This window comes from uncultured Abiotrophia sp., assembly GCF_963520105.1.
Classification (GTDB): domain Bacteria; phylum Bacillota; class Bacilli; order Lactobacillales; family Aerococcaceae; genus Abiotrophia.
Genome location: NZ_CAUQPN010000001.1, coordinates 403,701 through 461,371 on the forward strand (window position 1 = coordinate 403,701; position 57,671 = coordinate 461,371).

The 57,671-nt window shown below is 45.7% G+C and carries 51 protein-coding genes (2 of these 51 cut by a window edge); 49 read left to right on the forward strand and 2 right to left on the reverse strand.

Annotated features, from left to right (window positions below; translation table 11 throughout):
* The 41 genes from RWO08_RS01855 to RWO08_RS02055 all read left to right on the forward strand — a co-directional run.
* Positions 1–558: the 3' portion of a sensor histidine kinase gene (locus RWO08_RS01855; RefSeq protein WP_306486818.1), read on the forward strand. Its footprint begins 501 nt before the window's first position; 558 of the gene's 1,059 nt are visible here — the last part of the coding sequence; its start codon lies beyond the left edge, outside the window; its stop codon occupies positions 556–558.
* A gap of 12 nt (positions 559–570) precedes the next feature.
* Positions 571–1,206 (forward strand): response regulator transcription factor, encoded by a 636-nt coding sequence (locus RWO08_RS01860; protein ID WP_306486819.1) that lies wholly within the window; start codon positions 571–573, stop codon positions 1,204–1,206.
* Positions 1,207–1,278: 72 nt separating this feature from the next.
* The gene (locus RWO08_RS01865) at positions 1,279–1,605 is read left to right on the forward strand and encodes a HesB/YadR/YfhF family protein (RefSeq protein WP_023390800.1); all 327 of its coding nucleotides are present in this window, start codon (positions 1,279–1,281) and stop codon (positions 1,603–1,605) included.
* A gap of 3 nt (positions 1,606–1,608) precedes the next feature.
* On the forward strand, positions 1,609–2,226 hold the full coding sequence (locus RWO08_RS01870) for an ECF transporter S component (protein ID WP_306486821.1): 618 nt from the start codon (positions 1,609–1,611) through the stop codon (positions 2,224–2,226).
* 258 nt (positions 2,227–2,484) lie between these two features.
* A complete protein-coding gene (locus tag RWO08_RS01875; protein WP_023390798.1) occupies positions 2,485–3,510 on the forward strand; it encodes a BMP family protein in 1,026 nt (341 codons plus the stop codon).
* 101 nt (positions 3,511–3,611) lie between these two features.
* Positions 3,612–5,183 carry an ABC transporter ATP-binding protein gene (locus tag RWO08_RS01880; protein ID WP_314211095.1) on the forward strand — a complete coding sequence of 524 codons (1,572 nt, stop codon included), beginning with the start codon at positions 3,612–3,614 and terminating at the stop codon, positions 5,181–5,183.
* Positions 5,173–6,240: an ABC transporter permease gene (locus tag RWO08_RS01885; protein ID WP_268443080.1), complete on the forward strand. Its 1,068-nt coding sequence runs from the start codon at positions 5,173–5,175 to the stop codon at positions 6,238–6,240. The genes RWO08_RS01880 and RWO08_RS01885 overlap by 11 nt, the downstream gene beginning before the upstream one ends.
* On the forward strand, positions 6,240–7,193 hold the full coding sequence (locus RWO08_RS01890; RefSeq protein WP_314211096.1) for an ABC transporter permease: 954 nt from the start codon (positions 6,240–6,242) through the stop codon (positions 7,191–7,193). Before RWO08_RS01885 ends, RWO08_RS01890 begins: the two co-directional genes overlap by 1 nt.
* A gap of 72 nt (positions 7,194–7,265) precedes the next feature.
* Complete coding sequence (locus RWO08_RS01895) at positions 7,266–8,564, forward strand: insulinase family protein (RefSeq protein WP_314211097.1); 1,299 nt, start codon at positions 7,266–7,268, stop codon at positions 8,562–8,564.
* Positions 8,545–9,837 (forward strand): EF-P 5-aminopentanol modification-associated protein YfmH, encoded by a 1,293-nt coding sequence (gene yfmH / locus RWO08_RS01900; protein ID WP_306487193.1) that lies wholly within the window; start codon positions 8,545–8,547, stop codon positions 9,835–9,837. The genes RWO08_RS01895 and yfmH overlap by 20 nt, the downstream gene beginning before the upstream one ends.
* 141 nt (positions 9,838–9,978) lie before the next feature.
* Positions 9,979–11,028, forward strand: a complete 1,050-nt coding sequence (locus tag RWO08_RS01905; protein WP_291427280.1) for a RodZ domain-containing protein — start codon at positions 9,979–9,981, stop codon at positions 11,026–11,028.
* A 25-nt stretch (positions 11,029–11,053) separates the two neighbouring features.
* Positions 11,054–11,635, forward strand: coding sequence for a CDP-diacylglycerol--glycerol-3-phosphate 3-phosphatidyltransferase (gene pgsA / locus RWO08_RS01910; protein ID WP_306487192.1), 582 nt, complete (start codon positions 11,054–11,056; stop codon positions 11,633–11,635).
* A 259-nt stretch (positions 11,636–11,894) separates the two neighbouring features.
* Complete coding sequence (locus RWO08_RS01915) at positions 11,895–12,302, forward strand: hypothetical protein (RefSeq protein ID WP_070755458.1); 408 nt, start codon at positions 11,895–11,897, stop codon at positions 12,300–12,302.
* 21 nt (positions 12,303–12,323) lie between these two features.
* Positions 12,324–13,007: an endolytic transglycosylase MltG gene (locus RWO08_RS01920; RefSeq protein WP_314211098.1), complete on the forward strand. Its 684-nt coding sequence runs from the start codon at positions 12,324–12,326 to the stop codon at positions 13,005–13,007.
* Positions 13,008–13,186: 179 nt separating this feature from the next.
* Positions 13,187–13,891, forward strand: coding sequence for a response regulator transcription factor (locus RWO08_RS01925; protein WP_023390788.1), 705 nt, complete (start codon positions 13,187–13,189; stop codon positions 13,889–13,891).
* Between the two features lie 2 nt (positions 13,892–13,893).
* Positions 13,894–15,369 carry a cell wall metabolism sensor histidine kinase WalK gene (locus tag RWO08_RS01930; RefSeq protein WP_306487117.1) on the forward strand — a complete coding sequence of 492 codons (1,476 nt, stop codon included), beginning with the start codon at positions 13,894–13,896 and terminating at the stop codon, positions 15,367–15,369.
* Positions 15,370–15,523: 154 nt separating this feature from the next.
* On the forward strand, positions 15,524–16,495 hold the full coding sequence (gene yidC, locus RWO08_RS01935) for a membrane protein insertase YidC (protein WP_070755461.1): 972 nt from the start codon (positions 15,524–15,526) through the stop codon (positions 16,493–16,495).
* A 203-nt stretch (positions 16,496–16,698) separates the two neighbouring features.
* Positions 16,699–17,334, forward strand: a complete 636-nt coding sequence (gene gmk, locus RWO08_RS01940; protein ID WP_023390785.1) for a guanylate kinase — start codon at positions 16,699–16,701, stop codon at positions 17,332–17,334.
* A 2-nt stretch (positions 17,335–17,336) separates the two neighbouring features.
* Positions 17,337–17,534 carry a DNA-directed RNA polymerase subunit omega gene (gene rpoZ, locus RWO08_RS01945; protein ID WP_023390784.1) on the forward strand — a complete coding sequence of 66 codons (198 nt, stop codon included), beginning with the start codon at positions 17,337–17,339 and terminating at the stop codon, positions 17,532–17,534.
* 96 nt (positions 17,535–17,630) lie between these two features.
* Positions 17,631–20,036, forward strand: a complete 2,406-nt coding sequence (gene priA, locus RWO08_RS01950; RefSeq protein ID WP_306487116.1) for a primosomal protein N' — start codon at positions 17,631–17,633, stop codon at positions 20,034–20,036.
* Positions 20,037–20,051: 15 nt separating this feature from the next.
* Positions 20,052–21,047 (forward strand): methionyl-tRNA formyltransferase, encoded by a 996-nt coding sequence (fmt, locus tag RWO08_RS01955; RefSeq protein ID WP_306487115.1) that lies wholly within the window; start codon positions 20,052–20,054, stop codon positions 21,045–21,047.
* A complete protein-coding gene (gene rsmB, locus RWO08_RS01960) occupies positions 21,037–22,410 on the forward strand; it encodes a 16S rRNA (cytosine(967)-C(5))-methyltransferase RsmB (protein ID WP_314211099.1) in 1,374 nt (457 codons plus the stop codon). The genes fmt and rsmB overlap by 11 nt, the downstream gene beginning before the upstream one ends.
* 43 nt (positions 22,411–22,453) lie before the next feature.
* Positions 22,454–23,221, forward strand: coding sequence for a Stp1/IreP family PP2C-type Ser/Thr phosphatase (locus RWO08_RS01965; protein ID WP_291427288.1), 768 nt, complete (start codon positions 22,454–22,456; stop codon positions 23,219–23,221).
* Positions 23,212–25,191, forward strand: a complete 1,980-nt coding sequence (gene pknB / locus RWO08_RS01970) for a Stk1 family PASTA domain-containing Ser/Thr kinase (protein WP_314211100.1) — start codon at positions 23,212–23,214, stop codon at positions 25,189–25,191. Before RWO08_RS01965 ends, pknB begins: the two co-directional genes overlap by 10 nt.
* A gap of 102 nt (positions 25,192–25,293) precedes the next feature.
* Positions 25,294–26,286 carry a ribosome small subunit-dependent GTPase A gene (rsgA, locus tag RWO08_RS01975; protein WP_314211101.1) on the forward strand — a complete coding sequence of 331 codons (993 nt, stop codon included), beginning with the start codon at positions 25,294–25,296 and terminating at the stop codon, positions 26,284–26,286.
* Positions 26,287–26,298: 12 nt separating this feature from the next.
* The gene (gene rpe, locus RWO08_RS01980) at positions 26,299–26,946 is read left to right on the forward strand and encodes a ribulose-phosphate 3-epimerase (protein WP_314211102.1); all 648 of its coding nucleotides are present in this window, start codon (positions 26,299–26,301) and stop codon (positions 26,944–26,946) included.
* A 28-nt stretch (positions 26,947–26,974) separates the two neighbouring features.
* A complete protein-coding gene (locus RWO08_RS01985) occupies positions 26,975–27,649 on the forward strand; it encodes a thiamine diphosphokinase (protein WP_314211103.1) in 675 nt (224 codons plus the stop codon).
* Positions 27,650–27,762: 113 nt separating this feature from the next.
* Positions 27,763–27,951, forward strand: a complete 189-nt coding sequence (gene rpmB / locus RWO08_RS01990; RefSeq protein ID WP_023390775.1) for a 50S ribosomal protein L28 — start codon at positions 27,763–27,765, stop codon at positions 27,949–27,951.
* Positions 27,952–28,125: 174 nt separating this feature from the next.
* Positions 28,126–28,482 (forward strand): Asp23/Gls24 family envelope stress response protein, encoded by a 357-nt coding sequence (locus tag RWO08_RS01995; RefSeq protein ID WP_070755469.1) that lies wholly within the window; start codon positions 28,126–28,128, stop codon positions 28,480–28,482.
* A gap of 33 nt (positions 28,483–28,515) precedes the next feature.
* The gene (locus RWO08_RS02000; RefSeq protein WP_314211104.1) at positions 28,516–30,189 is read left to right on the forward strand and encodes a DAK2 domain-containing protein; all 1,674 of its coding nucleotides are present in this window, start codon (positions 28,516–28,518) and stop codon (positions 30,187–30,189) included.
* A gap of 140 nt (positions 30,190–30,329) precedes the next feature.
* Entirely contained in the window at positions 30,330–32,366 is a 2,037-nt protein-coding gene (gene recG, locus RWO08_RS02005; protein WP_314211105.1) for an ATP-dependent DNA helicase RecG, read from the forward strand.
* Positions 32,367–32,494: 128 nt separating this feature from the next.
* On the forward strand, positions 32,495–33,514 hold the full coding sequence (plsX, locus tag RWO08_RS02010; RefSeq protein ID WP_314049378.1) for a phosphate acyltransferase PlsX: 1,020 nt from the start codon (positions 32,495–32,497) through the stop codon (positions 33,512–33,514).
* Between the two features lie 480 nt (positions 33,515–33,994).
* Positions 33,995–34,237: an acyl carrier protein gene (gene acpP, locus RWO08_RS02015; RefSeq protein WP_298077401.1), complete on the forward strand. Its 243-nt coding sequence runs from the start codon at positions 33,995–33,997 to the stop codon at positions 34,235–34,237.
* A 100-nt stretch (positions 34,238–34,337) separates the two neighbouring features.
* The gene (locus tag RWO08_RS02020; RefSeq protein WP_070755474.1) at positions 34,338–35,348 is read left to right on the forward strand and encodes an ABC transporter ATP-binding protein; all 1,011 of its coding nucleotides are present in this window, start codon (positions 34,338–34,340) and stop codon (positions 35,346–35,348) included.
* Positions 35,348–36,307 carry an ATP-binding cassette domain-containing protein gene (locus RWO08_RS02025; protein ID WP_314211106.1) on the forward strand — a complete coding sequence of 320 codons (960 nt, stop codon included), beginning with the start codon at positions 35,348–35,350 and terminating at the stop codon, positions 36,305–36,307. The genes RWO08_RS02020 and RWO08_RS02025 overlap by 1 nt, the downstream gene beginning before the upstream one ends.
* Position 36,308: 1 nt before the next feature.
* Positions 36,309–37,271: an oligopeptide ABC transporter permease gene (opp4B, locus tag RWO08_RS02030; protein ID WP_303885418.1), complete on the forward strand. Its 963-nt coding sequence runs from the start codon at positions 36,309–36,311 to the stop codon at positions 37,269–37,271.
* A 13-nt stretch (positions 37,272–37,284) separates the two neighbouring features.
* Complete coding sequence (locus RWO08_RS02035; RefSeq protein ID WP_268443044.1) at positions 37,285–38,220, forward strand: ABC transporter permease; 936 nt, start codon at positions 37,285–37,287, stop codon at positions 38,218–38,220.
* 195 nt (positions 38,221–38,415) lie between these two features.
* Positions 38,416–40,062: a peptide ABC transporter substrate-binding protein gene (locus RWO08_RS02040; RefSeq protein WP_314211107.1), complete on the forward strand. Its 1,647-nt coding sequence runs from the start codon at positions 38,416–38,418 to the stop codon at positions 40,060–40,062.
* Between the two features lie 214 nt (positions 40,063–40,276).
* Entirely contained in the window at positions 40,277–42,022 is a 1,746-nt protein-coding gene (locus RWO08_RS02045; RefSeq protein ID WP_268443040.1) for an oligopeptide ABC transporter substrate-binding protein, read from the forward strand.
* Positions 42,023–42,295: 273 nt separating this feature from the next.
* Positions 42,296–44,047: an oligopeptide ABC transporter substrate-binding protein gene (locus RWO08_RS02050; RefSeq protein ID WP_314211108.1), complete on the forward strand. Its 1,752-nt coding sequence runs from the start codon at positions 42,296–42,298 to the stop codon at positions 44,045–44,047.
* Positions 44,048–44,249: 202 nt separating this feature from the next.
* Positions 44,250–46,001 carry an oligopeptide ABC transporter substrate-binding protein gene (locus RWO08_RS02055; RefSeq protein ID WP_314211109.1) on the forward strand — a complete coding sequence of 584 codons (1,752 nt, stop codon included), beginning with the start codon at positions 44,250–44,252 and terminating at the stop codon, positions 45,999–46,001.
* A gap of 103 nt (positions 46,002–46,104) precedes the next feature.
* Here RWO08_RS02055 and RWO08_RS02060 read toward each other — a convergent pair whose 3' ends face one another.
* A complete protein-coding gene (locus RWO08_RS02060) occupies positions 46,105–47,856 on the reverse strand; it encodes an oligopeptide ABC transporter substrate-binding protein (RefSeq protein WP_314196539.1) in 1,752 nt (583 codons plus the stop codon).
* Between the two features lie 205 nt (positions 47,857–48,061).
* On the opposite strand from RWO08_RS02060, the gene rnc reads away from it, so the two are divergent.
* From rnc to ffh, 8 genes are all read left to right on the forward strand, one after another.
* A complete protein-coding gene (gene rnc, locus RWO08_RS02065) occupies positions 48,062–48,799 on the forward strand; it encodes a ribonuclease III (RefSeq protein ID WP_268443034.1) in 738 nt (245 codons plus the stop codon).
* Positions 48,800–48,802: 3 nt separating this feature from the next.
* Positions 48,803–52,357, forward strand: a complete 3,555-nt coding sequence (gene smc, locus RWO08_RS02070) for a chromosome segregation protein SMC (protein WP_314211110.1) — start codon at positions 48,803–48,805, stop codon at positions 52,355–52,357.
* A 38-nt stretch (positions 52,358–52,395) separates the two neighbouring features.
* On the forward strand, positions 52,396–53,205 hold the full coding sequence (locus RWO08_RS02075; protein ID WP_314211111.1) for a Cof-type HAD-IIB family hydrolase: 810 nt from the start codon (positions 52,396–52,398) through the stop codon (positions 53,203–53,205).
* 37 nt (positions 53,206–53,242) lie between these two features.
* Positions 53,243–54,265, forward strand: coding sequence for a signal recognition particle-docking protein FtsY (gene ftsY, locus RWO08_RS02080; protein ID WP_070755486.1), 1,023 nt, complete (start codon positions 53,243–53,245; stop codon positions 54,263–54,265).
* A 156-nt stretch (positions 54,266–54,421) separates the two neighbouring features.
* Complete coding sequence (locus RWO08_RS02085; RefSeq protein ID WP_070755487.1) at positions 54,422–54,856, forward strand: hypothetical protein; 435 nt, start codon at positions 54,422–54,424, stop codon at positions 54,854–54,856.
* Between the two features lie 131 nt (positions 54,857–54,987).
* Positions 54,988–55,359 carry a metal-dependent transcriptional regulator gene (locus RWO08_RS02090; RefSeq protein ID WP_303823605.1) on the forward strand — a complete coding sequence of 124 codons (372 nt, stop codon included), beginning with the start codon at positions 54,988–54,990 and terminating at the stop codon, positions 55,357–55,359.
* Positions 55,360–55,368: 9 nt separating this feature from the next.
* Positions 55,369–55,689, forward strand: a complete 321-nt coding sequence (ylxM, locus tag RWO08_RS02095; protein WP_291431975.1) for a YlxM family DNA-binding protein — start codon at positions 55,369–55,371, stop codon at positions 55,687–55,689.
* 76 nt (positions 55,690–55,765) lie between these two features.
* On the forward strand, positions 55,766–57,241 hold the full coding sequence (ffh, locus tag RWO08_RS02100; RefSeq protein WP_023390752.1) for a signal recognition particle protein: 1,476 nt from the start codon (positions 55,766–55,768) through the stop codon (positions 57,239–57,241).
* A 56-nt stretch (positions 57,242–57,297) separates the two neighbouring features.
* Here the strand turns inward: ffh and RWO08_RS02105 are convergent, their stop codons facing one another.
* Positions 57,298–57,671: the end of an NADH-dependent flavin oxidoreductase gene (locus RWO08_RS02105; RefSeq protein ID WP_268443024.1), read on the reverse strand. It continues 829 nt past the right edge of the window; only the last 374 of its 1,203 coding nucleotides appear in the window; its start codon lies beyond the right edge, outside the window; its stop codon occupies positions 57,298–57,300.

Genomic DNA, 57,671 nt, shown 5'->3' on the forward strand with positions numbered 1-57,671 from the left:
CAGCAGCTCTTTGCAGCCACTATGATGCTTTCAGCCATCAAAGACCAAGAGCAGGTTGAGATTGCAGAACCTATCCGCCAACAAATTATTCGGGTCGATAAGGTTATTTCGACGGCTCAAATTGAGATGCGAGCCCTCTTATTACATTTGAGACCGATTGGATTAGAAGATCGGTCCCTTAAGCAGGGGATTGAACAGTTATTACTTGAGCTCCAGACCAAGATTCCGACGACGATTGTCTGGGACTTGGCCGATGTGCGCTTGGAATCCGGTATTGAGGACCATCTCTTCCGCATTGTACAAGAAGCCATTTCTAATACCTTAAGACACGCTAGAGCTAACCGTCTGGAGGTCTACCTCCAGGTGGATGAGAGCTCGGCTCAGCTCAAAATTGTGGATGATGGCCTAGGCTTTGACATGGATAAGGCTGACAAGGTCGGATCCTATGGTTTGCGTAATATTCGAGAACGGGTGACCAATCTTGGGGGCGAATGTAAGATTCTCAGTATGACAGGTAAGGGGACCGTTCTGGATATCACCCTTCCTATAAGATTTTAAGGAGGTAAGTAGATGATTAAGGTATTACTAGTGGACGACCATGAAATGGTCCGACTAGGTGTCTCATCATATTTGATGATTCAGACTGATATGGAGGTAGTGGGGGAAGCCAGCAATGGCTTGGAAGGTTACCATAAGGCCCTTGAACTACGACCAGATATTATCCTCATGGACTTAGTCATGGATGTCATGGATGGAATTGAAGCCACTCAGAAAATTATGGCAGATTGGCCTCAAGCTAAGATTATTATCGTAACCTCCTTCCTAGATGATGAGAAGGTCTATCCGGCTATGGAGGCGGGAGCTAGCTCCTACTTACTTAAGACTTCGTCTGCTGCTGAAATTGCCCAAGCCATCCGTTCTACCTATCAAGGGCATAAGGTGATTGAACCTGCCGTGACAGAGAAGATTATCGAGCACCGATTAGATCAAGCACGGCCTAAGCCTCATGATGAGTTGACTAATCGGGAGTTGGATGTCTTACGTCTAATAGGTCAAGGCTACTCCAATCAAGCCATTGCCGAGGAACTGGTCATTACCCTTAAGACGGTTAAGACCCATGTCTCCAATATCTTCACCAAGTTGGAAGTAGAAGACCGTACTCAGGCGGCTATTTACGCGGTTCACCATCATTTGGACGGTCAGTGAGCACCTAGTTAGGTCCTGTCTTAAGGACCATGCTATAATAAAAACAGCAAGTCAAGAGAAGGAGTGTAAGGGATGGAATTAAAAGTAGATCCAGCATCAGTTGCTTGGTTTAAGGAAGAAGTAGGATTGCCTCAAGGGGCGGGTGTACGATTTTTAGTCAAGGTTTATGGTTGTAGCCCTATTAACAGTGGCTTCTCCCTCGCTATGGAAACCAACTACCCGAGTGAACCAGGTGTCACTTATGAAGCAGACGGCGTGCTCTTCTATATTGAGAGTCGTGACGAATGGTTCTTCGATGGACATGATTTGTCGGTTGAGTTTGATGAGGGTCATGGTGAGCCAGCCTATATTTTTGTCAAAGATGGGGTGGCTGTCAATCCCCTAGTGAAGGAGGCTTAAGACATGACTACAAATCAACGCTATGGTTCGCAAAATAAAACCAACCAACTAGTTAAATTAAGTGTCTTTGTGGCCTTGATTATTATCCAATCATGGGTGCCTATGTTGGGCAACATTCCGACACCTGTCTTATCCATTACTTACATCCATGTTACCGTCATTTTAGCAACTCTCTGGCTAGGTTGGAAAGAGGGCGTCTTGGTTGGGACGGCTTGGGGATTAAATTCTTGGATTCGTGCCCTAACTGCACCTGTGTCACCCATTAATGCCCAAGTCTTAAGTGATGTCATGGTCAGCGTCTTGCCACGTATGCTCATGCCATTGATTTTGGCCGGTTTGATTGTGGTCTTCAAGTCTTGGAGTAAAAATCCACGTCTAGTGGGAGCCTTGGCTGGCTTTAGTGGTAGTTTTCTCAATACTTTCTTGGTTTTAGGAGCTATTGTTTTATTCAAGCAAGAAGTTTATATGACCATTAAAGGGGTAGACCAGACCGGTCTTTGGCAATTATTAGGGGGCATCATTGCGACCAACGGGATCTTGGAAGCTTTTGTCGCAGCTATTCTAACCCCAATTTTTTATCAAGTGACCTTACAACTGGCTAAGCGTCAGGGACAACACTAAGCCTATAAGAAGCGAACTTAGAAGGTTCGCTTTTTTTTATGCTTTTAGGGCTTAGACTGCCTTGCTTTAAGCAAGATTTAGTTGACTTTTCGGCTATATAGCGCACTTGGGCGACATTTTCATGAAAATATACGAACGATTGAGAATGGTTTTAGTAAAACATCATCGAATTTCTTGCTAGATTGACCTAATAATGATATAATGTAAGGGAATTCAGAGTGAGTTCATGAGTAAGAAATATTCAAAGGAGATGTTTTAATGAAGAAAGCTTTTGGATTAGCAGCTACAGCCTTGACAGTAGCAAGTTTGGTAGCACCTGTTGCCGTAAATGCGGCTGATTTTTCTGCAGTGATTGTCACAGACGTAGGTGGGGTAGACGACAAGTCCTTCAACCAAAGCGCCTGGGAAGGTCTTGAGCAATTCGGTAAAGAAAACAAGTTAGAAAAAGGGGTAGGTGGCTATGACTACTTACAATCCAATAGCGACTCTGACTATGTGACTAACCTTAACTCAGCAGTCCAAGCAAACTTCTCCTTAATCTTCGGGATTGGTTATAAATTAGAAGCTGCAGTCAAAGAAGCAGCCACTCAATACCCAGATAAGCACTTTGCTATTGTGGACTCTGTAGTTGACTTACCAAACGTTGCTTCCTTGACCTTCAAGGACAATGAAGCAGCCTTCTTAGCAGGGGTAGCCGCTGCTAAGACCACTAAGACCAAACAAGTTGGTTTTATCGGTGGGGTCGAAGGTTTCGTTATTGACCGTTTTGAAGCTGGTTTCGTTGAAGGCGTAAAAGCAGTTGATCCTTCTATCAAAGTTGAAGTTCAATACGCAGGTTCATTTGCTGATGCAGCTAAAGGGAAACAATTAGCTGCTGCTATGTACTCAGGTGGTGCGGATGTTATCTTCCACGCTTCTGGTGGTACCGGGAACGGTGTCTTCTCTGAAGCTAAGGATATCGTAACGAACGATCCTAAACGTGAAGTATATGTTATCGGGGTTGACTTAGACCAAGATGCAGAAGGTCTAGTCACTGTAGATGGCAAAGAACGTCACTTAACCTTAGCTTCAACACTCAAAGGGGTAGGCTCTGCGGTTAAGAAGTTCGCACAAGAGACCAAAGAAGGTCAATTCAAATCTGGTAACACTATTTACGGCTTGAAAGACGGCGGGGTTGACTTAACGACTGCCCAATTATCACCTGAAGCTAAAAAAGCTGTTGAAGAATACAAAGCTAAAATCGTCAAAGGTGAAATCACTGTACCTGAAAAACCAAATCGTTAATAAAGGCTTAGGTACTAGGAGCTGGGGCAACCTGGCTCCTTTTTTGAAAGTAAAATGCACTTATAAAATAAGGTAAGTATTAATTAAGAAGGAGGGATTCTATGGAAACAGTGACGCATCCAGTGATTGAAATGCGTGGTATTTCCAAACAGTTTGGGACATTTTTTGCCAATAAAAATATTAACCTCGAGCTCAAGAAGGGCGAAATTCATGCCTTGCTTGGTGAGAACGGGGCGGGTAAATCCACTCTGATGAACATTTTGTCCGGTCTCTTACAACCGACTGATGGGCAGATTTATATGAATGGCCAAGCGGTTAACATTTCCAATCCAACGGTCGCTAATAACCTACATATCGGGATGGTTCACCAGCACTTTATGTTGGTAAATGACTTTACGGTCGTTGAGAATATCATGTTAGGGAATGAAATGGTTCAAGGCTTACGTTTGGACTATAAGAAGGCCAAGGCTCATATTATGAACTTATCTAAGCAATATGGTTTAGCCATTGATCCAGACGCTAAGGTTGCCAACATCACGGTGGGGATGCAACAGCGGGTGGAAATCCTCAAGACCCTCTATCGTGGCGCCGATATTCTGATTTTCGACGAACCAACGGCAGTTTTAACACCACAAGAAATCGATGAACTCATGGTTACGCTCAAGTCCTTAGCGAGTGAGGGTAAGTCCATTATTATCATTACCCATAAGTTAGCAGAAATTAAGCAGGTAGCCGACCGTTGTACTATTATCCGGCGCGGGGAGTCCATTGATACGGTTGATGTAGCCACTACTTCTGCTAAGGAATTAGCCGATATGATGGTAGGGCGTTCCGTCTCCTTTAAGACCGAGAAGAAGGCTGCTAGTCCTGGCGAGGTCTTCTTGAATGTGGAAGACCTAGTGGTTAAGGATGAACGGGGCATTGTTGCTACTAAGAACTTGAGTTTCCAAGTAAGACGTGGCGAAGTAGTGGGGATTGCCGGGATTGACGGGAACGGTCAGTCCGAGCTAATTCTAGCACTTGCGGGCCTCATTCCAATTGAATCAGGTAAGATCGAATTGGGCGGCCAGGATATTGTAGGTAAATCACCACGTCAAATTACGGAGTTAGGCTTTGGTCATATTCCTGAAGACCGCCACAAATATGGCTTGGTTTTGCCTATGAAGGTTGAGGAAAACTTAGTGCTCAAATCCTACTATCATACGCCATACTCTGAAAAAGGCTTCTTACGTTTCCAAGCTATTGAGAAGAAGGCCAAGGCCTTAATTGAGCAGTATGATGTGCGGACCGTCTCTGAAAAAGTGCCAGTTAAGTCACTCTCGGGCGGGAACCAACAAAAGGCCATTATTGCCCGTGAGTTAAGCTTGAACCCTGATTTCCTGATTGCAGCTAACCCAACTCGGGGCTTAGATGTAGGGGCCATTGAATTTATCCATAAGGCCTTGATTGCTGAACGTGATGATCAGAAGGCTGTCCTCTTGATGAGTTTCGAATTAGACGAAATTCTCAATGTATCTGATCGCATTATTGTCATGCACGACGGCCATATCATGGTAGATATTCCGGCATCTGAAACCAATGAACAAGAAATCGGCTTGATGATGGCGGGGACCTCTTATGAAGAAGTATTAAGCCATCGTCAAACAGGAGGTGACGCTAATCATGAAGGATAAACTACGTGCCGTTTTTGTTCCTATTGCATCTGTTGTGATTGGGATTATCGTAGGAGCCTTGATTATGTGGCTCTTCCGTTATGATGCGGTTAAAGGCTATGAGGCCCTCTTCAATGGAGCATTTGGTAAACCATTCAATATTGGTCAGACTCTACGGGCTGCCACTCCGCTTATGTTAACAGGTTTAGGCTTTGCAGTGGCCTATACGGCTGGTTTCTTCAACATTGGTTTGGCTGGTCAAGCCCTCTGCGGTTGGTTAGTCTCCGTTTGGGTGGGGCTGACTTTAGGTGATTTACCATCCTTTATCGTCTTACCAATTGCTATTGTAGCTGGGATGGTGGCAGGTGCCCTCTGGGCAGCTATCGCTGGTTTCCTTAAGGCTTACTTTGATACCAGTGAAGTCATTGTGACCATCATGCTCAACTATACGGCGATTTATTTATCAGACTATCTCTTGCGTAATGTCATTACCAACCGTTTGGATGCAACGCCTATCTTGAAAGATAATGCTACCTTAAAAATGCAGTGGTTGTCAGACTTGACCAATGGGTCTACCTTACATGCGGGTATTTTCATTGCAGTCTTAATGATTCTAGTCGTTCATATTTTAATGACGCGTACGACCCTTGGGTTTGAACTCAAAGCCGTAGGGATGAACAAGTTTGCCTCAGCCTATGCGGGGATGAACGCAAAACGCAATATTATCCTATCTATGGTCCTATCTGGTGCTCTTGCAGGTCTAGGTGGTGTCATGAACGGGCTAGGTGAGTTCCGTAACATCTTCTTGATGAACGGTAAAGCACCAGATATTGGTTTTGATGGTATGGCCGTTGCCCTTTTAGGGATGAACAATCCAATCGGAATTTTCTTCTCAAGTATTCTCTTTGGTGGTCTCAAGACCGGTGGGAACTTGATGCCTTTGGCTGCTAAGATTCCGAGTGAAATCGTCAACGTCGTCATTGGCTGTATTATTTTCTTCGTCGGATGTAGCTATATCTTCCGCTTCATTATGGAGAAGGTTCGCAGCAATAAAGTCAGCAGCAAGGAGGGAGCATAATGCAAAATATACTCGCTTTAGTTGTATCCAATGCGCTCTTGTACGCAACACCGCTGATTTTTACTGCCCTTGGTGGCGTCTTCTCTGAGAGAAGTGGGATTGTTAACGTAGGTTTGGAAGGGATTATGGTCATTGGGGCCTTCTCATCGGTTGTTTTCAACTTGACCTTCGCCGGTCAGTTTGGCGACTTAACTCCATGGCTAGCGCTCCTAGTCGGTGGGCTTTGTGGCTTGCTCTTTGCCTTGATTCATGCGGTAGCGACCGTTAATTTGCGGGCTGACCACATTATTTCAGGGACCGTGCTCAACTTGATTGCACCATCCTTGGCTATCTTCTTAACCAAGGTCCTTTTCCAAGGTAAGGGTCAAACAGACTCAATCAAAACCAAGTTTGGTAAATTTGACTTCCCAGTCTTATCAGACATTCCAGTTATCGGGCCAATCTTCTTCGCCAAAACTTCTATCTTGGCTTATGTAGGGATCGTCCTAGCCTTTGTAGTTTGGTATCTGGTCTTCAAGACGCGTTTTGGTTTGCGCTTGCGGTCAGTCGGGGAGAACCCTCAGGCTGCCGATACCTTGGGGATTAATGTCTACCTCATGCGCTATTCTGGCGTCTTGCTTTCTGGCTTACTAGGTGGGATTGGTGGGGCAGCCTACACTCATACTATTTCAGAAAACTTCGCGGTATCGACCATTGCCGGTCAAGGTTTTATGGCCATGGCCGCTATGATTTTCGGTAAATGGAACCCAATTGGGGCCATGTTAGCAGCTATCTTCTTCGGTTTAGCTCAGTCCTTGGCCGTTATCGGGGCTCCCATTCCAGTTATTAGGGATATCCCGTCAGTTTACTTGCAAATTGCACCTTATGTGATTACAATTATTGTATTGATTGGTTTCGTTGGCCGCTCCAAGGCGCCAGAAGCCGTTGGGACAACCTACATCAAATCAAAATAAGAGGAGAAAGACCCGTGTTGGCTCCATTCAAGGGCTGGCATGGGCTTTTTTCCTAATGAAGGAGAGAAAGCCATGCAAGAATGGCAAGCTGGCATCCACTATCAGGCGGTTGCCTCCACTAAATATAAAACCAACCAAGTCATTATAAAGGCTATCTTACCTTATCAAGCTGAGCGGGCGGCGGCCTGGTCCTTGCTGGCTCGTATGATGGAAGACGGGAGTGATCATATTCCAAGTAAGGCGGCCTTGGAAGGTATTTTGGCCCAACTCTATGGTGCCTCTCTATCAGTAGGGGTCCAACGTAAGGGGCATTTTCTAGAATTTGTTATGGCAAGCCAAAGTGTTCGGCCAAGTCTGGTTCAGATGCCTGACTTAATGCCGGCTTGGCTAAACTTAATGGGTCAGTTATTGTTTGAACAGGAGTCGCTAGCCCTAGCCTTGCCGCAAGCTCAGGCACGTTTTGAACGGGAGCAGGCCTTTCAGCTGCAACGGATTGAGCGTATGGGGGATGACAAACGACGCTTGGTGGTTCAAAAACTTTACCAGGAGCTTTACCGTGAGACTCCTGACAATGCCTTGGCCAATCTAGGGGATGTGTCCAGAGTCCAAGCCCTGACTCTAGCTGATCTGGCTAAGGCTCATAGGGAAATTTGTCAGGAAGCCCAATTCTATCTCGTCAGCAATGGTGATTTGACCAATAGTGACTTGATTAAGTGGCTAGAGAGCTGGTCACTAAAGGGTCGCCAGGCTGACTGGGATTATGGTGATAACTATCTGGCCTTAGATAAGCCTTTGTCAACTGATAATCTAGGCCAATTGATTGAGGAAAAGGTTCAGGGCCAGCAAGCTAATTTGGCTATGGCCTTTGCCTTTCCACCGGCCAAGAGCCTTAAGGAACGTATTATACTACAAGTGGCCAATGGGATTTTTGGCTACCTACCTGTTTCTCGACTCTTTACAGAAATTCGAGAGAAGCAGAGTCTGGCCTATGCCATTCATTCTGGTCTTGATTTTCACCGATCTTTTGCCTTGGTACGGGCGGGCATTAGCCCCGATAAGGTGGGGCATGTTTATGAGGAAGTGCAAGCCCAGTTGGCTGACCTAATGGTGAGTTTGGAAGAAGGGGACTACCTAGAGGAAGTGAAACTGACCCTCTTGAGTGCCGATGTACAGTCGCGAGACTATCAACATTTGGAGACTGATAAGATGATTGCCCAGGATTTGTATCCTGACTTCGATTTGTCGACAGACTACTTTGAATCAGTGGTGAGAGCCCTCAAGGCGGAAGAGGTCATTGCTTGCTTAGGCAAATGGCGTTTGGTGGGGGCCTATGCCCTAGTAGGAGGTAAAGATGAAAGAACACTATCATAAAGTTTTGGATGAAACCTTCTTTGAAAAGGTGCTAGCTAATGGTTTAATCGTTCGCTTGGTACCTAAACCAGGTTACCACCGCAGTTACGGAATTCTGACGACACACTATGGTTCGGTGGATCAAGTGGTGCGACACAAGCAAACGGGAGAAGAAAAGACCATTCCTGCGGGAGCTGCCCATTTCTTAGAACACAAGATGTTTGAAGGGCAAGGAGGGCTAGATGCTTTTGTGCTCTTTATGAAGCAGGGGGCTATGGCTAATGCTTTTACCCACTACTTTCAGACTTCCTATCTATTCTCTGCTTCCTATTATATTGAACGCAATGTCGAAACCTTGCTTGATTTTGTGCAGACACCTTATTTCACACCAGAAGGCATTGAGAAGGAAAAGGGCATTATCACGCAAGAGCTCTATATGTATCAGGATGATCCTCTCGGAGTCTCCTATCAAGCTCTCAATCAGGCCCTCTATCCCGACCATCCTTTAGGCGTAGATATCTTGGGAACGGAAGAAAGCATTAAGGCCACCACTTATGAAGACCTACGCTTGGCTTATGATACCTTCTACCATCCAAGCAATATGAATTTGATTGTGGTAGGGAACTTTGACCCACAAGCTTTACTCGCTGTCATTGAGGCTAATCAAGCCCGCAAAACATTTGAGCCACCTCGCTATCATAGGGTAGAAGAAGAGGTGACAGCTCCCGTTCTACCTAAAACTCAGCTTGAGCGGGAAATCAGTCAGCCAATTATCGAGTTGGCTTGGCGCTTTGCCCCAGAAAATCTATCGGGCTTAGAATTGATTCGCCAACGTATTGTTGGGGAAGTCTTCTTCGAATTACTAATGGGACCTATGTCGTCAGCCTATGCTAGCTGGTACCAGCAACAGTGGGTAGATACCAATTTCTACCAGTCTTATCATTTAGACCACAAGATGCACCATTTGGCTATTCATGCCCAGAGTCATCATACATCAGACTTGATTGCTGCAATCAAGGAGCTCTTGGCTAACTGGCAACATAACCCGGATTTGACTGAGGAGCAGTTGAAACAAGTGGTGACAGGGCGCATTGGTGATTTCTTACAACACCTAAATTCCTTGGAGTTCATTGCTTATGAATTGATCGAAGCTGTGATGGATAGTTACGAATTAGCTGATATCCTGACTTGCCTTCAGGAAATTAAACTATCAGACCTCCAGGAATTTGGTCATCAAGTGCTCTCAGGAGCCTCAGAGGCAGTTGAGGTCCTAGTTAATCCCATAACTGAATAAGCAGAGAGGCCAAGTCCTTAGTGGGACTTGGCCTCTTGATTTTTTAGCAGAAGTTTTTAAGTTTTGGAGAAAAAGATTAACTCCCCTAGTCAGAATATGATATAATACTTCTTGAATGTAGAAAGAAAAGGATGAACGGCGATGAGTGAATTAGGAACCAAATTACGCGATGCCCGCATTGAAAAAGGCTATACCTTAAATACCTTACAACAAATGACAAAAATCCAAAAAAAATACCTTGTGGCCATTGAAGAAGGACGTTTCGAAGAAATTCCTGGTAACTTCTATACTAGAGCTTTTGTAAAACAATATGCTGATATGGTAGGTCTAGATGGGGATAGTCTACTCTTAGATTATCAAAGTGAGCTTGAAGCGGTGGAGCATGGCTTGTCTCAATATGAAGAGCAAGAGACAGAAGCTATGCCAAGTCGTTTGAATCGTAATCAAGCCCAATCCGAGCAATCACTTTTAGACCGCTATGCTAAGCACCTACCGGTATTAATGTTGGCCGGTGTTTTCATTCTCGTCATGGCCTTTATTACTTGGACCATTTACTCCGTATCCCAACGTGAGCGCCAACAACAAGCCAATAGTTCTAGCGCGACTAGCTTGGTATCATCAGTGGAACCAAGTTCGGCAGCTCAACATGCAGCTAGCAGCAGTAGCGAGACTTCTTCCCAAGCCAAGATTGACGGCGCTGAATTCTTTGGCGATGTTCAAGCTAAGCGCGTATCTGGTGAAGGCGAAGAAACAACCTACGAACTCTATGCGCCGATGAATAAATTTAAGTTCACAGTTAAAGGCAAGAATTATGTCTGGGTAGGTGTCTATGAGGATGAAGAAATCACCATGGATACGACGGTAACTGAAGGTGAAACCTTAGATATTAAGGTCAAAGGCCAAACCCGTAGCGTCCGTATACGCTTGGGTTACCCTGAAGGGGCTGAGATTCAGGTGAATGGTAAGACTGTGAAAATCGCCAACGACTATATCACGGATTCCATTGTCTTCCGCCTACATGCCGACCAGCCAACTGGCTCAAGCACTAATGAAGCTAATCAAGGCGCTGAAAATCAACAAGGCCAAGCCCAAGGCCAAAACCAAAATCAAGCCCAAGGTCAAGGCTCTTATCAAGGTCCAGCCGTTCTGGATCCAAACCGCCAACAGAACAACGATAATAATGGGCAGTAAGGCCTAATCAAGAGGGAGGATAGTCATGAATATCGCCAATAAGTTAACGCTCTTGCGCATGCTGATGATTCCAGTCTTTATCTTCTTGCTATTAAACCATTCGGCTGACCAAGTTGTGTGGTTAGGGAGTGCCATTCCTGTCAATCAAGTCTGGGCCGCTGTGGTTTTTGCCTTAGCGAGCTTTACGGACTTCCTTGATGGCTACCTGGCGCGCAAATACCAATTAGTGACCTCTTTTGGGGCTTTCTTCGATCCCATGGCTGATAAATTGCTAGTCATGGCTGCGCTGATTTTACTAGTCCAATTAGGCCCTGTACCGGGATGGGTGGTTTTCATCATTCTAGCCAGAGAATTGATGGTGACAGGCTTAAGAGTATTGATTGCCCAATCCAATGGTAAGGTGATGGCAGCCGCTATGCCGGGCAAAATTAAGACGACGACACAGATGCTAGCTATTATCTGCTTCTTATTGCAAGATATGGGGCGGTCAGTCTGGGGCTTCTCCCTGGCTAATCTCTTGCTTTATGTCTGTCTATTTTTCACTATTTACTCGGGTTTAGAATATTTTTATCATGCCCGCTTCGTCTTTTCTGACGGGCTTAAATAAGATAAAACACCAAAATTAAAAGTCTGAATCTATGGTTTGGGCTTTTTCTTTGCCTTTTGGGCATGGAAATATAGGACTTAGGGAAGCAAAAGAGAAAAGCACACTATAGTTGCACTCAATTAGTTTATTAGAAAGAGCACTTCGCTAATTTCGGTTGATTACAACAAGCCTGTAACATATTTGTTACCCGACGCCCCTTGTAACTTGCGGATACTTTGATACAATAGGAATGAAGTAACTATCGAAAGGAAGGTGTCATATGCAACTCTGGATTTTAGTTTGTATTTTATTAGTTGTAGCCATCGTCTTATTTGCCTTATCCATTTATGTCAAAGATGACAACGTTCAAGACCAATTGGACGAATTTACGGCTCAACAATCACAAGAATTCTATGCCATGAAAACTCGTTTAGCTGAGCTTGAAAAGGCAGCCCGTGAACAAGAAGCTGTGGCGGTTGAAGCACCTGCTCAAGTAGGCAATCACTACGTGGAAGCTGAAGCAGAACCAGCCTTGGAATTAGGACTGGATGATGTTTCAGATTTGACCCGTGAAGAAGTGATTCGTCTCTACTCGCAAGGCTACACCATGCATGAGATTTCTCACCATGTGGCTTTATCACAAGAAATTATCCAAACTATCGTTGACGATTATATTGAAAATCGCTAACAAAGGACAAGGAGGACTAGTATGAAATTATCGCGTAACACATTACGCTCGCTAGCTGTTGGTTTCTTAGCATCAGCAGTGGTAACAGCAGCTTTTGCCTTGTCACAAGGACAATTACCTGTCCAAGGTGTCAATGGGACCAACCTTTTAAACGGAGGGTCGACGACTGCTAATGCGGATCAACAAGCTCAATTGGATGCTTTATCAAGCGAAAAATCGGCCTTAGAATCAACTCAAAATGTCTTGAATGCTTCGTTAACTTCTTTAAAAGAACAAGCATCACGTCAAAGTAGTGAATTAGAAGCTTTGAAGAGTCATTCGGCTTCAAGTGCTAGCAATGAGTCATCTTCTTCTAGCAGTGAAAGCTCAAGTTCAAGTGAAAGTGACCAAGCTAGCAACCAAGCAGAGACAGGTCAAGAGCAGAACAATGGCACAAGTACTGAAGGAACATCAGCACCTAGAAACGGTCAATGGACCACTGAAGGTGGTAACTTCACTGTTAACCCTGGGGACACATCCGAAGATGTTGCTCAAAACTTGTATGATGCTGGGATTATCAGCTCACCAGATGTCTTCTTGGAAGTGGTAGAACAATGGGATCTATCAACCCTTCTAATTGCAGGTACTTACGAGTTGAACTCAGGTATGAATGTTAATACAATCGCAGAAATTTTAACCAATGGGGCCTACTACTGGCAACCATAAGAATGATGAGGTGGAGATGAATTCTCCACCTCTTTTTTTATGGAATTTAGGGAAAATAGCCAGAAAGGTCTAAAAAAGTGGCAAAATCATGAGAATAATCAGCTTCTAGACTAGAATTTTTTCTCATAATTGTGTAAAATAGGGAAGAGAGTATCTAAATTGCATTAGGAGGCGATTAAATGGAAGATACAAAGAAACACCGCGTATTAATTATTGAGGATGAGAAAAACCTAGCGCGCTTCGTTGACTTAGAACTTCAACACGAAGGTTATGAGACAGCTATCTGTCATGATGGGCGTAAGGGCTTGGAGACTGCCCTCAATCAGGAGTGGGATGTCATCCTATTAGATTTAATGTTACCTGAATTGAATGGTCTGGAAGTCTGCCGTCGCATTCGTCCCATTAAGGACACCCCTATTATTATCATGACGGCACGGGATTCGGTTATTGACCGCGTATCTGGTCTAGACCAAGGGGCAGATGACTACATTGTTAAGCCATTTGCCATTGAGGAATTATTGGCACGCTTACGTGCACTTTTCCGTCGCATTGACCATAACAAGGAAGAGAAGAATCAATCCCAGCAGTCTTCTGTTAAATACCGTAATTTGGTCATTGAGAAGAAAGGCCGCATTGTTAAACGTGATGATCAAGTCATTGATTTGACCAAGCGTGAGTACGAACTCTTACTCTACTTGATGGAAAATCTCAATACGGTTATGTCTCGTGAAGTCCTGCTAGACAAGGTCTGGGGTTACAAAACGGAAGTCGAAACCAATGTGGTGGATGTCTATATTCGCTATCTCCGCAACAAAATTGATGTTCCTGGCAAGGATTCTTATATCCAGACCGTTCGCGGGACAGGCTATGTCATGAGAACCTAGTCATGAGATTACCGAGTTTCCAGCTTAAACAGCCACTTTCGCTTAAATGGAAGTGGAGTATCTTATTATTTTTAGTTTTTAATCTTATTGGGGTTGCCAGTTTAATGGGCTACCGTCACTTGAGTCAAGAACAAGCCCTCGCCGCCATCAAGGCTAATGGCCAGGTGCGCTTGGATCAAACGCAATCTGTTCTTAAGGCAGCCAAATTAGATATTGATCGACTGGGGACCAATGCAGAAAATGCAAGAGCAGATGACTTGTCTCTTTTAGCGGCTTTGGAAAATCCTGAAACTAGTTTGCGTCTCTATAATAGTGCTAATCAGTTAGTTTACGAGACACGTCGTCTGGATGTGCCGACTGTGGCAGCATCGCCGCAAGTGGATATCTATCCGTATAAGAAACAACTTTTGGTCATAGGAACGGTTAGTCTGCCAGGAAGGGATGGGGCGAATGGGGGAACCCTACAATATATCTACCGTCCTCTTCAATATCAGGACTGGTTAGCTAAGCAACAGCAGCTAAGTAGTTGGGTCTTGGTCGCCATATTAATATTTTCCCTTGTGTTTGCCTATGGTTTAGCGCGTTATCTTTTACTTCCTTTGGAGTATCTTAATAATACGCTGGACTTGGTGGAAGAAGAGAGTTTGTCGACCATCCGGATTCGCAAACCGCGCAGTAATGACGAGTGGAGTGATTTGAACATTCATATCAATCGCCTCCTGGACAAAATTGATGGCTATGTTCAAAATCAAAAGCAATTTGTGGAAGACGTCTCTCACGAGTTGCGGACGCCTGTCGCCATTGTAGAAGGCCATTTGCAGATGCTTAATCGTTGGGGCAAGGACGATCCTGAGATTTTGGCTGAGTCCATTGACGCCTCTTTGCAAGAGATAACCCGCATGAAGGACCTGGTCCAAATGATGTTAGACTTGTCACGGGCAGATCATGCTGAAGTCGATTATAAGGATGAAATGACCGAAATTTATGCCACTACGCGCCAGGTCTTCAACAACTTCGTTATGCTTTATCCTAACTTCCGTTTTTATCTGGACTCGGAAGGGGAGGACAAGGAGCTTTACGTTAAAATCTACCGCAATCACTTTGAGCAGATTTTGATTATTCTCCTGGATAATGCGGTTAAGTACAGTACCAATCGCCAAGAAATCCATATCGCAGTGAGTGCTTCCTTCACGACCGTCGAAATTGCCATTCAAGATTTCGGTGAGGGCATGAGCCAGGAAGACAAGCAAAAGGTCTTCGGACGCTTCTACCGTGTGGATAAGGCACGTTCTCGCCAGAAAGGTGGGAATGGCTTGGGCCTCAGTATCGCCAAGCAATTGGTGGATAGTTATAAGGGCCGGATCTATGTGGAGAGTGTGCTCCACCATGGTTCTATCTTCTATGTAGAATTCCCAATCTTGCTGGACAAGGCAGAAATTGAGAAGAACAAGAAGAAGGTTTTAACCAAGAGTCTATAACTTAGAGAGGATGGGAGGCTTCCCATCCTTTTCTCATGCTTGAATTTAAGCTGATTAGTCCTAGGGCTAGAGGATGATTTTAGCTTGGACGAGACGAAAATACTTGAAAAAGGGTCCGTATTTTTATATAGTTAGAAGGTGAAAACTTTCGGAAATGAGTGAAGTAATTTTGAAAAAACAACGTAACTGGCAATTGATGGCCCTCTTGGTCGTCGTTGTATTGATTGCATCAGGCTGTGTGTCCTACGATGCTAATGGTCAACCTTATGGGGCGGTCTATGAATACCTGGGTAAACCAGCCGCTGCCTTCCTAGACTTCTTAGCGGGCTTCTTATTCAATAGCTATGGTTTAGCTATTATCATTGTGACCTTGCTAACACGGGTCTTCATGTTGCCATCCTCCCTGAAGATGACGCGTGATACCATGATTAGCCAGGCGCGTATGAAGGTGGCCCAACCAGAAATCAACGAGATTCAAGAAGAAATCAATGCAAGTAAGGACCCAGCAGAGCGTGCTCGCTTGCAACAAGAGTTGATGGGTGTCTACAAGAAATACAACATCAACATGCTAGGTGGTTTATCTGGCTGCTTGCCACTGCTCTTGCAAATGCCAGTCATCTCGGCCGTTTATGCCGCGATTCGGACTTCGACAGCTATTCAAAACTCTACTTTCTTAGGTATCCAGTTAGGGCAACGTTCAACCCTCATTGTGATTCTGGTGGTTGCTGTGTCGATTCTTCAAAGCTGGCTCATGCAAAAACAAATGCCAAGCACACCAGGTAATGAGAAGGCCGGTCAAACAAGTCAAGTTATGTTCTGGATGAACCCAATCCTTTTTGGTTGGATGACTTGGACAACAGATGCTGGTTTAGGTCTCTACTTCTTGGCGGGGGCAGTCTTCATGATTGGGCAACAGCTCTATACTAACCATGTGGTCAAACCAAAGATCCAAGAAATCATTGACCAAGACATGGCCAACGTACAGGTAACGCCACGTCGTCCGCGTAAGGATGTAACGGCCCAAGCAACCAAGGAAGCTAACCGTAACCGTCTTGTGCCAACTAAGGAAAGCGTTGGGGCTGCAGGCTCAAAACGCCGAAATGCTGGTAAACAAACACGACGTTAATTATAAGATGAGAGGCTGAGAAATCTCAGCCTCTTTTACTTTTGCCAGAAGGTAGGGTGGCCTGGAAAAAGTCTTGATCAATATGAGAGCAAGTAGCCAAAAAAGTCCCTAAAAATAGGGCTAGAAACTTTTCTGTTGGGGGCTTTTGTGGTAGAATAAAACTATTGATTTACTGCAAGTAATGGAAGGTATGGAGGTTCGAAATGTCAGCAAGTCGTGGGTTACTCATTGTCTTATCTGGCCCGTCCGGAGTAGGGAAAGGGACAGTGCGGGCAGCAGTCTTTGCCAATAATCAGTTTCAGTATGTATACTCAGTGTCAGCCACTACACGCGCTCAGCGCCCAGGGGAAGTTGATGGCAAGGATTATTATTTTGTAAGTCGCGAAGAGTTCGAGACCATGATCCAAAATGAGGACCTACTAGAATATGCTGAATATGTGGGTAACTATTACGGTACCCCTATTCAAAAAATTGAAGAAAACCTGGCTGCCGGTCACGATGTCTTCTTGGAAATTGAAGTTCAAGGTGCCATGAAGGTTAAGGAGCGTATGCCAGAAGGAATCTTCATCTTCTTAGCACCACCTAACTTGGAAGAGCTAGAATCCCGGATTACAGGTCGGGGCACAGATGCCGCGCATGTCATCCAAGAGCGCATGGCGACAGCCAAGGAAGAAATCGAATTGATGCAGCATTATGACTATGTCGTAGTTAACGACCAAGTCCAACATGCAGTCGACAAGATTAATGCCATTATTCAATCAGAACATCTCAAGGTCGAACGTGTAGTGGATCAAATCCGACACGACATGGAAACTTATTACGAAAAGGAGCGGATTTAGCCATGATGTTATACCCATCAATTGATAAATTATTAGAGAAAGTACCTTCCAAATACAGCTTGATTATTTTAGCTAGCAAACGATCACACGATTTGCAAGTCTACCAGAACCCACAACTAGACAAGTATGAGTCAGTTAAGGCCGTAGGTAAGTCACTCGAAGAAGTCATTGACGGCAAATTATATATCAAAGAAGACTAGTCAAGAAACTACTATGAGGACGTGTGTATGCAGTTCATATCATAGTAGTTTTTTCTACAAATACCCCTGAATTCATTCGGAGAAAGGAGCCTGCCCATGTTTGTCAAGGTGATTGTCGATATTCCGGCTGCCCAGGTCAATCGACCCTTTGATTACCAAGTCCCTGAGGCCTATCAGGACAGTCTACAGCTCGGCATGCGGGTACAAGTTCCTTTCGGCAATCGTCAATTGCTTGGCTTTGTGGTGGGCATTCATCATACTAGTGACTTCAAGGGGACACTCAAGCCCATTACAGCAGTCCTAGACTATGAATCCTTTATTAACGAGGAGCTACTAGACTTGAGTGAGCATCTGGCCCAGACCTTACATGCCTTCCGCATTAATGTCTTGCAAGCTATGTTGCCTGCCATGCTCAAAGTCAAATATCAGAATATCTTTTTAATTCATCAACCCCAAGCTCTCAGTGATTATCAGGTACCAAGTGACTGGCTCAATCAGAGTCAACTTGATAAGGACCAGGTAGAGGCGCGTTTAAGTCGCAAGCAAATCAAGCAACTATTAGACCAGGGCGTACTGGAGTTAGTCTATCAGGTCCAAGACCAGACCACCTCTAAGACCCAGACCATGATTGAGTTGGCTATGCCGGCTGAGGCAATCAAGCAAATTATCCAAGACTTGCCCGCTAGAAGCCAAAAAGTAGCCCAGCTCCTGACCTATCTCTTGGGATCGGGTCAGCCCCAATGGGAACAACAAGCCCTCTTGGCGGCCAGCCAAGTCAGCGCTAGCAGCCTTAAGACAGCTCTTAAACATGGTTATATCAAGTCCCAAAAAGTCAGTGTCTATCGAGACCCCTTGGCGCATCTGGAGGTCGAGCAGAGTCATAGTCGGACCTTGACGGTGGCTCAGGAGGCGGTCTATGAGCGGGTTGCCCAGGCACTAGAAGCACATCAGGACCAGACCTTCTTGCTAGAAGGTGTTACCGGTAGTGGTAAGACCGAGGTCTATCTGCAACTCATGGCCAAGGCCAGCCAAATGGGGCGGGGCGCTATTCTCCTAGTTCCTGAAATTGCCTTAACTCCGCAAATGGTACGTCAGGTTAAGAGTCGTTTTCAAACTGGGGTGGCGGTTCTGCACTCAGGTTTGACTAATTCCCAGAAATACGATGAGTGGCGCCGCATTATCCGCGGTCAAGCTACCATTGTCGTGGGGGCCCGGTCTTCGATTTTTGCGCCTATTCGTGAGCTAGGTCTAGTCATCATTGACGAAGAACATGAGACCACCTACAAGCAATCAGATACGCCACGCTATCATGCCAGAGAAGTGGCCATCTGGCGCTGTCACTATCATCAGGCACCGCTGCTTCTAGGATCTGCGACCCCTTCGCTAGAGTCTCGCTCGCGCGCCCAGGTAGGGCGTTATCAACATCTGCGCCTGCCTGAACGTGTTAACGGACGGCCTTTGCCACCAGTTACCCTGGTGGATATGACCAAGGAAATGGTCCAACAAACCACGGATGAATTATCTTCTGTCCTTAAAGACAAGATTGCCGACCGGCTAGCCAAAGGGCAACAGATTGTACTCTTACTCAATCGGCGAGGCTATGCCTCTTATATGCTCTGTCGGGAATGTGGTCAAGTCATTCAATGCCCGCGTTGCGATATTTCCTTAACCTATCACAAGCATGAGCATCGGCTCAAATGCCATTACTGTGACTACCAAAGCCCAGTACCTGACCGCTGTCCTAACTGCCATAGTGACTATCTCAGAACTTTTGGCTTAGGAACGCAGAAGATTGAGGAATTACTCAATCAGCATTTTCCTGACGCGCGTGTAATCCGCATGGATATGGATACGACACGCAAGAAGGGCCAACACGAAGCCCTCTTGGATAGCTTCCGTCGCCATGAAGCGGATATTCTCCTAGGAACTCAAATGATTGCCAAGGGTCTGGACTTTGAGAACGTGACCCTAGTCGGCGTAATCAATGCCGATACGGCCCTCAATCTGCCAGATTTCCGAGCAGGGGAGAAGACCTTCCAACTCTTGACCCAAGTAGCTGGTCGAACAGGCCGGGGACGTTTCGAAGGTGAGGTCCTGATTCAAACCTATAATCCAGACCACTATGTTATGCAATTGGCCCAGCAACATGATTATGAGTCCTTTTTCTACTATGAGATGAAGCGACGCCATCTAGGCCATTATCCGCCTTATTTCTATACCACTTTAATTACCATTTCTAGCAAATACCAGGCTAAAGCCCAAGCTATGAGCCACCAAGTTAAGCAAGCTCTCTTGGCAAGTGGGGCAGCCATTGAGATTCTTGGTCCTAGCCAGGGCGCTATTGCTCGGATTAATGAACGCTATTATTTCCAACTCTTACTCAAGTACAAGGATGGTCAAGTCATCAAGGAAAGCCTCGGGACAATCTTGGACCAATCTCAGCTTGAAGCCAAGCAGGGGATTTATATCACCATTGACCACGAGCCACTCTTTTTCAATTAGCGAGGTGTATCGAACATGAAAAAAATTATCTTTATGGGAACGCCGCAATTCGCGGCAGAAATTCTCCAAGGCTTACTCGAGCATGCCTCCTACCAGGTCATTGCGGTAGTGACCCAGCCAGACCGTCCGGTCGGACGCAAGCGGGTCTTGACCCAGTCACCCGTTAAGCAATTGGCCTTGGCCCATGATATTCCCCTCTACCAGCCTGAACGCATTAGTCGTTCTGAGGAATTGGAAGAACTGATTAATTTAGATGCTGACATTATCGTGACAGCGGCTTATGGTCAGTTCATTCCCACCCGTCTTATTAATTCAACGCCCCATACGGCTATTAATGTCCATGCTTCGCTACTACCTAAGTATCGCGGCGCTGCGCCTATTCATTATGCAATCTGGAAGGGCGATCATGAGACCGGTATTTCCATTATCTACATGACCAAGGAAATGGATGCAGGGGATATTCTAGCCCAACGTTCCTGTGTCATCGAATCAGATGAGACCGTGGGTGCCCTCTTTGGTAAGCTAGCTATTATCGGGCGGGAACTGCTCCTCGATACTCTCTTCAAACTTTTTGCTAATGAGATTACAGCGGTGGAGCAAGATGTCAGCCAAGTGGTCTTTTCGCCTTCAATTACCAAGGAACAAGAACAGCTTAGCTGGCATGAGTCTGCTCACCAAGTGGACTGTCATGTTCGGGCCTTCAATCCTTTCCCTTCGACTTATACGATCTTAGGAGACTTGCGGATTAAGGTTTGGGCAGGAGCACCAATGGATTACGAGCCAAGCCCAGAAGATCTAGCCGCAGAGCCAGGGACCATTCTGGCCTATAAACGTAAACACCTGATTGTTAAGTGTGGTCATCATTCCTATTATGGCATCCGTGAGTGGCAGGAGTCTGGCAAGAAGCGCCTAAGCCTAGAAGACTATTTCAAGGGCAATGACTTAGCTCAATTAGCGGGCCAAGTTTTTGCTTCAGTACAAGTGGAAGATGAGGTAACTCATGAAAGTTAAGTCACTAGCCGCTAAGCGCCTCAAGCATAATGTTCGCTTTCAGGCTTTACAGCTACTGGTAGAGATTGACTGGCATGACCAGTATTCCAATGTCCTTCTCAATCGGGCGCTGAGCCAGACAGAGCTCAAGCCAGTCGACCAAGGGCTTTTAGTCAACTTAGTCTATGGCAGCATTCAGCATCGTTTGACCCTGGACTTCTACTTGGAACCTTTCATCAAAGGCAAGAAGTTAGAGGCATGGATTCGTACGCTCTTAAGAATGACCGTCTATCAGATGCTTTACCTGGAGCGAATCCCGGACCATGCAGCTATTAACGAAGCGGTTAACATTGCCAAACTCAATGGCCATGCAGGCCTAGCCGGGCTAGTCAACGGCGTCTTGCGCAATTTCCGTCGTCAGGAACTGCGCTCCTTGGATACAGTGACAGACCCTGTTGAAGCCCTCAGCATTCAATACAGTATCGCCCCTTGGATTGTGTCCCTCCTACAAAAACAGTATGACCAGTCAATCTTGGCTGATTTATTGTCTAGCCTCAATCAACGGCCACGTCTAACTGCCAGAATTCAAGCTCATCCCAATGAGCGCGACCAAATCCTGGCCCAGCTCAGGGCAGCCGGCTATCAGGTTGAGGCCGGCAACCTATCACCTTATGCTATTGAAAGCTTAGATGGTCGTATTCTGGAGTCACCTGCCTTTCAAGCGGGGCGCTTGACTATTCAGGATGAATCTTCTATGTTGGTAGCGCCAATCGGCCGGCCAGTAGCAGGACAACGACTCTTGGATGCTTGCAGTGCGCCTGGAGGCAAGGCGACACATATGGCCTTTCTACTGCAAAACGGTCACTTGGATGCCCTAGATATTTCTCAAGCCAAGCTAGACTTGGTGGCGGGACACATGGAACGCCTAGGCTTAAGCCAACAAGAGGGCTTGAACATTTCGCTTCATGCGACAAATGCCTTAGACTTTATGCCCCCAAGCGGGACACTCTATGATATAATCTATTTGGATGCACCATGTTCAGGTCTCGGCCTCATGCGTCGCAAACCTGAAATTAAATACACTAAGCAAGCAAGCGATATTGAAGCACTTAGCAAGCTTCAGAGTCAGCTCTTAGACCATGTTGCCAGTCTGCTCAAACCAGGCGGAACCTTAGTCTATTCAACCTGTACCTTGGCACAAGCTGAAAACCAAGCCCAGGTCAAGGCCTTCTTGGCAAGACAGGCTGACTTCCAACTCAGTCCGATAGGGCCAGAAGAAGTTCAAGGAGCGTCAGTTCTGACTGCAGATAGCATGATTGAAGTTTTGCCACAAGACTACTTGACCGATGGCTTCTTCATTGCACGTATGACTAAGTCAGCCTAGCTTGCACTAAAAATCAACATATGAAGGAAACAGAGGTGACTACATGAAACTTGCACTATGTTCCAATATCGGTAAACGTCGAACAACCAACCAGGATTATGCGGATTATTTTCTTAATGATTTTGGCCAACTCCTGCTCATCCTCTGTGACGGGGTAGGGGGCCATTTGGGTGGCGATGTAGCCAGTCAACGTACCACCCAATATATTGGGCAGTATTTCCAAGATTTGAACCAGGCCTTAGCACCTGACCAGGTGTCAGCGTGGATTGAAGGAACTTTAAAGCTAGTCAACCAACAAATTTATCAAGAAGCCCAAGCTGATAAGAACTTGAACGGCATGGGGACTACCATTGTCTTGGCCTTGATAGTCGATGGCACCATCTATTTAGGCCATGTAGGGGATAGTCGCGCTTATATCTACAAGGAAGGTAAGCTCCAGCAATATACTGAGGATCATTCCTTGGTTAATGAATTGATTCGGGCCGGGGAAATTACCTTGGAAGAATCCTATCTTCATCCCCATCGTAATGCCGTCACCCAATCCATTGGTTTGACGCATCCACTTGAGGTAGCCATTCAGACCGTACCAAGCCAGGAGGCTGAAATGTTGCTCCTATGCTCTGATGGTTTGACTAATATGGTGACGCCTGAGGCCTTGGAAGAGCTCTTCCAGTCATCGCGCCAAGAGGCTAACTTTGCCCAACAATTAATTGCAGCAGCTAACGAAGCCGGAGGCATGGATAACATTTCCGTTATTATTGCTTCAGACTTAAGCACTGAAAACTTAGAGGAGGTATCTGAATGGAAATAGGCGATAAATTATCAGGCAGATACCTGCTGACAGACTTTATCGGTCAGGGTGGGATGGCCAATGTTTTCCTAGCCCAAGACTTAATCTTAGAAAGACAAGTAGCCGTTAAAGTCCTGCGTTTTGACTTCCAAGACAACCAGGATGCCATCCGTCGCTTCCAACGTGAAGCGATGTCGGCTAGCCAATTGCTGCACCGCAACATCGTCGAAATCTATGATGTCGAGGAGAAAGAAGACCAGCAATACATCGTCATGGAGTATGTGGATGGGACAGATCTTAAGACTTATATTCGTCAAAATGCACCCCTATCTTTAGAACTAGTGGTACTCATTATGAGTCAGATCCTGTCGGCTATCGAAGTGGCTCATAAGAACCAAATTATTCACCGGGATATTAAGCCTCAGAATATTTTGATTACCAAGACGGGCGCTATTAAGATTACCGACTTTGGGATTGCCATTGCCCTGTCGGATACTTCTATTACTCAGACTAATACCCTCTTGGGTTCGGTTCATTACCTATCACCTGAGCAAGCGCGTGGTAGCAATGCGACTGTTAAGTCAGATATCTACGCCCTAGGGGTTGTCCTCTATGAATTGATTACTGGCTCTGTGCCATTTGATGGCGAATCGGCTGTTTCGGTGGCCCTCAAGCACTTCCAGGAAGAATTCCCACGTATCCGTGACAAGATGGACTATGTGCCGCAAAGCTTGGAAAACGTAGTCCTCAAGGCTACTGCTAAGGACCCAGCCAACCGTTACGATTCTGTTCACAGCATGTTAGCGGACTTATCGACGGCACTCAATGCGAGTCGTATGAATGAGCCGGTCTTTGTTCCGAATGCTAGTGGTCAGGCGCGAGTTCAAATGAAACCTATTAAGCCAGTCAAAACACCGGTTGCGGCTCCAATTGAAGCGCCAGAACCCATCGATTATGATGCCTATCAACGCATTGACGAGGTGGCGCCTTTGGATAAGCCGCGACGTAAACGGCGGATTGCGGCCTGGTTCTTGGCCATCATCAGTCTCTTAGTCATTTGCGGTGGCGTCTATATCGCCTATACGCGCTTGACCGAGTATACTTCTGTACCAGAAGTAGCCAAGCTCAGCAAGGATGAGGCGGTACAGAAAATTCAAGCAGCCAATCTACAAGTAGGAGCCATTAAGCAGACTTGGAGTGACAGCATTCCTCAGGGTCAGGTGATTAAATCAACACCAGGCTCAGGTGCTCGGATTCGTAAGGCTTCAACGGTCGATTTAGAAATCAGTAACGGGAAAGAACAGGTTGAAATTGGCAACTATGTCGGTCAAGACTATGAATCGGTTCGCTCCCAACTGACTGCAGCCAACTTTATTGTAGAGCGCCGCGACTTCGCTTCTACGCCTGAAAATAATGGTAAGATTTTAGCCCAAAGCGTGGAGCCAGGTTCCAAGGTGGTGCCAAGCAATACCTCCCTAGTCTTCACAGTAGGGAAGGTGGCAGACTCCACGACCATGCAGGATTTCAACAACTTACCACTGGAAATGGTACAAAACTTCGCGGAAGCTAACGGACTGACTGTTGATATCAGCGAAGACTACGATAATGACATTCCTAAAGGGCGTGTCATCAGCCAAAGTCCTAAATATGGCGTGGCCTTAAGCCAAGGTGATACCATCAAGGTTACCGTTTCCAAAGGTCGCAAGGAAGAGAAGGTGCTGACGGCAGTTCAACGGGTCAATATTGAGTACGTGCCAAAATATGCAAGCACAGACGTCAACCAACGTAACCCATTGCCGAATAAGATTCAGGTCTTCATTGGCGATAGTCGCAACAATATTAATACGCTGGCCCAAGAATTTGAGATCTCTGAATCACGTAGCATCGAGATTCTGCTCTATATTATGGAAGGCGGCGTCGGTCAATACCGCGTCATGCGGGATGGCGAAGTCATTGCTGAAAGTAATGAAGTCTATCCAAATGATAATTAACCCTAAGAGGCTAGAAATTTCTAGCCTCTTTTTGATGGGAAAATATGAGTCCTGATTAGTCTAGGCTGTCCTGTCAGCCAGAACTGACAAGGCGCTTAAAATATGGTACCATTAAGTAAGTATCAAGCAGAGGGTGACAGTATGGCAGAAGACAAAGTAATCATCAAAGAAGGTATTATTTCCCAATCTCTTAGTGGCTTTTATTCAGTGCGGTCTGAGGGCCAAACCTATGTGACCAAGCCTAGGGGGAATTTTCGCCATCAACAGCTCAAGCCTTTGGTGGGAGACCATGTCACCTTTGAATGGGAGGAGGGCTTAGACCCCAAGGCCGACCAAGCCTTAGGTCGCTTGATTGAGGTCCTGCCTCGTCGTAATCAATTCGTTAGACCAAGTGTGGTCAATGTCGATGATGCGCTCGTGGTCATGTCCTTGGTGGAGCCGGACTTCTCCTATTCCCTAGTCGACCAATTTTTGGCTTCTGTGACCTCGCATGGCATTGAACCTCATTTGGTTCTGACCAAATACGACCTCCTGCTAGCACAAGAAGGGGAGGAACAAGCCCAAGATCGTGTCGCCCAGATCCAAGCCCTTTATGAGGCGGCTGGTTATACAGTAACCGTCATGGATCCTGCATCGGATGCGCTGGCTAATCTTAGTCAACTTTTGCACCAAGGTCTCTATGTGGTGATGGGCCAGTCTGGGGTTGGCAAGTCGACCTTGCTTAACCAACTCCTACCTCAAGCTGACATTGAAACCGGTGAAATTAGTCACTATCTGGGGCGTGGGCGCCATACCACACGGGAAGTGACCCTCTATCCCTTGAATCAGGCTTTGATTGCTGATACGCCTGGTTTTTCTGCCCTAGATTTCGAACAGATTGAGAAGGAGCAAGTGACCCAACTCTTCCCGGAAATTCAAGAACTCAGCCAAGAATGCCGGTTCCGTTCCTGTCTCCATTTAGAAGAACCGGGTTGTGCGGTCAAGCAAGCATTAGAAGCGGGGAGCTTGGCTGCTAGTCGCTATCAATCCTATTGTCAATTAGTCCAAAAAATTGATCAGCGTAAACCCCAATACCATCTCAAAAAACGTCGTTAAGGAGGAAACCTTATGTATATTGCACCTTCCATGTTGAGTGCCGATTTTAATAAGCTAGCTCAATCCATCCGAATGGTTGAAGAGGCTGGGGCTGACTACCTACACATTGATATTATGGATGGGGACTTTGTACCCAACATTTCCTTTGGGCCTATGCTCTATCAAGGCTTGCGCGCTCAGTCTAAGTTAGTCTTTGATGTTCACATGATGGTGACCAATCCCGAACGCTATGTGGACCAAGTAGTCAAAGCGGGCGCAGATGTGGTGACCGTTCATGTGGAGGCAACGCCTCATATCATTCGCGCACTGCAGTTAATCAAGGCAGCAGGGGCCAAGGCAGGGGTTGTCATTAATCCAGGTACGCCAGTTTCGGCCATTAAAGCAGTCCTGCGTCAAGTTGACCAGGTCTTGGTCATGACAGTTAACCCAGGTTTTGGTGGCCAGGCCTTTATCCCTGAGACCTTGGACAAAGTCCGCCAATTAGCTGATTTGCGTCAAAAACAAGGCTATAGTTATCTAATTGAAGTTGACGGTGGGGTGAATGACAAGACGGCTGCTGACTGTCTAGCGGCGGGCGCAGATATCCTAGTAGCAGGTTCTTACGTCTTCGGGCATTCAGATCCAGCCCAAGCCATTCAGACGCTCAAAGACTTAGCTTAGGCAGAATAGGAAGTAGGGGGCAGTCTAAGTGGCAACAGCATGTGTCATTGTCTGTGGGGGTGGACCTAATCCAGCCCTTGATCAGATTGAAAATTTAATTCAAGCCTATGACCAAGTTTATTTTGTAGGGGCTGATCGTGGAGCCTTAAGATTGGTCAGAGCAGGTTATGTGCTGGATATGGCCTTGGGCGACTTTGATTCGGTGTCAGAAGAAGAGCGCCAAGTCATTGAGGCACATAGTCAGGAATTTCAAGCCTTTCCTAGCGAGAAGGACGATACCGATGGTCATTTGGCCTTGGACATGGCCATGACTCGCTGGCCGGAGGAAGATTATGTGGCACTTGGTTTTCTAGGCGAAAGGGGCGGGCGGCTGGACCATTTCTTGGCCAATATTTGGTTGGTCCATCAGCCACGCTTCCAAGCAGGTTTGTCTCGTCTTAGCTTGCTGGAGGCTCACCACAAGGTGCGTTTCTTAGAGCCTGGCCACCATGTCTTGGCCTACGAGCCCTGTCTCTACCTGTCAGTCATTAGCCTGACACCAGTTCAAGGCCTGTCCATTCAAGGGGCCAAGTACACCTTGCCAGCAACTGATTATGCTAGTCCCCAATCCCTGATTAGCAATGAATACAAAGCCAGTCAGGAGCCTGTGGAAATTGCCTTTGAGTCGGGTCTGGTCATGATTTTCTGGGTCAATCAAGTGTAAAAACCGAAAAAATCACCCTCAAAGACTTGTCAAATGAGGGAAAATATGATAAATTAGTTCAGTATGATAAAGCAGAGACATTAAGCTCCTGCAGCGAAAAGGAGGAAACAAGAATGGCTAAAGAATGTTATTTCACTGGGCGTAAAGCTCGTTCAGGTAACACTCGTTCAAAAGCGATGAACAAAACAAAACGTCGTTTCGGCGCTAACTTACAAAAAGTACGCATCTTAGTGGATGGCGAACCTAAGAAAGTTTGGGTTTCTGCTCGTGCTTTAAAATCAGGTAAAGTAGAACGCGTTTAATAGCGATGATCCCAGTCCCTTGGATTGGGGCTTTTTTTTGAGTAAGACCTCCTCTGTCTAGACAAGTAGAGAAGACAGGCCCCCAGTTTGGAATGGTCTTTATCTTAATGAGTGCACAATCAAGCATTTTATGCTAAAATAGATATGATATATTAGATGTGAGGAGGAAATCGCATGACAATCAAAATCCAAACACCCAATGGACAAGTGTCCCTAACTCAAGATGTGATTTCAACAGTTGTCGGCACTGCCGTTACAGATAACTACGGTGTGGTCGGAATGGTAAGTAAGAACTTCTTCCGTGATAACTTAATTGAGATTCTAGGACAAGAGAATTACTCCAAAGGGGTTGTCATCACCCAACGTGGAGATGATGTTCTAGTAGATGTCTACATCTTAGTATCTTATGGCACTAAGATTTCAGTTATCTGCCAAAACATTCAACAAGCCGTGAAATACAGTGTTGAACAATTGCTGGGCTTCGAAGTCAGCTATGTCAATGTTCACGTACAAGGCGTAAAAATTGATTAAGTCAACCGTATAGAACGGTAAGGAGGATAAAAATTGGAATTGAAACAATTAACGGCAAAAGAGTTTGTGCCTATGGTTGTAGCCGGAGCGGAACGCTTAACATCCAATGTCGAATTAATTAACTCACTCAACGTATTCCCAGTGCCAGATGGCGATACCGGGACTAACATGAACATGACCTTTGTTTCTGGGGCGGAAAACCTCAAATCCAGTCAAGCTAGTCACGTCGGTGAATTAGCGGGCGCCTTAGCCAAGGGACTTTTGATGGGGGCGCGTGGTAACTCTGGGGTTATCTTATCTCAGATTTTCCGTGGTTTCTCACAACGTATTAAGGAAGAAGAAGTCTTAGACGCTAAGCATTTTGCCCAAGCCTTCTTAGGTGGGGTAGAATCAGCCTATAAGGCAGTTATGAAACCTGTCGAAGGAACTATTTTGACTGTTGCCCGTGAATCTGCTTTGCGCGGTGAGAAGGCAGCTGAGAAGACCGATAACATTATTGAAGTTATGAAAGCTATTGTCGAAGGCGCTCAATTGGCCTTAGACAAGACACCTGAATTATTGCCAGTCTTGAAACAAGTTGGCGTAGTCGACTCTGGTGGTAAAGGCTTGCTCTGCGTCTATGAAGGTTTCTTGTCATCCTTGACAGGCGAGACCGTAGTAGAAGTTAAGGCAGCTCCTGCAGCTCCTGGCCACTCTCATGCTATGTTCGAAGATGGCAATGAGCCACCAATGGCCTTAGAAGATATTACCTTTGGCTACTGTACAGAAATTATGGTTCGCATTGGCCAAGGCCCAACTGTCGAGAAGGCCTTTGACTATGAAACCTTCCGTAGCACCCTTAACACCAAAGGGGATTCCCTCTTGGTCGTAGCCGACGATGAAATCGTCAAGGTTCACATCCATACCGAAAACCCAGGCGAAATTATGCAATTGGGTCAAGAATTTGGGGAACTGATTAAAATCAAAGTCGACAACATGCGTGAACAAGTCCGTGGCTTAGAAGCGGAAGAACATGCTATGAAGGAAGCACCAGCAGAGTCTGCACCAAAAGTGCCTTATGCTATTATTGCGGTAGCAGCAGGTGAAGGTGTGGGCCAACTCTTTACTGACCTAGGGGTTGCAAAAGTCTTGGCCGGTGGTCAAACCATGAACCCTTCAACAGAAGACTTCGTCAAAGCAATTGAAGCAGTTAACGCAGAACAAATCATCCTCTTGCCTAACAACAAGAACATCATCATGGCGGCTGAACAAGCAGCCCAAGTAGCGGAAGTACCAACCGTTGTGGTGCCTACTACTACGATTCCTCAAGGGATTACGGCTATGATGGCCTTCGATGCTAGCTTAGATTTAGAAGCCAATGGGGCTCAAATGAATGAATCACGTGATTTCGTCCAATCTGGCCAAATTACCTACTCCATTCGTGACACTGAGATTGATGGTGTGTCCATCAAGAAGGATGATTACCTGGGTTTAGTCAACAACAAGATTGTCTTGTCCTTGCCTGACTTGAAGGATGCCCTCTTGGCAACCTTAGAAGCCATGGTGGATGAGGATTCTGAGTTGGCGACCATTATTGTCGGGGAAGAAGGGACTACTGAATTAGCCGATGAGGTAGCAGAACTCTTAACTGACAAATTCAATGACTTAGAAGTTGAAATTGTCCAAGGTGACCAACCTGTATACCACTACATGATGTCAGTGGAATAATCAAAAAGCGTTAAAAGACTAAGGCCCATGCCTTGGTCTTTTTCTTTGCCCGAGCGAGCTTTGGCTCCAGCTTGAATAGTCGCTATCTGGCTATGAAAATGCTATAATAATGAGATAGACAAGCAGAAAGGAGGGGGCTTATGGGACTTAATTGGTTAGATAGCATTGATCATCTTAAGGGAGTAGGACCCGCGCGCGTCAAGCTCTTCCAACAGGTAGGCGTCTCAACTGTCCGCGACCTCATGTTTCATTTTCCCTTCCGCTTTGAGTCGGTAGCCGTGCGTCCTTTGGCGACCATCCTAGATCAGGAGAAGGTCACCCTTAAAGGCAAGGTCGTGACGCCACCTGTGGTAGCCTACTTTGGTGGCAAAAAGAGCCGGGTTTCTTTCAAGCTGGCGGTCAATGACCACGAAATTATTAATGTCTCTTTCTTCAACCAACCCTATCTTAAGCAAGCCATTCAGTTGGGGCAGGAGCGGGCCATTTACGGCAAATGGCAATCTAATCGCCAGACCCTACTTGGTATGAAGCTGATTCAAGTAGCTCAGGAAGGCCAGGACTTTGCGCCAGTCTACCATGCGACTAAGGGCCTTAAGCAGAGCGCCATTGTGGCTAGTATTGCAGCTTCCTTCAATCAGTATCAGGAGGCAATTCCAGAGGTCTTACCTCAACATCTCAACGACCAGTATCGGCTCTTAAATTTGCCCCTGGCCCTCTATGCCATGCATTTTCCGGCTGATCAAGAACAGCATCATCAGGCCACGCGGAAAATTATCTATCAGGAGTTTTTCCTCTACCAATGGCGCCTGCAAGCAGCCCTCAAGCAGCATGAAACAGAGCCAGGCCTTCAGATTCATTATGACAATGACCAGCTTAAGACTTGGATTAGCCACTTACCTTATGAGCTAACTCAAGCTCAGAAGCAGGTAGTCAATGAAATCTGTCGTGACCTAATGGCCCAACACCCTATGCGACGCATGGTGCAGGGGGATGTTGGGAGCGGGAAAACCCTGGTAGCCTTTCTGGCTATTCTAGCCAGCTTAAGCGGGGGCTTCCAGTCAGCCCTTATGGCACCGACTGAGATTCTAGCCAAACAGCATGTCCAGTCCTTCAACCAGCTCTTTGCCTCTATGGGGATGGAAGCTGCGCTCTTGACCAGTGCTATGACAGCCAAGGCCAAGCAAGCAGTCTTAGACGGCTTGGCTAATGGGCAGATTCAGGTGGTCATCGGGACCCATGCCCTGATTCAAGAAACGGTCCAATTCAAGCAGCTGGGCTTGGTCATCATTGACGAACAACACCGCTTTGGGGTAGGCCAACGGCAAGCCCTAGTAGATAAAAATGACAAAATAGCCGTCAACCTACTTCAAATGACGGCAACGCCTATTCCACGTTCCCTAGCTATGACCCTCTATGGCGAGATGCATGTTTCCACCATCGATCAGTTGCCTAAGGGCCGTCAGCCTATTACGACCCGTTGGCTCAAGGAAGATCAACTAGAGGAACTAGAAGACCATGTGGCCCAAGAATTAGAGGCCGGACACCAGGTCTACTATGTTCTCCCTCTGATTGAGAGTTCCGAACATTTGGAACAGATAGAGAACGTGCTAGAGGTGGCAGACCGCTTGGCAGACCGCTTCTCAAACTTTAAGGTCGATGTCTTACACGGTCAACTCAATAAGGAAGAGCAAGAAGCCGTCATGGACCGCTTCAAGCAAAATCAGGTCCAGATTCTCGTGGCGACTACCATGGTGGAAGTCGGAGTTGACGTGCCCAATGCCACCATTATGGTCATTCAGTCAGCCGAGCGCTTTGGCTTGGCCCAGCTCCATCAGTTGCGTGGGCGGGTAGGGCGGAGCCAGCTAGCTAGCTACTGTTACCTGATTGGCAGTCCTACAGCTGAACAGGGTAAGGAGCGGCTTAAGATTATGGTGGACCACCAAGATGGTTTCCTGATTAGCCGTGAAGATTTGAAGATTCGCGGTATGGGGGACTTAATGGGCCGCAGCCAAAGTGGTTTGCCGGAATTCCACTATGCTAATTTGATTGAAGACGAAAAAATCTTAACAGTTGCCCGCAAGGATGTTCAGGACTTACTCAAGCATCCAGAACGCCTATCGGAAGCCGAATGGCAGGCGCTTAATCAATGGAGTCAGACGCAAGCGATTGAGGTCTAGCCAAACTGTCAGATTCCCATCTAGGTTGACGGCTTGGCAGGGACTTGTTATGATGAAAGCACGAGAATTGGTATAGCGATTGCCAAATAATGATAGATATGAAGAACCTAAAAGGAGGAAGACAAGGAATGATTAGAATTGCAGTAGATGCCATGGGTGGGGATTTCGCGCCTGAATCAGCCGTAAAAGGGGTAAATCTCGCCATCGCAGCCTTTGATAACATCGAAGTGCTCTTATTTGGTGACCAAGATAAAATTCGCCCATATTTAGAAGCGACAGAACGGGTTGAAATCATCCACACCCCAGAAAAAATCAATGGTGATGACGAGCCAGTACGTGCTATTCGCAAGAAAAAGAATGCCTCCATGGTATTAGCAGCGCAAGCAGTCAAGGAAGGCCAAGCTGATGCCTTGCTGTCAGCAGGTAACACCGGGGCCCTCTTAGCCAGTGGCTTACTGATTGTGGGGCGGATTAAGAATATTGATCGTCCAGGCCTTATGCCAGTCTTACCAACTGCTTCTAGTCAACATCCTTACTTGGTCTTGATGGATGCCGGTGCTAACGCTGACTGCAAGCCTGTCAACTTACTTCAATTTGCGGTTCTGGCTAACTTCTATGCCCAACGTGTCCTGGGGATTGCCCAGCCTAAGATTGGCCTGCTTAACAATGGGACTGAAGCTACCAAGGGCAATGAATTATCTAAGGCGGCCTATGAACTCTTGGCTGCTGAGACTAGCCTAGATTTCTATGGGAATGTTGAGACTAAGACCTTGCTAGATGGCCCGGTTGACATTGTGGTCACCGATGGCTTTACCGGTAATGCCGTATTGAAGACCTTAGAAGGCACCTCTAAAACCCTCTTTAGTCTCATTAAATCCCAATTATTGGGTGGCGGGCTGAAGGCTAAATTAGGTGCGCTCTTAGTCAAAGATGCCTTATCAGGCCTCCGCGATAATTTTGACGATACCAAGCAGGGTGGGGCAGTTCTTTTAGGGGTTAAGGCGCCTGTTATCAAGGCTCACGGATCTTCTAACGAACAAGCCATCTTCAATGCTATTCGTCAGGCTCGCACGATTGTGGAATCTGGCATTATCCAGGAAGCAACTGATTACTTCGGTCAGGAAAAACCAGCTCAAACAGAAGAATAGTCTTATTCGGCCAGGCCCTGTTAGCCTGGTCTTTTTGCATATCAAAAGAAGTTGGGGGCCCATCAAAAAGCTTGAAAAATTATTGAGGAATAAAAAAATTAAAAGAAAAGATGATCGGCAGCTTAGGTTAAATTGGTAATCCTATAACGTACCATCACCATCTTGCTTTTCAATATGTATAGCCCATTTCTGGTTAACCCATAATAGGCTATTTATCTTGAAAAACACGATTATTATAATGGCCTCTTGATGACAGATTGATGGCGGATAAAAAGGGAATTTCAAGCTTTATTAGGAATGATTTTGAAGATATCGCTTACTTAGTCGCAATCATGGGCAAAGTCTAAGCAAGTTTTGAGGGATAAATGAGAAGAATGAGAGATTTCATAATTTTCTCTGCTAAAACCATGGACAATTGGCTTAAAACTTAGTAAAATAAGGAAGTGTAGATTTTATGTCATATTGAACGGAGGTGTATGGATGCCCCAGACCCAAGAAGTTTTCCAAACAGTCCAGCGATTGATTGTTGAACGATTTGGTTTAACTGAAGACAAGGTCACCAATGAGATGACCTTTGAAGATCTCGGTGCAGACTCAATTGACGTCTTCGAACTGATTATGGAGCTCGAGGACACCTTTAGTGTTCAATTTGAGGATAATCGTATTGAAGCCCTTAAGAATGTAGGCCAAGTGGTCACTTATATCGACCAGCTTACTCCCTAAGAACTGAAAAGACGATGAAGTCGGCACGCTCTATCTATGCAGTGCTACTTTTTTTACTTAGATGAAGACATAAAACATGATCACGAATGGAGGAACTAGAATGGATAACGAAAAAGTTATTCTAGATGTAAAGGACTTACACGTTGGATTCCGCGTTAAGGATACCTTCTACAATGCAGTAGACGGCGTTAGCTTTACCTTATCAAAGAATGAAAAATTAGCCATTGTTGGGGAGTCAGGCTGTGGGAAGTCAACTCTTGCCACTTCAATCATTGGTTTGCATAATCCTCGCAATACTAAGATTGAAGGCCAAATTAACTACCGTGGCGATAACTTAGTAGAATATACTGAGAATCAATATAACAAAATCCGTGGGAACGATATTGGGATGATTTTCCAAGATCCATTGGCATCGCTCAACCCATTGATGACCATCGCAGCACAAATTGATGAAGCCCTCTACTACCACACCAAACTCAACAAGGAAGAACGCCAAAAACGTGTCTTAGAGCTCTTGGATCAAGTAGGGATTGTTAACCCAGAGCGGACTGCTCGTCAGTATCCACACGAATTATCTGGGGGGATGCGTCAGCGGGTTATCATCGCCATTGCCTTGGCATGTAAGCCACCGATTATTATTGCTGATGAACCTACTACCGCTTTGGACGTAACTATCCAAGCTCAAATCTTGGACTTGATGAACGACATCCAGAAGGAGACTGAAGCAGGGATTATCCTCATTACTCACGACTTAGGGGTCGTAGCTGAGACAGCTGACCGCGTAGCCGTTATGTATGCGGGTCAATTCGTTGAGATTGCACCTGTTGAAGAACTCTTCAACAATCCGCAGCATCCATATACACGTTCACTCTTGCGTTCAATTCCGCAAACCAGTGAATTAGAAGGTGGCTCTGACAAGCTTCACGTTATTCAAGGGGCGGTACCACCATTAACTAAGATGATTCGGACAGGCTGTCGTTTCGCACCACGTATTCCTTGGATTGCGGAAGATGCCCACGAAGAAAACCCAGGTTTACACGAAGTATCACCAGGTCACTTTGTCCGTTGTACTTGTTACAAACATTTCCATTTTGAAGGGGAGGAGAACTAATGGCTGAATTTATGCGCATTGAGGACCTAAAAGTCCACTATCCTATTCGGTCTGGTTTCCTGAACCGCGTGACCGATTATGTCTATGCTGTAGACGGCGTCAACTTGACCTTAGAAGAAGGTAAGACTTATGGCTTGGTTGGTGAATCAGGTTCTGGTAAGTCTACCATCGGGAAGGCCATCATTGGTTTAGAGAAGATCACCTCAGGGAAAATCTACTATGAGGGTGAAGAAGTCTCTAAAGCAGCGCGTCATCGCCGTTCTAACTACCGTCACAACGTGCAAATGATCTTCCAAGATTCCCTCTCTAGCTTCAACCCTAAACGTCGGATTACCGACATCTTAGGGGAGCCAATGCGGAACTTCCTCAGCTTAACGCCTGATGAAGAGAAGAAGCGCAAGCTGGAGCTCTTAGATATCGTAGGGTTATCGGAAGAAGCACTCTACAAGTACCCACATGAGTTTTCTGGGGGTCAACGTCAGCGGATTGGGGTAGCACGTGCTGTGGCCCTCAACCCTAAATTAGTGATCGCCGATGAGCCAGTTTCGGCCTTGGACTTATCTGTTCAAGCCCAAGTTCTTAACTTCATGAAGCAGATTCAAGAAGAATATAATGTAAGTTATCTCTTCGTTTCGCACGACTTAGGGGTCGTTAAGCATATGTGTGATGAGATTGCTATTATGTACCGTGGTCGCTTCACTGAGTACGGGACGCGTGAAGATATTTATGATGATCCTCGTCATATCTATACCCGTCGCCTCTTGTCGGCTATTCCAGAAATGAACCCTAATAATCGTGAGCAAAACAAGCTTAATCGTTTACGGGTTGAGAAGGAATACCGTGAGAATGCGTCACTCTATTATGATGAGAACGGTCGCGTTTACGATCTTAAACCAGTTTCTGAGACTCACTCTGCAGCCCTCAGAACGGTAGAATCTGACAAAGGAGGTGAGCTCTAAAATGTGGAAATCGATACTTAGACGTTTGTTGCTGATGATTCCTCAACTTTTAGCGCTCAGCATCTTAGTTTTCTTCTTGGCAGAATTAATGCCAGGGGATGCCTTAACAGGTTTGATTGACCCTAAAATCTCGGCTGAGCAAATTGAAGCCATGCGGGAAAAATTAGGTTTGAATAAACCAGTCTGGGAACGTTATCTTAACTGGATGGGCGGCATGCTCCAAGGTGACTTTGGGCGTTCCTTTGCCCACAAGCAACCGACCCTGTCCATTATTGGGGAACGAATTTGGCCAACTGTTTGGTTATCACTCTTGACGACGATTATCACCTATGCAATTGCTGTTCCTTTAGGGATCTTATCAGGGCGTTATAATGGGAGCTTCTTCGAAAGAGCCGTTAACTTCTATAACTTCTTTACCTATTCAATCCCAGTCTTCGTATTGGCCTTGATGTTCTTGTGGCTCTTTGGCTACACTTTAGGTTGGTTCCCAACACGTGGTACAGTAGCATCTGGTTTACAACCGGGGACATTGGATTACTTGGTTTCACGAATCTATCATATGCTTTTACCAGCCATTACCTTAGGTATTTTAAGTACGACCTCCACCATCCAGTGGTTACGGTCAGGTATTGTGGATGCCAAATCGGATGACTATGTTCGGACTGCCCGTGCCAAAGGGGTACCTGAGCGCGTGATTTATAACAAGCACATCTTACGAAATGCTTTACTGCCTATCGCAGCCTTCTTTGGTTATACCATTACTGGGCTCTTCAGTGGGGCGATGATTACGGAGCAAATCTTTACCTATCAAGGGATGGGGCAACTTTTCTTTAGTTCTGTAGTAGGCCGTGACTATAGCGTCATGATGACCTTGGTTCTATTCTACGGCTTCTTGACACTATTAGGTGGGCTCTTGTCCGATATTATCATGGTATTCGTAGATCCACGAGTACGTTTAGACTAGGAGGTGAGAGAGAATGACAAAAGATAAAAGCAAAGATTTAGAAAAAAATCAAAGTAAAGACTCACAATCTCTCCCACCAATGGGTTTTGAAGTAATCAAGCGTGAATTCATGAAGGATAAGCTAGCCTTGCTATCACTTATCGTCTTTATTTTGATTCTGCTCTTCTTATATGTGGCGCCATTCTTCCTTAATTTAGAATCCGCTACTAAAGTTCAGATTTTCAATCGCTACATGGCGCCAGGTTCAGTTGCTGATACGGGGCATACCTACTTATTGGGTGCTGATGAAGGTGGTCGTGATGTCCTAGCACAGCTAATTTTGGGTGGGCGCAACTCTATCACGATTGCATTGATTGTAACAGCTTTGACCATGATTATTGGGCTAGTTGTTGGGATTGTTTCAGGTTATTATGGTGGGCGTGTTGATAATTTCATAATGCGGTTGGTTGACTTCGTTATGATTATCCCTGGCTTTATCCTGTTTATTACTTTGAACACAATTCTTAAGGCCAATACTGTTTTAGGTATTTCCTTGACTTTCTCAGTCATCTATTGGACTAGCTATGCTCGTCTCTTTAGAACTCGAACTCTTAGTGAAGCGTCCAAAGATTATATCAACGCCTCTAAAACAATGGGGACACGCGACTGGAAAATTATGTTGACAGAATTGTTACCTAACATTTCATCACTTATTATTACGCAATTAGTGCTTTCTATGGCAGGTAATATTGGTTTGGAAACAGGGCTCTCATACCTAGGTTTTGGTTTGCCAATTGGGACTCCATCCTTGGGGACTTTAATTGGGACGGCTAAAACAGCTGATATTATCGAGAACAAGCAATGGGTATGGTTGCCAGCCGCGCTCTTCATTCTCGTCTTAATGCTTTGCATTAACTATATTGGACAGGCTGTGCAACGATCAACAGATGCCCGTCAACGTTTAGGTTAATAGATAAACTGAGTCTTAGGGCTCAGTTTTTTTTGTGCTTATTGTTATGTTTTTGATCTAAGAAAGGAAGAGTGACATCATAATGTGATATAGTCTTTCGCTATAGTAGATTATAGTAAAAGCGTCTTTGACTATCACTAATAAAAGTCTTAAACTAGTCCCTAACATATCTTTTAGCCCTAAGGAGGTTGACTTATGACTAGAATCAAGACTATTTTTCGTTCCTTACTCGCGCTAGGACTTACGACTAGCACGCTCCTAACAGCTCAGCAGGCGACGATATCAGCGCAAGAAGTAAGCCTTAATCCTGCCATTGAGCAGAAACTAAGTATTCCAGCCCCGTCTGAGTTGGCCACCTTGGATTCAGGCCTCTATTCAGATATCGCCAGCATGGATGTCATTGGGCAAGTTTTTGAAGGCCTCTATCGAATTAAGAATGCGCAAGAAGTGGAACTGGGACAGGCAGCTTCTGTTAAGGTCAGTGAGGATGGCTTAACTCACACCTTCACCTTGCGAGATGACATTTATTGGTCCAATGGTGATCCAGTTAAGGCACAAGACTTTGAGTTGGCCTTCCGGCGTCTAGCGGATCGACAAGCTGGTACGAGCGTGACCTCGATTGAAATTCTTAAGAATGGGGCAGCTATCCGCAATGGGGACAAACCTGTCGAAGAATTAGGGGTCAAGGCCATTGATGATAAAACCCTGGAACTAACCTTGGAATATCCAGTGCCGGCCCTAGCTAAGATTCTAACAGGTTCACGCTATATGCCGATTAACAAAGCCTTCTTCCAAGAAAAAAGGGATAGCTATGGGACCACAGCAGAGAATGTGGTGACTAACGGCCCCTTTACGATTCAAGGATGGAATGGGACCAACCTAGAGTGGGACTTAGTTAAAAATCCTCAATACTGGGATGCCAGTCATGTTTATCTGACTCAGGTGCATCAACAAGTCATTAAGGAGAATTCGACCGGGGCAGATTTATTTGATAGTAATCAGTTGGACTTCACGACCTTGTCCGACCAATTTGTCCAAGAATATTCCGGTGCGCCAGACTTCCACAGTATTCCCAAAGCGACAATCGGATATTTGAGCTTCAATACGACTCGTCCAAGAACAGGCAATGCGGCACTCCGTCGGGCTATTGCCCGAGCATTTGATAAGCAAGTCTACGCTGATTCCGTTATTCAGGATGGCTCTCAGCCACTCAACAACTTAGTGCCTAAAGCTTTTGACGTCAATGAAGCAGGGGAAGATTACCAAGAGCAGGCCGGCCCAATGTTGACTTACGATGTCCAAGCAGCACAGGCAGATTGGTCTAAGGCTAAGGAAGAACTAGGCCAAGAGACGATTGAGTTACAACTCTTAACGTCAGATGTAGGCCTCTCCAAACGAACAGCAGAATTTCTCAAGGAAGAGTTGGAGAAGAATTTACCAGGTCTCAAGTTGAGCGTCCTTTCGGTGCCACTTAAGAACCGCTTGGAAATTCAACGTAAATTGGACTATGATATTTTCTATGGGACTTGGACGCCTGAATATCAGGATGCGGTTAACTTTATTGAACAGTACAAGACAGGTGGCGGGACTAACTTCGCCAAATATGCTAATCCTGAATTTGATAAGTTAGTCGAATTAGCACGCAATGACTATGCCAAAGATCCTGCCAAGCGTCGCGAAACCTTAATTGAGGCAGAAAAAATCTTAGTCAAAGAAGATGGCGTGGTCGCCCCAATCTATCAAGCGAGTGCAGCCTACTTACTTAAGCCAAAGGTTAAACAATTTGAAGTGTTGCCTTTTGGCCGATCCAATAACTTGCGTCCAGTTTATATTGATGAGTAGGGACATGAAGACTAACAGCCTTGCATGTATTTAAGTATGATTTGTCTACCAAAATCCACTTTCTCAAGCCAAATATAGTCAGATTTGACCTAAATAAATTTTTCCCTACAAAAACATGAATATAAAGTGAGAAAATTATAATAAAACGCTTGATATTGCCTAGCAAAAAGGGTAGAATAGGAGCATATAAAATAATATCCATTGGGGGTACAATATGAAGAAGTCTATGAAGAAGAGCTTAGCTTTAGTAGCTGCTGCTTTTACTTTAGCTGGTGCTTTTGCGCCAACCTTAGCCCACGCTGAAGGCGCTAATTTACCTGTTACGGTAGATAACGAAGGGACACCTATTTCTGGTGGTACTTTGAAAGTTGCTTTGGTCGGGGATCCATTTGCTGGTGTATTCAACCAAGTATACTATTCTACTGGTCCGGATTCAGATGTTATTGATAACTTTATGGCTGGTCTATACGGTTACGATGAGAACTTCGTTATTAACGATACTGGTTTTGCTAAGTTGACCTTTGACAAGGACAACAAGAAAGTAACCATCAAAATTCCTGAAAATACTAAATGGGATGATGGTGAGCCATTAACTATCGATGACGTTATCTATCCATACTATGTCATCGGTCACAAAGACTATGCCGGCATTCGTTATGGGGATGACTTTGAGAACGTTGTAGGGATGGCAGAATACCATGAAGGTAAAGCTGAAGAAATCTCAGGTCTTAAGCGCGTTGACGACTGGACCTTAGAAGTAAGCTATAAGGAATTCCCAGCTGGTATGTTACAAGCAGGGGGCGGTGTCTCTCAATTTATGATGCCTAAACATGTCTTCGAGAAAATTCCTGTGGCAGAACAATTAGATTCAGATGCAGTTCGTAAGAACCCGGTAGGGAACGGACCTTTCCGTGTTAAATCGATTACACCAGGGGAATCTGTTACTTTCGAAGCCAACGAATACTACTACAAAGGTAAGCCAAAAGTAGATGGTATGCAATTAGATGTAGTTAACCCTTCAACTGCCGTGTCAGAAATGAAAGCCGGCAACTATGACATCGCTAAGTTGTCTTCTGATGAATACCCAACCTATGCAGATGCTACTAACTTCAAAACATTAGGTCGTTTACAGAATGCCATGAGCTACATCGGTTTCAAGATGGGTAAATGGAACGCAGACAAGAAGGAAGTTGAATACGACCCAAGTCGTGTTGTATCTAACAAAGCCCTACGTCAAGCCATGGGTTACGCTATTGACAATGCTGCAATCGGTGAGAAATTCTACAACGGTTTACGTACTCGAGCCAACACCACTATTCCAGCCCTCTTCAAGGACTACAACGATAGCTCAATTGAAGGTTACACCTACCAACCAGAAAAATCTAAACAAATCCTTGCCGATGCTGGTTTCGTCGACAAAGACGGTGACGGCTTCGTAGAAGATCCAAACGGTAAGAGCTTCACCCTTAAATTTGCTTCTATGCAAGGGGGCGCAACGGCTGAACCAATCGCGCAATACTATATCGACTCTTGGAAACAAGTAGGGATTAACGTTGAGCTTGTAGACGGTCGTCTCATGGAATTTAACGCCTTCTACGACTTGCTCAAAAAAGATGGTGACGTTGATGTCTACCAAGCAGCCTTCGGGGTAGGTGGGGATCCAAACCCTATTAACTTGTTTGGTCGTAAGGCTGCCTTCAACTATACTCGTTGGGCAACTGAAGAGAACGACAAGCTCTTGGATGCTTTAGGTTCTACTGAATCCTTCGACGAAGCCTTCCGTAAGAAAGCCTTCAGCGACTGGCAAAAGTACTTCACTGAAGAAGCACCAGTTATTCCAACCCTCTTCCGTAATGAGTTAATTTCTGTTAACAACCGTGTGAAACACTATGACTTCAAAGTGGGTTCAACATTTGACCTTTCTGAAGTTGAATTAACTGCTGATCAACCAGTTAAATAATTCAGATTAATGAAAAGAGACTAGGGCATTTGTCCTAGTCTCTTTTTCATCTGAGCAAATTGATAGGGGATTTAGCAAGAAGAATACAAAAAGAATTGATTAATTGAGAAATCGTTACCATATCCCTTATCAAGCCATTTAGCCAAGATTTAATATGAGTATATGATAAGCCTGAGATGAGAAAACGATGAAGAAATCTCTTGCTATTTTCTCAGTTATCAGTTATAGTATCCTTAATCGTATTGACTAAGCCAATATGAAGGAGGAAATCTTATGAAAAGTTGTATTAGCAAGTCCTTGACTGCATTGGTAGCAGGATTATCTGTGGTCGGCATGCTGGACCCTTGGGCAAGTGCTCAAGCTCAAGATGCTAATTTATCTACAGTAATCGATAATGAAGGGACACCGATTTCAGGTGGGACCCTCAAGTATGCCATGGTTGGGGATCCATTCTCAGGTGTTCTATCCCCACTCTACTCTGATAACGGCAAGGACTATGAAATTGTTTCGATGTTTTCTCCTAACTTGTTTGGGAATGACGCCAACTATAAGTTAGATGACTCTGGCTTTGGTAAAATCAAGTTCGACAAGGATAACAAGAAGGTAACTATCACCATTCCGCAAGGAACTAAATGGGATGATGGTGAGCCAATCACTATTGAGGATGTTATCTATCCTTACTACGTCATCGGTCATAAGGACTATACGGGTGTCCGTTATGGTTCTGACTTCCAAAATGTCGTGGGGATGGAAGAATATCACGCAGGTACAACCGATACTATTTCAGGTTTGAAGAAGGTTGATGATTATACCTTAGAAGTGACTTATAAGAAATTCTCCAACTCTATGCTGCAAGCTTGGGGTGGGGTAAGTAACTATCTGATTCCTAAACATGCCTATGAGAATATTCCAATTAAGGAACAAGCAGACAGTGACCTTATGCGTAAGAATCCGGTTGGTTTTGGACCTTTCAAGGTTAAGTCCATTACGCCAGGTGAATCTGTCATCTTAGAAGCCAATGAATACTACTACAAGGGTAAACCTAAGATTGACAAAGTGCAAATGGATGTAGTCAACTCTTCAACCGCTGTCTCCGAGATGAAGGCCGGCAACTATGACATAGCTAGTCTACCTGCTGATTCTTACAGTACCTATAAGGATGCTACTAACTTCAAAACGATTGGACAAGTAGAGAATAGAGTTCAATATCTTGGTTTCCACTTAGGTAAATGGAATGCTGATAAGCAAGAAGTTGAAGTAGATGAAAGAAAGATTGTCAATAACAAGAGTCTGCGACAAGCCATGGGCTATGCTGTGGATAATGGCGCTATTGGTCAACGTTTCTATGAAGGGTTACGTTGGCAAGCCAACTCTCCAATTCCACCAACCTTCAAGGATATTGCGGACAGCAGTCGTGAAGGCTATACCTACCAACCAGAAAAAGCTAAGCAAATCTTGGCAGATGCAGGTTTTGTGGACAAGGATGGCGATGGTTTCGTAGAAGATCCTAAGGGTAATCAATTTAGCCTCAAGTACTTGGCTATGTCAGGAACTGATGTGGCTGAGCCAATTGCCCAATATTATGTAGATGCTTGGAAGCAAGTCGGTATTAACGTCGAACTCTATGAAGGGCGTTTGCATGAGTTTAACTCCTTCTATGATCTCTTAGGGACAGATGCAGACATTGATGTCTTCTCAGCAGCTATGGGCTTTGGTGGGGATCCAAACCCAGCCTTTATGTTTGGTCGCAACGCCCAATTCAACTATATGCGTTATGCTAGTGATCAAAATGATAGCTTACTCAAAGACATCCGCTCTGATGCTTCCTTTGATGCGGATTACCGTAAGGAAGCCTTCAAGAAATGGCAAGATTTCATCATGGATGAAGTCCCAATGGTGCCAACCCTCTATCGTTACCAGTTAACATCCTTTAACAACCGGATTAAGCACTATGATGCAACCCCAGGTGTGGACTTCGACTGGAACCAAGTAGAGTTAACAGCAGATTCACCAATAAAAGAATAAGTAAACGAAAAGGCTGGGATCTTCCCAGCCTTTCTTCTTTTGATAGGGTAAAAATAGTGTTGAAAATGGCCATTTAATGGCTTTCAAAAGAAAAAGATGATACGAAAATTAAAAAACGGTGAAAAAACTATTGCTTTTTCATAGGAATAGGAGTATAGTAAACTCAATCATAAAATGATACCTATGTTTGGAGGAGAAAAACATGAACAAAACCTTTAGAAAAAATCTTGCCCTCATGGCCACGGCCTTATCAGTCAGCGCCATTATGTGGCCTTCAGCTATTGCCGTGGCTGAAGGCGCCAATCTCCCCTTATCAGTGACTAACGAAGGAACTGCAATTGATGGTGGAGTATTCAAATATGCCTTAGTTGGGGATCCCTTCTCTGGTGCACTCAGCAGCCTCTATGCTGAGAAATCTAATGACATGAGAATTACTGAATTCTTCAACCCAGGCCTCTACGGTTCTGATGGCGACTATAAGATTGACGATTCTGGTTTGGCTAAGTTGACCTTTGACCAAGCTAACAAGAAAGTCACCATCAAGATTCCGGAAGGCGTAACCTGGACAGATGGCCAGCCCCTCACGATTGAAGATGTCATCTATCCTTACTACGTAGTAGGGCACAAGGACTATACCGGTATCCGTTATGGTTCTGACTTCAAGAACGTCGTCGGGATGGAAGAATACCATGATGGTAAGTCTGACACCATCTCTGGTCTTAAGAAGGTAGATGATTACACCTTAGAGATTAGCTATAAGGAATTCTCAGCTTCCATGCTCCAAGCAGGTGGTGGGGTATCCTCCTACGTCGAACCTAAGCACATCTTAGAGAAAACCCCAATCAAGGATCTTGAAGATAGCGAACAAGTTCGGACTAATCCAGTCGGCTTTGGGCCTTTCAAAGTTAAATCCATCACCCCTGGCGAGTCCGTTGTCTTCGAACGGAATGACAACTACTACAAAGGCAAGCCTAAATTAGCAGGCCTACAAGTCGATGTAGTTAACGCCTCAACTGCTGTATCAGAAATGAAGGCAGGTAACTATGACTATGCGTCATTACCAGAGGATGCCTACAACACCTATAAGGATGCAAGCAACTTCAAGACCTTAGGTCGTCTGACAAACGTCTACAGCTACATTGGTTTCCACGTTGGGACTTGGAATAAGGAAAAAGAGCAAGTACAACCAGATGACAGCAAGCCAGTGTCCAATAAAGCGCTCCGTCAAGCCATGGCTTATGCGATTGACAATGACGCCATTGGCCAACGTTTCTATGAAGGCTTACGGGTGCGGGCTAACTCTCCAATTCCATCCATGTTCGCAAGCTATAATGATGGTAGTATTGAAGGGTACACCTACCAACCAGAGAAGGCCAAACAGATCTTGGCTGATGCCGGCTTCGTTGATAAGGACGGGGACGGATTCGTAGAAGATCCTAACGGCAAGAGCTTCAAGCTGACCTTCGCTTCTATGTCAGGTTCTGATGTAGCTGAACCAATTGCACAATACTATGTTGATGCCTGGAAACAAATTGGGGTGAACGTTGAGCTCTATGAAGGTCGTTTGCTTGAGTTCAACACCTTCTACGATCTCCTAGATAAGGACGCAGATATTGATGTCTTCCAAGCTGCCATGGGGGTAGGGGGCGATCCAAACCCATCTACTCAATTCGGTCGTGACAACCAATTCAACTCTATGCGTTGGGCAACTGAAGAGAATGATAAGCTCTTAGCAGCTATCAATTCCGATGCAGCCTTTGAAGATGCAGCCCGTAAGAAAGCCTACGATGATTGGCAAAAATACGTCATCGATGAAGCGCCGGTTATTCCAACCCTCTACCGTCACTCACTCGTGTCAATCAACAACCGGGTCAAGCACTATGATATTACGCTAGGTTCTGGCACTGAATGGCAAGATGTTGAATTGACTGCTGATCAACCTGTTAAAGAATAAATCAGAAAAAGATGCAAGGACTTTCCAGTCTTGCATCTTTTTTGTTTGCATAAAAATAGGCTAGGATTATGAGTGATAATCCTAGCCTAGGGCAGTAGCCTAATTATTTAATTGGTTCGTCAGCTGTTAATTCTAACTGTTCAATCCCGAAGCTTGAGCCGTTCGCAACATCATAGTGTTTAACACGGTTGTTGACAGAACGGATACTGTATCGGTAGAGGTAAGGAATAGCAGGAAGCTCTTCGTTGGTGTAAGCCTGCCATGCGTGGAAGGCTTCCTTACGGTAGGCTTCATCGAAGGCCTTGTCAGAAGAGAGGGCTTCTAGCAATTCTTCGTTCTTGTCGTCAGCCCAACGTTCGTAGTTAAATGGTGCTTTCTTACTATAGAAACCAGTTGGATTTGGGTCACCACCGGTACCCCAAGCCCCTTCGAAGACATCAAATGATTGATCATCGCTGCGGAGCATATCAGCATAGGAGTTAAAGTCATAGAGACGACCGTCTAACAATTCGACATTAATCCCCACTTGCTTCCAAGACTCAACGAAGTAAGACCAGAGTGGTTCAGCAATATCACTTGAGCTACGAGCTAAGAATTTGAGGGTGAATGGCTTACCGTTAGGATCTTCAACGAAGCCGTCCCCATCCTTATCGACAAAGCCTGCATCAGCTAAGATTTGTTTAGATTTTTCTGGGTCATAAGTGAAGCCAGGAAGATCTGAAGCGTGCACGCTCTTGAAGAGGGAAGGAATCAAGGTGTTAGCACGGAAGCGGAGGCCGCTGAAGAAGCGTTGACCGACAGCGTCTGCATCGAAGGCGTAAGCCATGGCTTGACGTAAAGCCTTATTTTGGATGACCTTGCTAGGGTCCATCTCAACTTCTTCCTTATCCTTGTTCCAGCTACCGAACTTGAAGCCGATGTAGGAATAGGTGTTTTCAACTGTCCCAATGGTCTTGAAGTTGGAGGCATCTTTAAAGGTATCGTATGCATCAGTTGGTAATTCAGCTAAGTCGTAGTTACCAGCCTTCATTTCAGCAACGGCAGTAGATGGGTTGACCACCTCAATGACAGCACCGTCAACTTTTGGTTTGCCCTTGAAGTAGTATTCGTTGGATTCTAAGACAATGGCTTCACCTGGCGTGATGGATTTAACGCGGAATGGCCCCATGCCGACTGGATTGACACGTACTTGGTCGCTATCAGCAATATCCTTAATGGCAATTTTGTCATAAATATGTTTAGGTTCTACGTATGGAGAGATCCCACCCCCAACTTGCTTCATAGAAGCAGAGAAGGTCTTGTAGCTAATTTCAAGCGTGTAATCGTCAATCTTCTTGAGACCTGAGATGGTGTCGGATTTGCCGTCATGGTAGTCTTCAATCCCTACAACGTTCTTGAAGTCATCCCCATAGCGGATACCTGTGTAGTCCTTATTAGCGATGATGTAGTAAGGCGCGATGACGTCATCGATAGTAAGCGGTTGACCATCTGACCATTTTTGGTCTTTGCGAATGGTGATGGTAACTTTCTTGTTCTCTGGATCTAGTTTGGCACTTGCTAAACCAGTATCCTTAATTTGAAGGTTTTCGTCATATTCGAAAAGCCCAGTGTTGATGTAGCCTTCCACGACGCTTAAGTCAGTCGATTGGTCAGCCACGAGAGAGCTGAAGGCACCAGAAAATGGCTCGCCGGCTACTGCCGCAATTTTCAAAGTCCCACCTTGAATAGGGGTTCCTTCGTTGTCGACACTTGTTTCAAGCGAAACTTGTGCATTAACTGCAGGGCTGAAGGTTCCTGCCAAGGTAAAGGCAGCCAAGCCTAAAATCGCTGCTTTACGCAGTACGGAATGATTCATGTATATCCCTCCACAAAATAATTAATTGTAAGATACTGTAACAGTTTACTCCTATTTTCAAGCCTTTTCAAGGCAATGTAAGCGAATAGTTTATGTTAAATAACTATTAGGTCTTATAGTTTTAAGTTATAGCTTGACTTCCCTTTGTCAAAAGGGGGGCAAACGTGATAAAATAGATAGGATGATACAGAGGAGGTGAATGGCTATGAATCGGACCATTCGTGTAATAGAGAAGCAGTTGAATCTGACTTTCAATAAGCCGGAATTAATTCAACAGGCCTTTCGCCATACATCCTATGCAAATGAACAAGCCAGACGCCACTTACCACATTATGAGCGTTTGGAATTTTTGGGCGATGCCGTCTTAGAACTGCTATCCAGTGAATTTCTCTATCACAGTTATCCAAACTTACCCGAAGGCAAATTAACCCGCATGAGAGCTCAGATTGTGCAAGAGAAGAGCTTGGCCTACTTGGCTCGCCAATTAAAATTTAATCAATTCCTTCAACTGGGCAAGGGGGAGGAGTTGAGCGGTGGTCGGGAGCGTGACTCGATTTTAGCAGACTGCTTCGAAGCGGTTCTAGGGGCTATCTATGAAGATCAAGGCCTAGAGGTCGCCAAAGACTATCTCAACCGGGTTATGTTCAGTCAACACCAGCTCTTGCTGGGCAGAGTGACGCAAGACCATAAGACTCTCTTCCAAGAGCGAGTTCAAAAGCAAGGCACGGTTCAGATTGACTATCGTCTCAAAGATAAGCAAGGCCCAGCCCACGACCAAATTTTCACTGTAGAGCTCTATGTTAATGACCAACATATTGCCACTGGCCAAGGTTCCAGCAAGAAGCAAGCTGAAATGCAGGCGGCTGAGTTGGGTATGGCATCCGTAGATCCCAAAACCGGCAGCCTCAAGTTGCCAGATTCAACACTTAGAAAGGGAGGTTAAGCCTTGTATTTAGCACGTATTGAAATGACAGGTTTTAAGTCTTTTGCCGACAAGACTGTCATTGAATTTGACCGCGGGATGACGGCGGTCGTCGGCCCTAACGGGTCGGGCAAGTCTAACCTCTCGGAAGCCATCCGTTGGGTCTTAGGGGAGCAATCCGCTAAGAGCTTACGGGGCAATAAGATGGAGGACGTCATCTTTAACGGGACCCAAGCCCGTAAGGCGGTCAACCTAGCTAAAGTCACCCTGGTCCTCAATAACGAAGACCGTTATTTGGACTATGATTTTAGCGAAATCTCCATTACGCGTTCCTATAACCGTAATGGGGAATCTCAGTACTTCATTAATAATGAAGCGGTCCGACTCAAGGACATCGTCGATTTACTTCTAGACTCTGGTTTGGGTAAGAATAGCTTTGCTATGATTTCCCAAGGTAAGGTGGAGTCCATCTTCCTCAATAAGCCAGAAGAACGTCGCTCTATTTTTGAAGAGGCGGCAGGGGTTCAGAAGTATCAGTTCCGTAAGCAAGAAGCTGAGCGCAAACTCAGCAAATCCAGCGACCATCTTAGCCGGGTGCGGGACATTATTCATGAGTTGGAGCTCCAACTCAAGCCCCTCAAGCAGCAACAAGAAGCAGCCTTGCTTTATTTGGAACAGAAGGAAGCCCTCAAGCAATTAGAGATTTCCCTCTATGTCTATCAGGTTGAACAATATCGTGATGCCTGGCAAGCGGCCAAGGCTAAGAACCAGGCCGTTAGCCAAGAGTTAGCGCAAGTAACTGCCCAGTTAGAGGCCTTAACCGACCAACTGGAGCAAGAACAAGCCAGCTTAGAGGATTATATCCAACAAATCGATCAAGCATCAGAACGCAACCAAGCCCAGGTTCAAGTCATTGAGCAGACTAGAGCCAAGCAACAAATGCTGGACCAACAAATCCAGTTCAACACCTCCAATTTACATGAGAAGCAACTGAGCTACCAACAACATCAAGCAGAGGCCCAAGCCTTAACTGAACGCCTATCCGCCTTGAAGGAAGAAGAAGGCAAGGTTCAGTTGGAATTGGCCGAAATCAAGCAACATCTGGCTAAGCTGGAAGCCGAGCGGTCCAGTCTTGCAGGCCTATCTGAAGATCAGGCCGAGCGTTTGCGAGCTGACTTAATTGATGCCTATCAGGCAGAAGCCAGTGCTAAGAACCAGTTGGCTCACCAAGAACAAATTAAACAACAAGCCCAAGCACGTCTGACCCACTATCAAGCTCAGGCTGCTCAAGCACAGGCAGATCAAGGTGACTTAGAGAGTCAATACCTTGAGGCTCAGGAGCGCTACGAAAGCAGTCGTGAGACTCAAGCTAGTGCCCGTCAAGCCTTCCAGACCCTCAATGAAAAGTTGCGCCAAGGCAATAGCCAACGTGAAGCCTTGCAGGCCAAACTCTTCCAATTTGAGCGTCAAAGCCAGATGCTGGATGCTAAGGTCCAATCCTTGGCCCAGCTCCAAGCAGACTATGCGGGTTATTATGCAGGCGTCAAAGCCATTATGAAGCGTAAAAAGCAATTGCAGGGAATTGAAGGGACAGTGGCAGACTTGATTAAGGTGCCGGCTGACTACCAAGTAGCCATTGATACGGCTCTGGGTGCTAGTGTCCAACACGTCGTCGTAACAGATGATGCGGCTGCCCGGGCGGCCATTGCCTACCTCAAGCAAGCCCAAGCAGGGCGTGCTACCTTCCTGCCTCGTGCTAGCATGAAGGCCCGCCATCTAGGCGCTGGACAAATCCAAACAGCTAGTCAGACTGCTGGTTTTATTGGCCTGGCTTCTGATTTAGTGGAGTATGATCCAGTGAATCAGATTATTGTGGCTAATTTGCTAGGGACTACCTTAGTTTGTGACCGTATCGAAGCGGCCCAAAGCCTAGCTAAAGCCCTTAAGCATCAGGTCAAGATTGTAACCCTGGATGGAGAAGTCCTCATGCCGGGTGGTTCTATCACTGGTGGACGCCTCAAGCAACAAACGAGCTCCATGCTAGCCCGTAACCAAGAGTATGAAGCAGCTAAGACAGAATTAGCGCAAGTCATCAAGGACCGGGCTCAGGCAGAAGCTGAATGGCAAGCTTTTCAAGTACAAATTCAAGACTTGCAGGGGCAGGTGGAAGCTGCTCGCCTGAACATGAGTCAGGCGGATTTAGCCTTCCAACAAGCTCAAGAAGGCCTAGGTCACTTGGCTAGCCAAGTCAAGCATCAATCCCAACATCAATTGATTGCCCAAGACGAAGTCAGCCAGCTTAGCCAGACCATTGCTAATGCGGAAGCACACTATGAGCAAGCTCAGGAAGACTTAGTAGCAGCCCAAGCGGCCATTGCCCGTCTAAGTCAGGATTTACAACAATTGAACTTAAGCGAAGAGGATCGTCAACAGCAATTACAAGTTCTGGATGCCTCGCTATCCCACTACCGGACTCAAGAAGCCGTTAAGCAAGTAGAAGTGCGGCAGTTGCGACATGACCTAGCGACAGCTAAGAGTCAATTAGTGGAACGTCAGAATTTCCTCATGCAGTATGAGAACTTGGCAGACCAGAATACTGCCGATTTAGCTGAATTAGAGCGCCAATCGGCTGATTTGCTAGAGCAATTAGCAGACTTAGAGTCCACAGCTCAGCAGCAACAGGCGGAACTGACAGCATTAAGAGAAGCGCGTCGAGTTCTTAACGACACCTATCGGGCACATGAACAAGAAGATCGTCAGCTCCAAGGCCAGCTCCAACAGCTTTATAAGGATGAAGCGCGAGCACAGGCTCAGATTGAGAAAAACGAATCCCTAATTGATTCTCACTTGGACTATTTAAGCCAGGAATATCAACTGACCTATGAAGCCGCTAAGACAGAAGCTAGTCAGCTAGAAGATGCTAGTCAAGTTAGCCAACAAGTTAAGCAAATTAAGCGTCAGATTGATAATCTTGGTCCGATTAACTTGGCGGCCATTGACGATTATGCTGCCTTAGACGAGCGTTACACTCACTTGCGGGAGCAAGAAACCGATTTGCTGACTGCTATGGGACAATTACAAGAAACCATGGATGAGATGGATGCGGAGGTAATTAAGCGATTCAGCGAAGCCTTCCATCAAATCAACCAGCAATTCCAGAAAATCTTTAAGAAACTTTTTGCCGGTGGGGAAGCTGCCCTGCAATTGACTGATCCAAGTGATTTGTTGACAACAGGGATTGACATTATCGCCCAACCACCAGGCAAGCGTAAGCAACATTTAGCCCTCTTATCCGGGGGCGAGCGGGCCTTTACTGCCATTGCGCTCTTGTTTGCCATTCTGGAGACACGCCCTGTTCCCTTCTGTGTCTTGGACGAAGTGGAGGCGGCCTTGGATGATGCCAACGTCTTCCGTTATGGCCAATATCTGCAGAACTTTACCGAAAATACGCAGTTCATTGTCATTACTCACCGTAAGGGGACTATGGAACATGCCGACGTGCTTTATGGGGTAACCATGGAACAATCTGGTGTCTCCAAGTTGGCTTCCGTACGTTTGAGTGAAGCCAACTACGACTAAGTATTAGATTCAGACCCAATTATAGAAGGAGGAAGGCTATGATTAAGCTAATTGCCATTGACCTCGATGGTACCTTACTCAATGCTAAAAAAGAAGTTTCCCAGGCTAATCGTCAGGCACTAGCCTATGCTAAATCCAAGGGGGTCAAGGTGGTCCTCTGTACTGGCCGACCTTACTTTGCCATGAAACATTTCCTAGCTGATTTAGGCTTGGTAGACCCAGAAGATTACATTGTGACCTTCAACGGTGGTATGGTCCAAAAGGCTCAGGATGGGCAGGTATTAGTCTCTAATACCCTAGGGACATCAGATGTCTTGGCTTGGTATCAAGTGACACAAGATTTGGATTTACCAATTAATGTCATTGATGCCGATCGTCTCTATGAGCCGACTGCCTATCCTGCAGGCTATCCATCCCTCTATTTGGAAAATGTCACCAATGTACCGAGTGTGGTCCAAGACTATAGGACCTTTGATCCAGATCACGCCTTTAATAAATTCGTCATTGTCACCACTCAGGAGCATTTGGATGCCCAAATTCCTAAGTTGGACCCAGCCTTCAAGGATCAATACGCTGTCTTCAAGTCACGGTCCTTTTTCCTTGAAGTCATGAAAAAAGGTGTCAGCAAGGGCGATACCCTAGCTAAATTAGGGGAGCTCTTAGATATTAGTCCACAAGAAATGATGACCATGGGCGACCAGGAAAACGACCTGTCTATGATTGAATTAGCAGGTCTAGGCGTAGCCATGGGCAATGCGACCGATCAAGTTAAGGCAGCTGCCCAATATGTCTCCTTAACTAATGAGGAAGATGGCGTGGCTCACGCTATTCATAAATTTATCGTGTAAACCAAAAGTCAGCTAAGACTTAGAAAGGGGTGAACCCATGGGGTTATTTGATCGTATACGGCGTGCCTTTACCGGGGAAGATGCCGTTGTCAAAGAAGAAGAAGTAAAAAAAGAAGACCAGATAGTCATTGACTCCTACGACCAAGGGACAGCCAAGACTCGGCGCAACTTCACTGATATTATGACCAACCTCTTCACAAGTTTCCGTGAAGTGGATGAGGAGTTCTATGAGGACTTGGAAGAAGCCTTTATCGGGGCGGACGTTGGTTTTGCGATGACTATCGCTATTACTGATGCCATTCGTGATGAAATCGAACGGACAGGGGTCCACAAGCCAGAAGATGTCAAGCGCGTACTCCTTGAAAAAATGGTTCAAGTCTATGAGCGAGGCGGCCAAAATCTGGTTTCACTTAAGGAGAACCCAGATGGTCCGACGGTTATCCTCTTTGTCGGGGTTAATGGGGTAGGGAAGACCACCTCGGTCGGTAAGATTGGTTATCAGCTCAAGCAAGAAGGTCACAAGGTCCTCATGGCAGCTGCCGATACCTTCCGGGCTGGTGCTGTCGAGCAACTGAATGTCTGGGGCGAGCGTCTGGATATTCCAGTGGTAACGGGCAAGGCCCAAGGTGACCCGGCTGCGGTTGTCTATGATGCGGTTAAGAAAGCCAACGCTGAAGGTTATGACTATCTCTTAGTCGATACGGCCGGTCGTTTACAGACCAAGGCCAATCTCATGGAAGAATTGGCTAAGATTAAGCGGATTATTGAGCGTGAGAACCCAAATGGGGTCCAAGAAGTCCTATTAGCTTTGGACGCGACAACCGGGCAAAATGCGCTCATCCAGGCCAAACAATTCAATGAAGCAACTGAAATTACCGGCTTGGTGCTGACTAAGTTAGATGGAACAGCCAAAGGGGGCGTAGTCCTCTCCATTCGCTATGAATTGGATATTCCAGTTAAGTACATTGGTCTCGGTGAGAAGGCGACTGACTTGAAGAAGTTTGATGCTGAAGCCTATATGTACAGCTTGGTCAAGGATGTTCTAGAAGTAAAAAATTAAGATAGCGAGAGGTTGGGTTAGCCTGGCCTCTGTTTGTAATGGAGATTAAGTCGCTGCTATTTGGATTATCGCAATCTTAAGGAAAACTTTACTTGCGTGTGGGATTTTTTTAGGGTAGGATAAGATGTTAACAATCTATCTGTTTGAGGAGGTCCTATGGAAAAACAATCTTCCTTTAAGTTTGTCATTCAATATAATCTACTTTTATCCATCTTTGCTAGTACGGCCATTTCAGCCGCTATTTTAATAAAATATAGTCAGTTTTCTTGGGGGCAGTTGGCCGTGGATACGACACAAGCCATTATTATCAGTGTCTTGGTCGGCGTGGGCTTTCCTTTTGACTTGATCACCAAGCCACTTAAGTCAACTCTGTCATTAAGCGGCTGGCCTTTGCGTTTGGCAACGAACGCCATGATTTGTGCGATAGTCGCGGCGGTTGTGACCATCTATTTCAAGCTGCTGATCTTTGGCTTTGGGCCGGCAACTGGCCCTGCCTTCCTAGCCGATTATCCCTTGTCCTGGGCAGTTGGGGTAAGTGTGGCTTTTATTCTAGAACCTTATCTCTTATCATTTTTGCAAGCAGATAGCTAAAATAACCTAGTGCTCTTTGGGCACTAGGTTGTTTTTATAACAATAAGACTTAGGCAGGCCTAATCTAGTTTGTCTTGACTCTAGAAACATGGTAGAATAAGACAAGAAGGATTAGGAGACGAGGTGTCGCAATGAAAAAAAGCCAAAGTCAAGAAGACTACCTTAAGTTCATTCACGAGGCAGGTCATGGCCAATATGTTTCTAACAAGGAAATTGCCACTGGTCTCAATGTAGCCCCCCCTTCGGTGAGTGAGATGATTACTAAATTGGCCCAAGAAGGTTTGGTAGCCTACAGGCCCTATAGTGGGGCCATGCTAACGCCTCAAGGTCAGAAATTAGCCATTGAACTAGTGCGTAAGCATGAAATCTGGGAATATTTCTTAGAGCACAAACTAGGCTATACTAAGACGGAAGTCCATGAATTGGCGGAGCTCTTAGAACACGCTACTTCAACGGATTTGGCCAATCGCCTGGCTGCCTATATCCAATATCCTGAAGGGTAGGCGGCATTAATGGATTTAGCAAAAGTAATGCGGGTCAACCAGCTGCTTGGTTTTTACGGCGGGCTCTTAACTGATAAGCAACAAGCTATGCTTGGCCTCTATTATGAGGAAGACTTTTCCCTAGCTGAAATTGCCGACCACTATGATATTAGTCGCCAAGCTGTCCGGGATAATTTGAAGCGGGCTGAGCAGACATTAGAGCACTATGAAGATCAGCTCCATCTCTTAGCACGTCGAGAGGCAAGACTAGCCTTGCTAGACCAGCTAGCCAGTCATACGGATCAAGTGGGTCAGACTTTCCTAGCAGAAATTCGGGCAATGGATCAGTAGCTTGATCCTGTGCTTATGAACAAGATAAAATCAAAACATGGGGCTAGTTGAATGCTAGCCAAGAAGGAGGAACACAATGGCGTTTGAAGGATTATCCGAACGCTTGCAGAATGCCATTAGCGGCATTGGTGCCGGAGGTACCATTAGCGAAGCAGACTTAAGACAGATGATGCGGGAGATTCGTCTAGCCCTCTTAGAGGCCGACGTTAACTTCCAAGTGGTGAAGAGTTTTGTTAAGACAGTCAATGAACGGGCCTTAGGCTCAGATGTCTTGGCTTCATTATCACCCGCTCAACAAGTAGTCAAGATTGTTGACGAAGAATTAACCGCCCTCATGGGTGGCGAACAGGTGCCGCTTAACTTTGCGACCCAACCGCCAACCATTATCATGATGGCCGGTCTCCAAGGGGCCGGGAAGACAACAACCGTAGGTAAATTGGCCAAATACGTCCAAGCTCAAGGTAAGAAGCGTCCTTTACTGGTAGCGGGCGATATTTACCGTCCAGCGGCCATTGCCCAGCTCCAAACCATTGGTCAGCAACTCGGTTTTGATGTCTTTAGCTTAGGTTCTGATGTTAGCCCGGTTGAAATTGCCCGTCAAGCGGTGGCTCAAGCCCGTATACAAGGCAATGATGTGGTCTTAATCGATACGGCAGGTCGTCTGCATGTCGATGAGACTCTGATGGAAGAGTTGCGCCAAATTAAGGCAGCGGTTAACCCGCACGAAATTCTTCTGACAGTAGATGCCATGACCGGTCAAGACGCGGTCAACGTGGCCAAGGCCTTCAACGATTCTCTGGATATTACCGGGGTTATTATCACCAAATTAGATGGGGATACCCGGGGCGGGGCGGCCTTATCGATTCGCTCAATCATTGACCGACCAATTAAGTTTACCGGGCAAGGTGAGAAACTCGATGCCCTAGAGCCATTCTACCCAGACCGCATGTCCAGCCGGATTCTGGGTATGGGGGACATGATGACCTTGATTGAGAAGGCTCAACAGGAGTTTGATGAAGCCCGCGCCCAAGAGATGGCAGATAAGATTAAGGCCAATAGCTTTGACTTTAATGACTTTATCGAGCAAATGGACCAAGTCAACAAGATGGGCCCGCTCAAGGACTTGATTAAGTTAATCCCTGGGATTAACAAGATTCCTGGCCTGGATGAACTAGATGTCAACCAGAAGGATATGGCGCGTGTTAAGGCCATTGTCCTCTCCATGACACCAGCTGAACGTGAGAATCCAGATATTATTTCTCAGAGCCGTCGTAAACGGATTGCAGCTGGTTGTGGTCAGTCGCTAGCCGATGTTAACCGCATGATTAAACAGTTCAATCAGTCACGCGATATGATGAGCCAAATGTCTAATGGTAAGATGGGCGGTATGAAGAAAATGATGGCCCAACTCCAACAAGGCGGCGGTGGCTTCCCAGGTATGGGGGGCGGCGGTATGAGCGATACCGACTTCATGACACCCGAACAGTTAGCTAAACGTAAGGCTGAAAAGGACTTACAACGCAAACTCAAAAAATTGAAGAAACGTCGTTAAGACAAGCAAAGAGGCTGGATATTCCAGCCTCTTTTTCTAGCTATATAAGCGAAAGTCTAAACTTCTTTGAAGGTATTATCGCCCTTATAATTCTCTTCCAACTTGCGGAATTGGTCGCGGGTATCTTGTGGCAGGGCTTGGCCGATATCCATCATGCGGACAATGTCCTTGAAGGCGGCCTGAGGAATGGCCAAGTCGGCCAAGTCTTCAGGACTAATCTGCAGATTAATCGGATTAGGATCTCCTGCAGCAAACTTATTGACAAAGTCTGGATCCACCACAAAGGGGGTAGAAATCCCCACTAATTCAGCATGTTCTAGGGCTTCTTGGGCCTTGGCAATAGAATTAATGCCACCCGTTACCATGAGAGGAAGCCGACCAGCTAAGTGCTCGTGGACGACTTGGTTGATTAGACGGCCTTGATGGGGGC

Coding starts and splice junctions, on each gene's coding strand:
- rsmB (WP_314211099.1), top strand. CDS start 21,037: ATGAAAGTTAAGTCACTAGCCGCTAAGCGCCTCAAGCATAATGTTCGC.
- yfmH (WP_306487193.1), top strand. CDS start 8,545: ATGAAAGAACACTATCATAAAGTTTTGGATGAAACCTTCTTTGAAAAG.
- rpmB (WP_023390775.1), top strand. CDS start 27,763: ATGGCTAAAGAATGTTATTTCACTGGGCGTAAAGCTCGTTCAGGTAAC.
- RWO08_RS02075 (WP_314211111.1), top strand. CDS start 52,396: ATGATTAAGCTAATTGCCATTGACCTCGATGGTACCTTACTCAATGCT.
- ftsY (WP_070755486.1), top strand. CDS start 53,243: ATGGGGTTATTTGATCGTATACGGCGTGCCTTTACCGGGGAAGATGCC.
- RWO08_RS02040 (WP_314211107.1), top strand. CDS start 38,416: ATGACTAGAATCAAGACTATTTTTCGTTCCTTACTCGCGCTAGGACTT.
- ylxM (WP_291431975.1), top strand. CDS start 55,369: ATGGATTTAGCAAAAGTAATGCGGGTCAACCAGCTGCTTGGTTTTTAC.
- RWO08_RS01860 (WP_306486819.1), top strand. CDS start 571: ATGATTAAGGTATTACTAGTGGACGACCATGAAATGGTCCGACTAGGT.
- acpP (WP_298077401.1), top strand. CDS start 33,995: ATGCCCCAGACCCAAGAAGTTTTCCAAACAGTCCAGCGATTGATTGTT.
- pknB (WP_314211100.1), top strand. CDS start 23,212: ATGGAAATAGGCGATAAATTATCAGGCAGATACCTGCTGACAGACTTT.
- RWO08_RS02020 (WP_070755474.1), top strand. CDS start 34,338: ATGGATAACGAAAAAGTTATTCTAGATGTAAAGGACTTACACGTTGGA.
- yidC (WP_070755461.1), top strand. CDS start 15,524: ATGAGTGAAGTAATTTTGAAAAAACAACGTAACTGGCAATTGATGGCC.
- RWO08_RS02060 (WP_314196539.1), bottom strand. CDS start 47,856: ATGAATCATTCCGTACTGCGTAAAGCAGCGATTTTAGGCTTGGCTGCC.
- pgsA (WP_306487192.1), top strand. CDS start 11,054: ATGAATATCGCCAATAAGTTAACGCTCTTGCGCATGCTGATGATTCCA.
- priA (WP_306487116.1), top strand. CDS start 17,631: ATGTTTGTCAAGGTGATTGTCGATATTCCGGCTGCCCAGGTCAATCGA.
- RWO08_RS02045 (WP_268443040.1), top strand. CDS start 40,277: ATGAAGAAGTCTATGAAGAAGAGCTTAGCTTTAGTAGCTGCTGCTTTT.
- RWO08_RS01925 (WP_023390788.1), top strand. CDS start 13,187: ATGGAAGATACAAAGAAACACCGCGTATTAATTATTGAGGATGAGAAA.
- plsX (WP_314049378.1), top strand. CDS start 32,495: ATGATTAGAATTGCAGTAGATGCCATGGGTGGGGATTTCGCGCCTGAA.
- RWO08_RS02050 (WP_314211108.1), top strand. CDS start 42,296: ATGAAAAGTTGTATTAGCAAGTCCTTGACTGCATTGGTAGCAGGATTA.
- fmt (WP_306487115.1), top strand. CDS start 20,052: ATGAAAAAAATTATCTTTATGGGAACGCCGCAATTCGCGGCAGAAATT.
- RWO08_RS01915 (WP_070755458.1), top strand. CDS start 11,895: ATGCAACTCTGGATTTTAGTTTGTATTTTATTAGTTGTAGCCATCGTC.
- rnc (WP_268443034.1), top strand. CDS start 48,062: ATGAATCGGACCATTCGTGTAATAGAGAAGCAGTTGAATCTGACTTTC.
- RWO08_RS02085 (WP_070755487.1), top strand. CDS start 54,422: ATGGAAAAACAATCTTCCTTTAAGTTTGTCATTCAATATAATCTACTT.
- RWO08_RS01965 (WP_291427288.1), top strand. CDS start 22,454: ATGAAACTTGCACTATGTTCCAATATCGGTAAACGTCGAACAACCAAC.
- RWO08_RS02090 (WP_303823605.1), top strand. CDS start 54,988: ATGAAAAAAAGCCAAAGTCAAGAAGACTACCTTAAGTTCATTCACGAG.
- RWO08_RS01870 (WP_306486821.1), top strand. CDS start 1,609: ATGACTACAAATCAACGCTATGGTTCGCAAAATAAAACCAACCAACTA.
- RWO08_RS02025 (WP_314211106.1), top strand. CDS start 35,348: ATGGCTGAATTTATGCGCATTGAGGACCTAAAAGTCCACTATCCTATT.
- recG (WP_314211105.1), top strand. CDS start 30,330: ATGGGACTTAATTGGTTAGATAGCATTGATCATCTTAAGGGAGTAGGA.
- RWO08_RS01890 (WP_314211096.1), top strand. CDS start 6,240: ATGCAAAATATACTCGCTTTAGTTGTATCCAATGCGCTCTTGTACGCA.
- rpoZ (WP_023390784.1), top strand. CDS start 17,337: ATGATGTTATACCCATCAATTGATAAATTATTAGAGAAAGTACCTTCC.
- RWO08_RS02055 (WP_314211109.1), top strand. CDS start 44,250: ATGAACAAAACCTTTAGAAAAAATCTTGCCCTCATGGCCACGGCCTTA.
- gmk (WP_023390785.1), top strand. CDS start 16,699: ATGTCAGCAAGTCGTGGGTTACTCATTGTCTTATCTGGCCCGTCCGGA.
- RWO08_RS01895 (WP_314211097.1), top strand. CDS start 7,266: ATGCAAGAATGGCAAGCTGGCATCCACTATCAGGCGGTTGCCTCCACT.
- RWO08_RS01995 (WP_070755469.1), top strand. CDS start 28,126: ATGACAATCAAAATCCAAACACCCAATGGACAAGTGTCCCTAACTCAA.
- RWO08_RS01885 (WP_268443080.1), top strand. CDS start 5,173: ATGAAGGATAAACTACGTGCCGTTTTTGTTCCTATTGCATCTGTTGTG.
- ffh (WP_023390752.1), top strand. CDS start 55,766: ATGGCGTTTGAAGGATTATCCGAACGCTTGCAGAATGCCATTAGCGGC.
- RWO08_RS01875 (WP_023390798.1), top strand. CDS start 2,485: ATGAAGAAAGCTTTTGGATTAGCAGCTACAGCCTTGACAGTAGCAAGT.
- opp4B (WP_303885418.1), top strand. CDS start 36,309: ATGTGGAAATCGATACTTAGACGTTTGTTGCTGATGATTCCTCAACTT.
- RWO08_RS01930 (WP_306487117.1), top strand. CDS start 13,894: ATGAGATTACCGAGTTTCCAGCTTAAACAGCCACTTTCGCTTAAATGG.
- RWO08_RS01905 (WP_291427280.1), top strand. CDS start 9,979: ATGAGTGAATTAGGAACCAAATTACGCGATGCCCGCATTGAAAAAGGC.
- rpe (WP_314211102.1), top strand. CDS start 26,299: ATGTATATTGCACCTTCCATGTTGAGTGCCGATTTTAATAAGCTAGCT.
- RWO08_RS01920 (WP_314211098.1), top strand. CDS start 12,324: ATGAAATTATCGCGTAACACATTACGCTCGCTAGCTGTTGGTTTCTTA.
- rsgA (WP_314211101.1), top strand. CDS start 25,294: ATGGTACCATTAAGTAAGTATCAAGCAGAGGGTGACAGTATGGCAGAA.
- RWO08_RS01865 (WP_023390800.1), top strand. CDS start 1,279: ATGGAATTAAAAGTAGATCCAGCATCAGTTGCTTGGTTTAAGGAAGAA.
- RWO08_RS01880 (WP_314211095.1), top strand. CDS start 3,612: ATGGAAACAGTGACGCATCCAGTGATTGAAATGCGTGGTATTTCCAAA.
- RWO08_RS02035 (WP_268443044.1), top strand. CDS start 37,285: ATGACAAAAGATAAAAGCAAAGATTTAGAAAAAAATCAAAGTAAAGAC.